Here is a 56,581-nt window from a genome sequence, read left to right as displayed (position 1 = left end):
GCCGGGTCCGGTCTGGGTGTTCCAGTACCAGAGGGCCGTCTTCCAGGCCACGGCCGAGTCGTTCTGCACGAGCCAGGGGTTGTTGAGGAGGTCGATGCCGAGGGCGTCGCCCGCGGCCTTGTAGTTGAAGTTCCAGCTCAGCTGGATCGGTCCGCGTCCGTAGTACGCGGCCTGTCCGGCGGGGCAGCCGTAGGGCTGCGAAGTGTCGCAGTAGTGCGGGTAGTTGGCGGTGTTCTGCTCGACGATATGGACGAGCCCACCGGTCTCGTGGCTGACATTGGCCAGGAAGGCGGCGGCCTCCTGGCGCTTGATCGTGTCGCTGCCGGTGTTCGCGAAGCCGGGGTAGGCGCCGAGGGCGGCGGTCAGGCCGCTGTAGGAGTAGAAGGAGTTCCGGCTCGGGAACATCTGGTTGAACTGGCTCTCGCTGACCACGAATCCGCCCTGTGGCGGCGGGGTCGTGCCGCAGGTGTACGGCTCCCAGTACCAGGTGCTGATGACCGGGTCGTAACCCGGGTTGTCGTGCTCGGCCTGGTAGAACTTGCCGTCGGTGTACTTGACGATGTCGCCGGTGACGTATGCGCGGCCCGCGACCCAGGCCGGATAGTCACAGCTGCCACCGGATCCGCCGCCGGGGCTGGAGCCGTCACAACTGCCCTGATCGGCCCAGACATCGGCGGTGCCGGGGGTCTCCCCCTGGGTCCACCACTTCGCCGACCAGTTGTGACCGTTGTACGAGGCGACGTTTCCGCCGGTGTAGACGGCGGAGGCGGTCCAGCCGGGGCCGCAGGTCGCCGCGGAGGCGGATGAGGCGGGCAGGAATACGGCGAGGGCGAGGGCCGAAACCATCGCCGTGAGCAGGGCAAGAACTCGCTGTCTCAAACGACTCACTCCTTCGCGCGAGCAGCCGCAGCCGGCGCTCGCCATGGGGGGTGAAGGAACCCAAGCGGAATTGTGCGGGCCCTGTCAAGGTCTAGACCAAGTCGGCGGCTGACGGGCGCTCCGTTCTCAGCCGTTCAACGGGCAGTCCGTTCCCGGCCGTTCAACGGGGGTTCCGTTCCCGGTCGTTCAGTGGTGCGGCCGGTCGAGCGTGGAGGCCCGCACCACGAGTTCGGGCTGCAGCACGATGCGCCGGTGATCATGGCGCGCGGCATCGTCGCCGGTCTCCTCGATGAGCAGATCCGCCGCGGCCCCGCCCAACTGGAAGGCAGGCTGACGTACCGACGTCAGCGGTACGGCCGCGGCGGACGCGAACTCTATGTCGTCGTAGCCGACGAGGGCGACATCCTCGGGCACCCGTATCCCGGCGTGGTACAGCGTCTGCAGCACTCCCAGGGCGAGCAGGTCGTTGGCGCAGAACACCGCGCTCGGCCGGGACTCCATACCGAGCAGCCGCGCCCCGGCGTCCCGGCCCGCGACGACATCCAGCCGCGCGGCCTCGACATGCCGGAGCGCCTCGGGCGGCAGCCCCGCTTCCGCGAGGGCGAGCAGCGCGCCCTCGCGGCGGTTGCGGCACTGCGCCAGATGCATCGGACCGCTGACATACACGATCTCGCGGCAGCCGCGCCGCAGCAGATGACGTACGGCCAGGGCGCCGCCGGCCACATCGTCGACGGAGACCGAACAGCCGTCCGCGCTGGGCACGATGCGGTCGACGAGGACGAACGGGATGCCATGGCGCCGGAACGCGTCGAGATTGCGTCCGCTCATATCGGCCGGGGTGACCAGCACGCCCCGTACCTGCTGTTCGGAGAAGAGATTGAGGTAGGTGGCCTCCTCCGCCGGGCTCTCGGCGCTGTTGCACAGCATCACGCCGAGTCCGGCCGCGCGGGCGGAGCGTTCCGCGCCCGAGGCGACCGCCACGAAGAACGGGTTGGCCATGTCGAGCACGAGCATGGCCAGAATGCGACTGCGGCCCGCGCGCAGCTGGCGCGCGGACTCGCTGCGTACGTAGCCGAGCCGTTCGATGGTGGACAGGACACGCCGGCGGGTCTCCTCGGTCACGGACTCGGGGCGGTTGATCACATTCGAGACGGTGCCCACCGAGACACCGGCCGCGCCGGCCACGTCCTTGATTCCCACCGGCCGACGCATCAGACGGAGACTTCCACGAGCTCCAGGCCCGTCAGCCCGGACAGCGCACGCAGTTCGGGCAGCAGTCCGCCGGTGGCCAGCGCCCAGTGATGGCCGACCCCGCTCGCGCTCCAGGCGTCGGTCCACTCCCCCGGGTCGCAGCCGAAGTCGACGCGCGAGGTGGTGTTGCCGATCTCCAGATGCGGGCCGGGGACGACCTCGCCCTCGGCGGCGACCAGCCGGTAGCGGCCGTCGCCGCTCTGTCCGAGCCCGACCAAAGTGACGGGTCCGTGCCGTACGTCGAACTCGACGGAGACCCCCCAGCCGCGCTTGCCGTGGTAGACGCCGAGTCCGCGCAGCAGCGGCTTACGGGCGCTGATGGCGAGATGCCCGGGGCCGTCATGGCCCATCTCGACCACTCCGGCCGTGAAGTCCAGCGCCTGGAGTTCGGTGAACGAACCGCCCGCGCCGAGCCGGTCGGCGACGAGCATGGCCAGGGAGGTGCGCAGTTCGTACTCCCCGCAGGCCGGGATACCGCGCGCGGTGAGCAGCGAGGAGCCGAGGATCATGCCCGCGCCGAGCCGTTCATGGACCTCGGCGTCCAGTCCGCGGTGGTAGTACGCGAGCGAGTCCAGGTCGAAGTCCTCCACCAGCCGGTCGAGGCCGACGGCGACGCGGGCGGCCCAGCGGAGGTCTTCCTCGACCACGGAGTCGGCGAGTGCGAAGACCTCGCGGGTCTCGTCCAGTTTCGCGGCGAGGTCGTCGTCCTTGACCTGCTCCACCCGTACCCGCAGATCATCGAATTCGACGACCTCCACATGGCCGCCGAGCTGACCGGGGACCATGGTGAGGTCCGTGGAGACGTCGTACATCCCGGGGTAGAGATGGCCCATCAGACCGTGGCGGCCGTTGCGCAGCACCGAGCGGACCCCGGCGGCGCGGATCCAGCGGCCGATGCGCCGCCAGGCGCGCTCGTCCTCCAGATAACCGGAGACCGAGCGGAACGGCACGCCGACACGTTCGAAGGCGTTGGCCATCTCCGGCAGCGGGCAGGCGCCGCAGTAGGCCAGCCACTGTCCGGTGTCGAACGAGGCGTGGTCCATGGACGGCGTGGGCTGGAGGTTGATCAGCAGGACGGGCGCGCCGCTGCGCTGTGCGATGGGCACGAGCATCGTGGCCGTCATATACGTGGTGAGGAAGCCGACGATGAGATCGCAGTCGGCGGCGCGCAGCTTCTCGGCGGCCTCGGCCCCCTCCTGCGCGTCGGAGATGAAGCCGACGTCGATGACCTCGGCGTCGAACTCCCGCATCCGTACGGTGACCCGGTCCGCGGAGCGCTGGAGCTGCGGGAGCAGCTCGGGGAACTGCGGCCAGTAGGCGCCGAGTCCCCCGGCGACCAGGCCGATCCTGGGTTTACGGGCGACGGCGGGGGTGCGTGCGGTCATGGCGATTCCTTCGTGCCTCTGGACGGAGTGGTGCCTCAGGACGGGAGCCGGAAGTCGATGACCCGCAGGGGCGAGGGCGTGGTGCCCGTCGACTTCCGCTGATACATGAACGAGAGAACGCCGTCCTGGGCGACGCGGGTCTCGTCCACGACGACCTCGCCGAAGGCGCTCAGCCCCGCGCCGTCGAACAGGGTCCTCCAGTCGGTGTACCCCGAGGACTTGGAGGCGGCGACGATCCGTCCGTACGGCAGCACGGCGTAGGCGTTGTCATAGCGGTCGAGGACGAGCCGGGTGCGCTGGCTGGAGTTGAGCGGCACCGGTATCTCGGTCTTCTTCCAGGCGCCCGAGGAGTCCTTGAAGAGGTGGAAGGCACGGCCGTTCGCTGTGCGGTCGGCGACATAGTTGGTGGTGCACTGGCCGAAGCGGCCGGGGACGTAGCTGATGATCGCGTGCGGGAGCCCGGCGGAGTCGGTGGTCTGGCTCTCCTGGTTCATCAGGGAGTGATCGGGGTTGAGCGGGTCGACGACCGTACCGGCGTCGCCGACCGCGACGGTGTCGGAGCCGCCGGTGGTACCGACCGCCGTACCCGCCGCGTTGCGCCAGGTGCGGCCGCGGTCGGCGCTGTACACATAGCCGGTGTCATGGTTGGTGAGCCCGCCGCCGGCGCACATGACGGCGTTGTTCTGTTCGCGCCAGGTGTAGAAGGCGTGCAGCCGGCCGTCGGCGCCGTAATCGATCCCGTGCAGATACATATTGCGGGCGGTGCTCGATCCGTGCTCGCTGGTGTACGTGCCGGTGGACGCGGACCATTCGCCGAGGGCGGTCCACCGTGAGCCGTCGTACTCGGCCAGCGCGTTGCGGCCGTTGCCCGAGACCCCGGCGCGGTAGCTGAGCTGGAGCCGGCCCTCGGGGGTGGCGACGAACTGCGGATAGGTGAACTGCGAGGTGAGCGCGAGCCCGTCGAGTGTGGTCTGCACGGCGCCGAACTGGCCGCTGTTCCAGGCGCGCCCGGCGGGATCGTCCAGCAGTCCGGCGGCCGACTTCACATAGAAGAAGCCGTTGCTGTGCGAGTCCATGTTGAGGTGCAGCCGGCCGTCGGCCCGCGAGAGGCCCATGGAGATGACGTTGTGGGAGTCGTCGACGGTGAGCTGGTGCGGCAGCCGCGCGGTCTGCCAGGAGGACGCCCCGAGGGCGCGGCGGGCGACCACCGCGGTGCGGTCGGCCGTGTACCAGGCGGCGTACTGGTAGCCCCGGTAGGTCAGCAGACCGTTCTTCTGGAAGGAGTTGTTGTTGACCAGGCCGTCGTAGGAGACGAAGTAGACGGCCTGGCTGTCGAGTTGGGTGTCGGCGACCCTGGTGAGCGCCGGGCCGGGGGCCGCCGGGGCCGCCGCGCCGGACGAGGGCGCGGCGGCGAGGAGTGCGGTGGTGAGCAGTGCCATGGCGGGGATCAGGGCGGTGAGGCGTCTCATGTCCGTATCTCCAGGGTGCTGTTGGCGGTCTAGGCGAGATGGAACACTTCGGCGAGTGGGCGCATCGCCTCGTCAGGCCCGGCCCCGTCAAGGGCTTCGAAGAAGGGCGCCATGTCCCGCTGCCAGCGGGCGTTGACCTCGGTGGCGGCCATGGCGGCCTGGGCCGCCTCGAAGTCCTCGGTCTCCAGATAGCCGACGAGCAGCCCGTCGTCCCGCAGGAAGAGCGAGTAGTTCCGCCAGCCGCACTCCGTCAGGGCCCGGAGCATGTCGGGCCAGACGGAGGCGTGCCGCTCGCGGTACTCGGCTGTGCGGTCCTGCCGGACCTTCAGCAGAAAACAGACGCGTCGCACGGAATACCGCCCGCTCAGAAGTCGAACTTGTCGATGTTCTGCTTGTTGAAGACGGTCGGCTCGCCGAGGATGATCTCGCCGTCCTTGCCGATGGTGTACTCACCGAGCTTGCCCGCCTTGAACTTCTCGCCCTCGGCGCCGGTGATCTGGCCGGAGGCCAGGGCCGCGGCGGCGTACGAGCCCAGATAGCCGAGCTCTTCGGGGTTCCAGAGCGAGAACTGCTCGACGGTGCCGTCCTTGACGTACTTGCGCATCTGGTTCGGGGTGCCCAGACCGTTGAGCACGACCTTGCCCTTGTACGAGGAGTCGCCGAGGTAGCGGGCGGCGGCGGCGATTCCGACCGTGGTGGGCGAGATGATGCCCTTGAGGTCGGGGTACGCCTGGAGCAGGCCCTGGGTCTGCTGGAAGGACTTCTGATCCGCGTCGTCGCCGTACGCGACCTTCACGAGCTGCATGTTCTTGTACTTGGGCAGCTTCAGCTCGTCCTTCATGAACTCGATCCAGGTGTTCTGGTTCGTGGCGTTCTGGGTGGCGGAGAGGATCGCGATCTTGCCCTGGTAGCCGATCTGTTCGCCCAGGTGCTGGACGAGGCTCCGGCCTATCTCCTCGGAGCTGGCCTGGTTGATGAAGAGCTGGCGGCAGTCCTTGGCGGTGTCCGAGTCGTACGCGACGACCTTGATGTCCTTCTTCATGGCCTGCTTGAGCGGGCCGCACACCGCGTTGGGGTCGTTGGCCGCGATCAGGATGGCGTCCTGGCGCTGCTGGATGAGGGTGTTGATGTACGAGACCTGGGAAGAGGCGCTGGCGTCGGAGGGTCCGACCTCCTTGCCGGTGGCGCCGTACTCCTCGGCGGCGGCGATGCCCGCCTCGTCGACGATCTTCTCGTACGGGTTGTTGATCTGCTTGGGCAGGAACGCGAGCTTGAGCCCCTTCTTCAGGGGTGCGTTCGGGTCGGCCTTCGCCGCGGTGCCCGCGTTCGTGGTGTCCTTCTCGGCGCTGTCCTTGGTGGTGCCGGAGCAGGCGGTCAGTGCGACGGCGAGGGCGCAGGCGGTGGCGGCGGTGGCGGCCGCACGGCGTCGGGCGGCGGTACGGATGATCATGGCGGGCATGTGCCTTTCGGGAGGTACGGCGGGCTCGGGGACGTGCGGGGGCTTGCGGGGTACGGGGGTTGCGGGGTACGGGCGGCTCAGGACTCGGGGGCCGCACCTGTCGCGCGCCGGTGCCGGCGTTCGATCACGGTCGCGATGACCCGCGGGGTGAGGACGGACGCGACGAGCAGCAGCCCGGTCACGATGACCTGGACCTCGTTCGGCACATCGTTCAGCGTGAGCAGGTTCTTGAGGACTCCGATGAGCAACACACCGGCGACCGCGCCGAAGAGCGTGCCCTTGCCGCCGTCGAAGTCGACGCCGCCGAGCAGGACGGAGGCGATGACGAGCATCTCGAAACCGAGGCCGTTGTCGGCGCGGGCGCTGCCGTAGCGGAGGGTGAAGACGATCCCGGCGAAGGCCGAGAACACCCCGGTGACCACGAAGAGGATCAGTTTGAAGCGCTTGACCCTGATCCCGGCGAAGTAGGCGGCCTCCTCCTGCGCGCCGATCGCGAACAGCGACCGCCCGAAGGCGGTGGAGTGCAGCAGTACGGCGGTGGCCACGGCCAGCGTGATGAACAGGGCGATGGGATAGGTGACGAAGGTGCCCGGGATCGTGGTGGTGTCCACGGCCCAACTGGCGTACGTCTGGGGGAAGTCGGTGACGGCGTCGCTGCCCAGCGCGACCGAGGCGAGACCCCGGTAGAGCGCGAGCGTACCGATGGTGACGGCCAGCGAGGGCAAGCCGACACGGGTGACCAGCCAGCCGTTGAGGAGACCGCCGGCGACTCCGACCAGCAGGACGACGGGCACGATCAGCTCGAACGCCCAGCCCGCGTTCCACAGGGCGCCGGTCAGCGCGCTGCCGAGACCCAGCATCGAGGCGACGGACAGATCGACCTGCCCGGCCACCACCAGCAGGGTCATCGGCAGCGCGATCAGGGCGATTTCCGCGATGTCGTTGAAGGCGAAGGCGAGGTTCTCCCCGGACGCGAAGCCGTCGGTGGTGCCGAGGCCGACGACGAAGACCGCCACCAGCAGAGCGCCGACAGCCGTGTCCCAGCGCAGTCCGACGGACTTGACGAACTCGCCGGCCGTCGTCGCGCGGGCCGCCGGTGCCTTGGCGGGCGGCCGCGGCGCGGTCTGTGTGTCAGGCGCCATTCCCATGTCGGGCGCTCCTCTTCCTCAGTGCGGCTGTCATGCGCAGGGACACGATCCGGTCGACGGTGATGGCCGCGAGGAGCAGCGCGCCGGTGATGGCGCCCTGCCAGAACGAGTCGACCTTCAGGACGACCAGCGCGCTGCCGATGGTGGTGAGCAGCAGCGCGCCGAGCGCGGCTCCCCAGACCGTGCCGGTGCCGCCGGTGATGGCGACGCCGCCGACCACCACGGCGCTCACGACGGTCAGTTCCCAGCCGTGCGCGTTGTCGGCGACGACGGTGCCGAAGCGGGCGAGCCACAGGGCGCCGGCGAACCCGGCCACGGCGCCGGAGAAGGCGTACGCGCCGAGGATCCGGCGGCGGATCGGTACACCGGCCAGCCGGGCGGCCTCGGGGTTGGAGCCGATCGCGTACAGCTCGCGCCCCGACCGGTAGCCGCGCAGGTAGTACGCGGTGGCGGCGAGCAGGGCCAGGGCGATGAGCGGCAGATACGGGATGCCGAGGACGCTGCCGCTGCCCAGGCCGAGGACCGGGTCGGGGACGTCATTGGCGCTGATCTGCTCACCCTGCGCCCACCAGTAGTCGAGGCCCTGGATGATGTAGAGCATGCCGAGGGTGACCACGAGCGCCGGGACCTTGCCGAAGCTCACCAGGGCGCCGCTGACCAGTCCGCAGACCACGCCGAGGGCGATGCCCAGCAGCATGACGGTGAGTACGCCGTGATCGGTGCCGGCGACGAACTTGCCGCAGGCGAACGCGGAGAGGCCGACGACCGAACCGACCGAGAGGTCGATATTGCGGGTGACGACGACCACGGACTGGCCGACGGCGAGCAGGACCAGGATGGAGGCGTTGAGGAGGAGGTCCTTGACGCCCTGGTCGTCGAGGAAGCGCGGGTTGGCGATCCAGGTACCGAGGACGAGCAGCGCCAGCGCCCCCGCGATGCTGATCTCGCGGGCCCGGAACACGGCGTCGACGAGCGAGCGCGCCGAACCGTCGTCCTTGGTGCTCGTGGTGGGTTTGTCCATCAGGGTGGTCATGCCGCCGCCCTCTCGTTGCGCCCGGTGGCGGCCGCCATCACGGATTCCTCGGTGGCCTCGGCGCGCGGGATCTCGGCGGTGAGCCGGCCCTCGTGCATCACCAGCACCCGGTCGGCCATGCCGAGCACCTCGGGCAGGTCGGAGGAGATCATGAGGACGGCGAGTCCTTCCGCGGCCAGCGAGGAGAGGAGCCGGTGCACCTCCGCTTTGGTGCCGACATCGATCCCGCGTGTGGGTTCGTCGACGATGAGTACGGCCGGTTCCGTCGCCAGCCATTTGGCGAGGACGACTTTCTGCTGATTGCCGCCGGAGAGTACGCCGACGGGATCGGCGAGGCGGTTGTACTTGAGCTGGAGGCGTACGGCCCAGTCCGCGGCCCGGCCGCGCTCCAGGACCCGGCGCACCATCCCGCCCCTGCCGAGCCGGTCGAGTCCGGTGAGGGCGATGTTCCGTTCGATCGACATGTCCATCACCAGTCCGCGCTGTCTGCGGTCCTCGGGGACGAGCGCGAGTCCGGCGTCCATCGCGGCGGTCGGTGAACCGGCCGGGAGCGTACGTCCGTCGACCACCACCTCGCCCGCGTCGGCCCGGTCGACGCCGAAGACGGCCTGCGCCACCTCACTGCGGCCCGCGCCGACGAGTCCGGCCAGGGCGACGATCTCGCCCCTGCGCACCTCGAAGGAGATGTCGCGGAACACCCCCTCCCGGGTCAGCCGGCGCACCGACAGGGCGATCTCCCCTACCTCCGCGGACTGTTTGGGGTACAGCTCGCCCAAGTCCCTGCCGACCATGGAGCGCACGAGGTCGTCCTCGGTCAGTCCGGCCAGCGGCTCGGAGGAGATCCAGCGGCCGTCGCGCAAGGTGGTGACCCGCTGGCAGAGCGCGAAGATCTCCTCCAGCCGGTGGGAGATGAACAGGATCGCGGCGCCCTCGGCCTTCAGGGTCCGTACGACGGAGAACAGCCGGGCGGTCTCACTGCCCGTCAGCGCCGCGGTGGGCTCGTCCATGATGAGGACGCGCGCGTCGAAGGAGAGCGCCTTGGCGATCTCGACGATCTGCTGGTCGGCGATGGAGAGCCCGCGGGCGGGCCGGTCCGGGTCCAGCTCCACACCGAGACGTTTCATCAGGGCCGCGGTGGTGTCCCGTACGGCCCTGCGGTCGATACGGCCGAGCGCGCGCCGCGGCTGACGGCCCATGAAGATGTTCTCGGCGATCGACAGATCGGGGAAGAGTGTCGGCTCCTGGTAGATGACGGCGATACCGGCGTCCCTGGCGTCGGCCGGGCCGTGGAAGACGACGGCCTCGCCGTCGAGCACCACCTCGCCGGCGTCGGGCCTGTGCACCCCGGCGAGTGTCTTGATGAGGGTGGACTTGCCCGCGCCGTTCTCCCCGGCGAGAGCGTGTGCCTCACCGGGGAACAGCTGCAGGGAGACGTCCCGCAGGGCCCGTACGGCGCCGAAGGACTTGCTCACATCCTTGAGGGCCAGGACCGGGGCGGGGCCCGTGGCGGGCTGGTTCATGAGGGCTCCTCAGCGGTGGGGACTCGTGGCACGACCCGCCGTGAAAGGTTTCAATGAGGTTGCACGGAAGCTAAACGGCCACTACCGACGGCGTCAATGGGCTGTGCGCGACATTTTCCGGTGAATTCGAGGGGTGCGCCTCGCGTCACCCAAGGTGGTGCGGAAAGGGTTGACACGCACCGGGGACTCCCATAGCTTCACCGCGATGAAACGATTCATAAGGAATCGCTGCACCGACTCGCCCGCCGAGTCCGCACCACGGGAGCGCTGAGAGATGACGGGTCGATCCGCCGTGTCCGCTGTGAAGAACGCGCTGAAGTCACAGGCTGTCGAGACGCCGTCGTGGGCGTTCGGGAACTCGGGCACCCGCTTCAAGGTGTTCACACAGCCGGGCGTGCCGCGGACTCCACAGGAGAAACTGGCGGACGCCGCCCGGGTGCACGCGCACACGGGCGTGGCTCCCACGGTCGCCCTGCACATCCCCTGGGACCGCGTGGACGATTACGGCGCGCTCGCCGCCGAGGCGCGCGAACTGGGCCTGCGCATCGGGGCGATCAACTCCAATGTGTTCCAGGACGACGACTACAAGCTGGGGTCCGTGACCCATCCGGACGCCGCGGTCCGGCGCAAGGCGCTGGGGCATCTGCTGGAGTGCGTGGACGTCATGGACGCCACCGGCTCACGCGATCTGAAGCTCTGGTTCTCCGACGGCACCAACTACCCGGGCCAGGACGACATCTCCGCCCGCCAGGGCCGGCTGGCCGAAGCCCTCGCCGCGGTGTACGAGCGGCTCGGCGAGGGGCAGCGGATGCTGCTGGAGTACAAGCTGTTCGAGCCCGCCTTCTACGCCACGGACGTCCCGGACTGGGGCACGGCGTACGCGCACTGCCTCAAGCTGGGCGAGAAGGCCCAGGTCGTCGTCGACACCGGACACCACGCGCCGGGCACCAACATCGAGTTCATCGTCGCGCTGCTGCTGCGCGAGGGAAAGCTCGGCGGGTTCGACTTCAACTCCCGCTTCTACGCGGACGACGATCTGATGGCCGGGGCCGCGGACCCCTTCCAGCTGTTCCGGATCATGTACGAGGTGATCAAGGGCGGCGGGTTCACCGCGCGGACCGCGTTCATGCTCGACCAGTGCCACAACATCGAGGAGAAGATCCCCGCGATCATCCGGTCGGTGATGAACGTCCAGGAGGCCACGGCCAAGGCGCTGCTGGTGGACGCCGACGCGCTGGACGCGGCGCAGCGCTCCGGCGACGTCCTGGCGGCGAACGCGGCGCTGATGGACGCCTTCAACACCGATGTGCGTCCGCTGGTCGCCGAGGTCCGCGCCGAACTGGGCGCGGACGCCGACCCCGTCGCCGCCTACCACGCCTCCGGCTACGGCGAGAAGATCGTCGCCGAGCGGATCGGCGGCACCCAGGCCGGCTGGGGAGCCTGAGCTCACCTCGTACCCCCGCCCTTGCGAAGACCGCACCTCACAGAGGGACATGATGACCGACCAGCCCCATATCCATCCTGTGGCAGCCCAGTTGCTCGACCGTTCGCACCGGCTCGGCGCCGATCCGCGCAACACCAACTACGCCGGCGGCAACACCTCGGCCAAGGGATCCGCCACCGATCCGGTGACCGGTGACGAGGTCGAGCTGATGTGGGTCAAGGGGTCCGGCGGCGACCTGGGCACGCTCACCGCCGGCGGACTGGCCGCGCTGCGGGTCGACCGGCTGCGCGCGCTGACCGGGGTCTACCCGGGTGTGGCGCGCGAGGACGAGATGGTCGCCGCGTTCGACTACTGCCTGCACGGCAAGGGCGGGGCGGCGCCGTCCATCGACACCGCGATGCACGGGCTGGTCGACGCCCCGCATGTGGACCATCTCCACCCCGACTCGGGGATCGCCCTGGCCTGCGCGGCCGACGGCGAGAAGCTGACGGCCGAGTGCTTCGGCGACACCGTGGTCTGGGTGCCCTGGCGCCGCCCCGGCTTCCAGCTGGGCCTGGACATCGCCGCGGTCAAGGAGGCCCATCCGCGGGCGATCGGCTGCGTGCTGGGCGGCCATGGCATCACCGCCTGGGGCGCCACCTCCGAGGAGTGCGAACGCAACTCCCTGCACATCATCCGTACGGCCGAGACGTTTCTCGCCGAGCGGGGCGCGCCCAAGCCGTTCGGACCCGTACAGCAGGGGTACGAGGCGCTGCCGGAGGCCGAGCGGCGGGCCAGGGCGGCTGCGCTCGCCCCGCTGATCCGCGGTCTCGCCTCCACCGACCGGCCCCAGGTCGGCCACTACACGGACACGGAACCGGTCCTCGACTTCCTCTCCCGCGCGGAGCATCCGCGGCTGGCGGCCCTGGGCACCTCCTGCCCGGACCACTTCCTGCGCACCAAGGTCCGCCCGCTGGTCCTCGATCTGCCGGCCGGCGCGCCGCTGGAGCGGGTACGGGAGCGGCTCACGGAGCTGCACACCGCGTACCGCGAGGAGTACCGGGCGTACTACGAGCGGCACGCGTCGCCCGACTCGCCGCCGATGCGTGGCGCGGACCCGGCGATCGTGCTGGTGCCGGGCGTGGGCATGTTCTCATTCGGCAAGGACAAGCAGACCGCCCGGGTCGCCGGGGAGTTCTATCTCAACGCCGTCAATGTGATGCGCGGCGCCGAGTCCGTCTCCTCGTACGCGCCGATCGAGGAGTCCGAGAAGTTCCGGATCGAGTACTGGGAGCTGGAGGAGGCCAAGCTGCGCCGGATGCCGGCCCCGAAGGCGCTGGCCTCCCGGGTGGCGCTGGTGACGGGTGCGGGCTCCGGGATCGGCCGGGCCATCGCGCACCGGCTGGTCGCCGAGGGCGCGTGTGTGGTCGTCGCCGATCTCAACACCGAGAGCGCGACGGCGGTCGCCGACGAGCTGGGCGGCACGGACAAGGCCTTCGCGGTGACCGTCGATGTGACCGACGAGGACCAGATCAAGGCCGCGTTCGACGCGGCGGCGCTCGCCTTCGGCGGAGTGGATCTCGTCGTCAACAACGCCGGTATCTCGATCTCCAGGCCGCTGCTGGAGACCACGGCCCGGGACTGGGATCTCCAGCACTCCATCATGGCGCGCGGCTCGTTCCTGGTCTCGCGCGAGGCCGCCCGGGTGATGACCGATCAGGGCTTCGGCGGTGACCTCGTCTATATCGCCTCCAAGAACGCGGTGTTCGCGGGCCCGAACAACATCGCCTACTCCGCGACCAAGGCCGACCAGGCCCATCAGGTGCGGCTGCTCGCCGCCGAGTTGGGCGGTCTCGGGATCCGCGTCAATGGCGTCAACCCCGACGGGGTGGTGCGCGGCTCCGGGATCTTCGCGGGTGGCTGGGGCGCGGAGCGCGCGGCGGTGTACGGCGTGGAGGAGGAGAAGCTCGGCGAGTTCTACGCGCAGCGGACGATCCTCAAGCGGGAGGTGCTGCCCGAGCATGTGGCCAACGCGGTGTTCGCCCTGACGGGCGGCGAGCTGAGCCATACGACGGGGCTGCATGTCCCGGTCGACGCGGGGGTCGCGGCGGCGTTCTTGCGCTGAGGTCACGGCGGAGCGGGCGGGCCAGGCCATCGGCCGGGGAGCCGGGCCGGTCCATCGGCCTAGTGCCCCTCCCGGCAAGCTTCGCCCCGTCGCGCCGCCCATCACGCACACTCGCGGCGTTGGCCAAAAGCCCCCGCATCCGCCGCCCTCGCTCCCCGGCGTTGCCCCCCTCCGCTGTCTCCCCCGCTGTTCGACGAGTTCCGACGAGGTCAGCCGTGCCACCCACCGAACCGCTCCCCTTCGCCGCCGTCGACCTCGGCGCGTCCAGCGGCCGTGTCATGGTCGGGCATGTCTCCGGCCGGGGCGCCGGGACGCTGCGTCTGGAGGAGGTCCACCGCTTCCCCAACCGGCCGGTACGGACCGCGGGGACGCTGCACTGGGACATCCTGTCGCTGTACGCGGGCGTGCTCGACGGGCTGCGGGCGGCCGGCGCGGCGGCGGGGCGCGCGCCCGCGAGCGTCGGGATCGACACCTGGGCCGTCGACTACGGGCTGCTGGACGCCACCGGCGCGCTGCTCGGCAATCCGGTGCACTACCGGGACACCCGTACGGAGGGCGAGGCGGCGAAGGTCGGCGCGGTGCTGTCGCCGTCCGCGCTGTACGGGGCCACGGGCCTCCAGTACCTGCCGTTCAACACGCTGTACCAGCTCACCGCCGCGCAGGGCAGTCCCGCGCTCGGCGCCGCGCGCCGACTGCTGCTGATCCCCGATCTGATCGCGTACTGGCTCACCGGCGAGGCCGGGACCGAACTCACCAACGCCTCCACCACCCAGCTCATCGACCCCCGGACCCGGGAGTGGTCACGGTCCGTCGCCGACGCGCTCGGCATCGATCTGACGCTCTTCGCGCCGCTGCGCGGTCCGGGCGATCCGGCGGGACGGCTCCTGCCGGAGGTGCTCGCCGAGACCGGGCTGACCAGCCCGGTGCCGGTGACGGCCGTCGGCTCCCACGACACCGCCTCGGCCGTCGCCGCAGTGCCGGCCTCCGGGGACCGGTTCGCCTATGTCGCCACCGGCACCTGGTCCTTGGCGGGGCTGGAGCTGGACGCCCCGGTGCTCACCGAGGAGAGCAGGAGCGCCAACTTCACGAACGAGCTGGGCGTCGACGGCACGGTCCGCTATCTGCGCAACATCATGGGCCTGTGGCTGCTCCAGGAGTGTCTGCGCACCTGGGAGGCCGAGGGCGCGCCGCAGCGGCTCGACCGGCTGTTGCGGGAGGCGGCCGGGGTGCCGGGGCTGCGGTCGTTCGTGGACGCCGACGATCCGGCGTTTCTCGCGCCTGGCGGTATGCCGGACCGCATCCGGGAGGCCTGCCGTCGCGTCGGGGGACCGGCGCCGGAGACTCCGGCCGAGATCACCCGCTGTGTCCTCGACTCCCTGGCGCTGGCGCACCGCAGGGCGATCGAGGACGCCCAGCGGCTGTCGGGCCGCGCCGTGGACACCGTGCATATCGTCGGCGGCGGCGCCCACAACGAACTGCTGTGCCGGCTCACCGCGGACGCCTGCGGGCTGCCCGTCGTCGCGGGTCCCGCGGAGGCCGCCGCGCTCGGCAACGTACTCGTCCAGGCGCGCGCCGCGGGCGTTGTCCGGGGTGGTCTCGCCGAGCTGCGCGCCCTGCTCCGCGCCACGCTGGAGCCGCGCCGGTACGAGCCCACCGGAGACCGGGCGGAGTGGGACCGGGCCGCCGCACTGCTCGCCGGCGAGGGCGCGCGGCGGTGACGTGCCTCCGGGGACATGGCTGTCCTCCTCCGGGCGACATTCCTTTGGTGACATACCTGTGGGTGATATATCCGGGCGGGGCCGTGTCCCCCGTTAGGATGGTCCACTCGGTCAGGGGAACCAACGAGATGTGACAGAACGGGCAGGACGCGTGGCGCAGACGGTCGGTATCAAGGACGTGGCCCGGCTGGCGGGGGTCTCGGTCGGCACCGTCTCGAATGTGCTCAACCGGCCAGAGAAGGTCTCGGAGCACACCCGGGTGCGGGTGCGGGCGGTGATAGACCAGCTCGGTTTCGTACGGAGCGAGACGGCCCGGCAGCTCAGGGTCGGTACCAGCCGCATTCTGGCCATTCTGGTCCTCGACATGGCCAACCCCTTCTTCGTCGCCGTCGCCAAGGGCGCCGAGCGGGCCGCGCGTGAGGCGGGGCTCGGGGTGATGCTCTGCAACAGCGCGGGCAGCACGGCCGAGGAGGCGGAGTATCTGGCGCTCTTCGCCGAGCAGCGGGTGCGCGGGGTGCTGCTCACCCCGGCGGACGCGACCGGCGCCAACGTACGGGACTTCGCGCGCCGGGGCATTCCGTTCGTCCATGTCGACCGGGCGGTGCCCGCCGCCGAGGGGTGCTCGGTATCGGTGGACGATGTGGCCGGTGGCGCGCTCGCCGTCCGGCATCTGCTGGCGGCCGGGCACCGCTCCGTCACGTATATCAGCGGCCCGATGTCGCTCCCCCAGTGCCGGGACCGCCGAACCGGTGCGCTGGCGGCGCTGCGCGAGGCGGGTCTGCCCGAAGAGGCCCTGCGGCAGGTGGAGTCGGCTCGGCTCGATGTGGCGTCCGGTATCGACGCCGGTGCCCGGCTGCTGGGGCTCGCGGAGCGTCCGACCGCGGTGTTCTGCGCCAATGACCTGCTCGCGCTGGGCGTGCTGCAGGCGATGTACGGGGCCGGGGTGGAGGTGCCGGGCGATGTGTCGATCGTCGGCTACGACGACATCGAGTTCGCGGCGGCGGCCGTCGTACCGCTCACGTCCGTACGGCAGCCGGCCGACGCGATGGGACGGGCGGCGGCGGAGATGCTGATGGACGAGACGGGCCCGGACGCGGAGCGTCACACGCATCGCTCCGTCGTCCTCCAGCCGGAGCTGGTGGTGCGCAGTTCGACGCGCCGCCTGGGGCGCTGATCGCATGGCGACCGAGTCCGGGTCCACGGCGGCCAGGGCCGCGGGTACGGCGATCCGCGTGGCCGGGATACCACCCGAAGACGTGGTGTCGTGCGAGCCGCTGTCGGGCGGTACGTACAACGCGCTCTTCCGGATCTCGCTGCGCGACGGCCGTCGGTGGGTCGTGAAAATTCCCCCGTCCGTGTCACTCCCGGGCCTCGGGTACGAGCGCGATCTGCTGCGCGGCGAGGTCGAGTTCTATACGGCGGTGGGCGCGACCGGGAGTGTGCCGGTGCCGGACGTGGTGCGGTACGAGACCGATCCGGGCGCCGCGACCGGGGCGTTTCTGATCATGTCGGCCTGTCCGGGTACGCCATGGCAGGAGCTGGACGGGGAGCTCGCCCCGGAGGAACGCACCCGGCTGCGCCGGGAGTTGGGCGGGCTGGTGGCCCGGACGCATACGGTGACCGGTCCGGGCTTCGGCTATCCGGCGCGGCCGTTCGGCCCGCTCGCGGGGAGCTGGCGTGAGGCGTTCACGGCCATGGTGGAGCGACTGCTGGAGGACGCCGTCCGCTACGGGGCGCGGCTGCCGCGGACGCCTGACGCGATCCATGGCCTGATGACCGGGGCGTCGGAGGTCCTCGACGAGGTGACGGTCCCCGTCGCGGTCCACTTCGATCTGTGGCAGGGAAACATCCTGCTCGACGGCGCGCCCGGTGCCCGTACCGTCAGCGGAATCATCGACGGCGAGCGGATGTTCTGGGGCGATCCGCTCGCGGACTTCGTCTCCTTGGCCCTGCTCGGTGAGATCGAGGAGGACGCCGACTTCCTCGCCGGATACGAGGCGGCGGGCGGCCTGGCGCGGTTCGGTGCGTCAGCCCGGCTGCGGATGGCGCTCTACCGCGGCTATCTCTATCTGATCATGCTGACGGAAGGGGTACCGCGTGGTTACGGGGCCGACGAACGGGCCTGGGCCTGGCGTCATGTGGCCCCGCAACTCGAAGCGGCCCTGCGGCGGCTGGATCAGGCGGGGGCGGCGTAGCAGCGGATGGTGACCGTCTGATCCGGGCTCCAGCGCTGATCGACAACCGCGAGCAAGCTCCAGCCCATGCGTTCGTAAAGTGCCGCCGCGGCGGCGTCGGTGGACACCACGTCCAGTACGGGGTGCAGACCGCGCTCTCTGGCCTCCCGCACGGCCTGGGCCATGAGCAGGGCGCCGATCCCGTGACCGCGCGCGGAGGGGGCGACGAACAGGCGGCTCACCACGGCGGTCTCGCGGATGGTGGTGCCGGCGCGGCTGCTCCAGAGCGCGGGGGCCACATCGCCCTCGCCCGCCGGACCAAGGGCGAGATGACCCACGATCCGACCGTCCAATTCGGCTACCCAGGCGTCGAGTTGGGCGGGATGAGCAAGCCAGCCCGTGGGGTGTTCCGGCCAGTTCACCGGGTACCCGTCGCCCTTGTGCACCTCGGCCAGGACCCGTACGCATGCGTCGAGATCATCCCTGCCGCGACGCCGGATATCACACATGGGGATGTCATCGGCCGTAGGCATAGTCTGTCGATTCACCGAACCATGCAACCACAGACCGGCGGCCTCCCCGGTCGGGTTCAACCGCTGAACGGCTGTGGAACGGACACCGAGCGCCTATTGAACCCGCTCTGTTTGAGCCACAGTTGGCTCAAGAGCTGGTCAACAAATCACCAAGTGAAATCGTTGGCCAAGGCTGTCACGGATAGTCTCCGGCCGTGATATTGACCAGACACGCACAGAGACCCCCCATGGCCACGGGAACACCCCGCAGGACGCTGCTTCGCGCGGCCGTCGCGGGAACCGCCGTCACCGCGGGAGTGACGCTTACCGCGTCCTCCGCGGGCGCGGCTGTCACCCGGCCGAGGAGTGCCCGCCCGGCAACTCCCGACCAGGCACTTCTTGAGCTCTCCGAGGGCAACAAGCGCTGGCGAACCTTCCGGCAGCAGCACCCGCACGAGACCGAGACCGTGCGGCAGACCCTGGTGACGGGCCAGCACCCGTTCGCCGTCGTCCTCGGGTGCATCGACTCCCGGGTGCCACCGGAGCTCGCCTTCGACCAGGGCCTCGGCGACCTGATGACCGTACGGTCGGCCGGTGAGGTCCTGGACGAGGCCGTCCTCGGCAGCATCGCCTATGGCGTGCTGGAGCTGGAGATCCCGCTGGTCCTGGTCCTGGGCCACCAGTCGTGCGGCGCCGTCGCCGCGGCGGTCGAGGCCGAGGAGACCGGCGAGCGGCTGCCGGCCCACATTCAGTATCTGGCCGACCAGATCAAGCCCGCCATAGATCACTCCCAGCACGGCGACGCGCGCGTCGACGCCACCGTCAGCGCCAACGTCAAGATGGTCCAGGCCCGTCTCGCCGCCGAGCCCGACCTCGCGGCCAGGGTGTCCCAGGGCAAGCTGGCCATCGTCGGAGCCCGCTACGAGCTCACCAACCAGCTGGTCCACCGGATCGCCTGACCGGCTCACCGCGTCACCACTCGATCGTTCCCTGACCGGGACTGGAAGGTGCCCCGGTCAGGGAACGATCGAGTCGATCAGCCCCCGTACGAACTCCCCCACGCCGGGCGTATGCGTCGGTCCCGCGAGCACGCGGCCGACGGTCACACCGCCGCTCGCCGCGGGCCCCGCACGAGGTGATGTCACCGGGCGCCGCGAGGAAGTCGCCGTACGGCCCCCTGCCCGCGCAGGCGCTCCAGCGCCGCGTCCACCGAGTCGGCACCGCGCCCGTTGGCGGCGACGCGAGCCCCGGTGCGGACGAGTCCGGCCGCGATGGCCGTGGCGGGCGGGAGTCGTGATGATCCGTCATCGGATACCGCCTGCCCCTTGATGTGAACCCGACACCTGTGTCATATATGTCTAGACCATTGCCCCCAGGTGGAGGACACGGCCATGAGAAGGACCTTCAGCCTTGCCGCCCTCACGTCCGCCGCCGTCCTCGTGCTGGGCGCGTGCGGCTCCGACGACGAGGCCGCGAAGGCGCCTTCGGCGCCGGCCGGCGTCACCGCCCAGGCCGGGAGCGCCACTTCCGTCCATGTCATGTGGAAGCCTGCCCCCGGCAAGGACGGAGTCAGCGGCTACGAGGTCTACCGGGGCAAGACGAAGATCAAGGACGTCCCGGCCGACGAGACCATGATCGATGTCACCGGGCTGAAGCCGTCGACCGCCTACACCTTCAGCGTCCGGGCCCGGGGCGCCGAGGGGGCCGTCTCCCCGCCCAGCGGCGAACTGGCCGTCACCACACCGGCCGCGGTCGCCGAGGACAAGAAGGCCCCGGCCCGGCCGACCGGAGTGACGGGCAAGAGCGACGGCGCCCGGGGCGCCCGGCTCAACTGGGCCGCGTCGGCGGGCGACCAGGGCGTCACCTCGTACGACATCTACCAGGGCGGCTCCAAGATCCATAGCGTCGACGGGGGCGCGACCAGCGCGCGGATCACCCAGCTGCGGCCGGGGACCGACTACAGCTTCACCGTGACCGCGCGGGACGCGGCCGACAACACCTCGCCCGCCAGCCGGGCCGTGGAGATCACCACCCCGCGCGGCCCGGGCGACGATCCCGACACCGCGCCCGTCGATTTCCGGGCCGCGACGCATGCCGCCGACGGCGCCCACTACGTGGACCTGTCCTGGCTGGCACCGAAGACCGGCGGCAAGGTCCCCTCGTACCAGATCTATCTCGACGGGAAGTTCGCGACGACGCTGATCTGGGGCGGCGAGCCTCCCACGGGCCGGGCCACCTACAGCGTGTTCGCGAGCAAGAAGGCCGGTGAGACCTACCGGGTGAAGATCCGTGCCAAGCTGCCCGACGGCAACTGGGGCAAATTCTCCGCGGAACGCACCATCGTCACCGGCGACGCCCGGCCCTGACGACGGACAACGGGCCCCGCTTGGGGGAAGGATGGGGCACGCGGGACCGCCCGCAGTCACCGACAGGAGCCACCGATGTCCGTCCGCAGAGTCGTACCCGACATTCGGTCCGAGGCCATGCAGGAGAGCCGGGACTTCTACGGACTCCTCGGACTGGAGGAAGTCATGAACCTGGGCTGGGTCATGACGCTCGCCTCCCCTTCCCAGCCCAGCGCGCAGCTGACGCTGATGCGGCACGACGAGTCCGTCGCCGTCGTCCCCGATCTGAGCATCGAGGTGGACGACGTGGACACGGTGTACGCGGCGGTCGTCGCGAGCGGCGCCGAGATCGTCTACCCCCTGCGCGACGAGGCGTGGGGGGTACGGCGGTTCTTCGTCACCGATCCCAACGGCCGGGTGGTCAATGTGGTGAGTCACCTCCGGGAGTGACACAGGCAGCCTCCTCCGTGCCGGACGATCTGATCTCGTCGAGATGGTTCTCCACCCAGGCGCGTACCTGCCCGAGCGGTTCGGCGACGCTCACGCCGAGTGCGGTGAGCGCGTACTCCACATGGAGCGGCACGGCCGGATAGACCGTACGGTCGACAAATCCGTGCTCCTCCAGTCGGCGCAGGGTGCTCGTGAGCACCTTGGGACTGACACCCTGAAGCCGTCGCTGCAGCGCGCCGAACCGCTGCGGCCCTTCCTCCAGCGCGCCGATCGCCAGCGCGGCCCACTTGTTGGCCAGCAGATCGAGCACATCCCGGCACGGGCACTGGGCCGCGTAGACGTCATGCTCGGCGTGTCGGCCCGTCGTACAGGTGATGGCCATCGCGCGCCCCTCCATACTGCTCCGAGCTGCATACTTCCCTAGGGATAGTAATGGCCCTTGCGAGAAACCACTACCCCAGAGGTAGCTTGCGGACGTCGGACAGCAGCCGCCGGGGGTGGGTAGATGCCCCGGCACGCACCACAGGAGAACCGCGATGAGCAGCGACGCGAAAACGATGCGCGCGATCACCCAGGACACCTTCGGCGGACCCGAGGTACTCCGGCTCACCGAGCTGACACGGCCGGAACCGCTGCCGACAGAGGTACAGGTCCAGGTCCACGCGGCGGGTGTGAACCCCGTCGACTGGAAGACCCGCGCGGGCGGTGGGATGTCCGGCGTGCTGGGGGAACCTCCTTTCGTCCTGGGCTGGGATGTCTCCGGCGTGGTGACGGAGGTCGGTTTCGGTGTCCACACCCTTCAGGTCGGCGACGAGGTGTACGGCATGCCGTGGTTCCCCCGGCAGGCCGGCGCCTATGCCGAGTATGTGACCGCGCCCGCCCGCCAGTTCGCCCGGAAGCCCGTGTCGGTCGGCCACGACCTGGCCGCCGCGGTGCCGCTGGCCGCGCTCACCGCGTGGCAGTCGCTCGTCGACGCCGCGCGGGTCGAGGCGGGGCAGCGCGTCCTCATCCACGCCGCCGCGGGCGGTGTGGGCCACTTCGCGGTGCAGTTCGCCAAGCACCTCGGCGCTCATGTCATCGGCACCGCCAGCGCCGCCAAGCACGACTGGCTGAGCTCGCTCGGCGCCGATGAGCTCATCGACTACACCGCGGTCCGGTTCGAGGACGCCGTACGCGACATCGATGTGGTGATCGATCTCATCGGGGACGAGCACGACGCGACGAGCACCCGCTCGCTCAAGACCCTGCGGCCCGGCGGTCTCCTCGTCGCCGTGCCCTCCGGTGTCTCCCCCGAGCTGCACGACGCGGCCCTCGCCCGGGACGTGCGCGCGAGCGCCTATCTCGTGGAGCCCGACGGCGCTTCCCTGGCCCGGATCGCGGGGCTGATCGACAAGGGCGTCACCAAGGTCGAGGTCGAGGACGTCCTCCCGCTGGCGGACGCGGCCGAGGCGCACCGCCGGGGCGAGCGGGGACGGACCCGCGGCAAGCTCGTCCTGCGCGTCACCTCCTGACCACCGTCCCCTGACGCCTGGCACGGGGGCCTCTCTCCCTCCTGACGCGCAGCCGGGTCAGGAGGCCCCGGTGGCCGCCCTCGCGCGCCAACTCGTGCGCAACCGCCGTCGGCCCGGGTTCTGGTCCTGTCGGTGCGGCTGCGGGTCCTGTCGGTACTGGTGCAGGTCCTGTCCCGTCGTAGCGCGGGGCAGGACCACCCGCGTGCGGAAGGGAGTTGCCGGGGCGCGGGGCGGGGCGAGCGTGCCGGGCCGCCGTCAGCAGGGTGTCAAGACTGGAGCGATGCCACTGGATCTCGTCCGGGTGATCCGCCACCAGCAGTCGCTGGACCGCCGTCCGCGCCGCCTCCGACTCGGGCCGGCCATGGCCGAGATCCGGCCGCAGCCGCTCCAGATAGGCGCGTTCGTACGGATCAGCCACCAGCTCGGCCAGTTGGACCGGATCGAGCACACAGCCCGCGATGGCCGCCCGTTCCCAGGGGTCCCCGATCTCATGCAGCAACTGGCCGATGCGCCGGCCCCGCCAGTTGCGCGGACGCCAGTCCTCCCCCGCCTCCAGGCCGGCCCGCAGCGGCCGTGGGAACCGTCCGGTGAGCAACGCCGGTTCCCTGGCGGCGAAGGACCGTAGCTCATCGGCCAGATACAGCCATACGACCGCGCGATAGCGATTGAGGTAGAACCTCACCGGCACGAGGAACCCCGACCGGGCCAGCTGCGTGAAGCGCCCGGGGCTGACGGGCATCAGCGCCGCCCCCTCGGCCGTGCCCACGGTCCGCACCCGCTCGCGCAGGGTGTCCGGGAATCCCTCCGCCGCCCGCAGCCGGTCGATCTCGTGCCGTGTGACCTGCCGTCGCCCCAGAGTCGTCCCGGCGGTCGAGCCGGCGGTCGTCGCGCCGGCGGTGGTGATGGTACGGATGTGCCCGAGCTGCGCGGCGAGCTCGAACTCTCCCCGCCGCAGCTCCAGTTCCCGCGCGGCCCGGTCGGCGCCGACGGCCCGGGGTCCTTTCCCCGCGGCCTCCGCCGCTTCGGCCGTCGCGGCCACGGCGGTCGTGTTCGTTTCCCCGGCATCGTGGTTCCGGGCCTGTGACTGAGCGTCGCTGACGGACATGGTGGTCCTCCCCCGTGAGGCGTAACTACTCTCGGTGACGACCGTAGCGCGACAGCGGCATTCCTCGCCGAGCCTGTGGATAACTCCCGGACGGGGCCGAGGATCCGGCTTCGGGCCGAGGAACTGCAAAGACGCCAGAGCCCGCAGAAGTGCCAGCGACCTCAGAGCCCTCAGAGACCGCTCAGACTGGTGCCTCCCGGCTGCCGCGCCGCGACACCGAGGTGCTCACCGACCCGGTTGACGAGCAGCGTCATCTCGTAGGCGACCTGGCCGACATCGGCCTCGGCCGCCGTCAGTACGCACAGGCAGCTGCCGTCACCGGCGGCGGTCACGAACAGCAGAGCCTCATCGAACTCGACCATCGTCTGCCGGGCCTGGCCGGCCCGGAAATGCCGCCCGGATCCCCGCGCGAGGCTGTGCAGCCCCGAGGAGACCGCGGCGAGATGTTCCGCGTCCTCGCGCTCCAGTCCGCTGCTGGCCCCCGTCACCAGGCCGTCGTTGGACAGCACCAGCGCGTGCTTGATGTGCTCGACCCGTTCGGTCAGGTCGTCGAGCAACCAGTCGAGTCCCTTTTCCAACGGCATTGTCGTTCCTCCCCGTTCAGGTGTTCCCCATGGTCCCGCAACGCCCGTAGCCTTCCGCACCGGCCGCTCCCGGGCAAGCGGATCCCCGGGGCGTCGCGTCGCGCCGGCCGCCCCGGCGGCGGAAAATGCGGACATGGCGACAAACATGAGCAAGGAGCAGTGGCACGCCTTCGTCTCGGAAGGTACGCGCACCGGCAAGCTGTCCACCGTACGGGCCGACGGGAGCCCGCATATCGCGCCCATCTGGTTCGTAGTGGACGGCGACGATCTCGTCTTCAACACCGGCAAGGACACCGCGAAGGGCCGCAATCTTCTGCGCGACGGCCGACTCGCGCTGTGCGTGGACGACGAGCGTCCGCCGTTCTCCTTCGTGGTGATCAACGGCCGGGCCGAGATCCACGAAGAGCCGGATCAACTGCGCGCCTGGGCGACCCGGATCGCCGCGCGGTACATGGGGGAGGAGCGCGCGGAAGAGTTCGGGGAGCGCAACGGGGTGCCGGGCGAGCTGGTGGTACGGGTGAAGATCGACAAAGTACTGGCGTACGCGGACATCGCGGACTGACGTACGAGCGGGGCGTCCGACACGACTCCGTGCCGAACGCCCCGCCCTTGCCGCACGCCCCACCCCTCGCGCCTGCGCCGCCCCGCCCGCGCCGCGATCAGCGTTCAGGCGGCCGGCCGCATACTCAGCCCCTCGACGGGTCCGGACAACGCGGCCTTGAAGGCACGGCTGACCTCGTCGGCCAGAACCTCGCTCTCGCCCTTCTCCAGCGCGGCGACGACATCGCGGGCCACGTCCCGCGGATCGTTCTTGACGACGTCCAGCCCGCGGATCATGTCGGTGTCCGTGTACCCGAGATGGACGCCCACCACCTGTGTCCCCTGGGGCGCCAGTTCCAGCCGGAGCGAGTTGGTGAGCGACCACAGAGCGGCCTTCGTCGCACCGTAGACACCTGCCCCGGCCGCCCAGGACAGCGCCGAGTGAATATCGACCAGCGCACCGCCACCGCGGGCCGCCAGCACCGGGGCGAACGCCTGGGCGACGCGCAGCGCACCGAACACATTGGCCTCGAAGAGGGCCCTGACCTCCTCGATACCGACGTCGGTGAGCGGGCCGCCGCCGGAGATCCCCGCGTTGTTGATGACGATGGAGACATCGTCGGCCGTACGCGCCAGCTCGGCGACCGAGTCCCCGTCGGTCACCTCCAGCGGCAGGGGGACGATCCGCGGGTCGCTCTCGGCGACGGGCGTTCGGGCCGTGGCGTAGACCTTGGCGGCCCCCGCCTCCAGCAGTTCCTGTACGAAGGCCCGGCCCAGGCCGCGCTGTCCCCCGGTGACCAGGGCGGTTGCTCCACTGACGGTGGTCATGTCGCGCTCTCCTCATGAAATAGACAGAGGCGTAATCCAATAGCCTCTGTCTTCAGCGTGCTCGCCCGTCGCGACATAGTCAAGTACGATTCGGTTATGTCATGGGTAGCCAGTGAGCGATATCGGGTCCGCCAGGCGCCTGCCGGACTCGCGCTGGTGCAGGAGCTGATCAACACCCGCGCGATCAGGGAGTACGCGCCCGATCTGCTGGCCGGCCACGAGGCCGCCGAGCGGTGGCTGACCGGCGCCGCCGGGGAGTGGGCCCGTATCCACGGCCTCGACTCCCCCGACTGCGCGCTGTCCCCGTCGGACCCGCGGGCCCTGCGCGATCTGCGGGAATCCTTCGAGCGGCTGCTCACCACCACGGCCCCGGCGTCGGGCACGGATCCCGCACCCGGCGCGGCGCCCCGCCCCGCGTCCGGGCGCGGCGTGACGGTGCGGCTCGCGCCCGACGAGGCAGGGCAGGTACAGCTGCTCCCGGTCGGCCGGGGGCGCGGCTGGCTGGAGTCGGCTCTCTGGTCGGAGACGCTGCTCGCCCAGCGCGCCGGGACCTGGCCCCGGCTCAAGATCTGCCGCAACAGCGAGTGCGGGTCGGCCTTCTACGACACGTCGCGCAACAACAGCGGCGTCTGGCACGACGTACGTATCTGCGGCAACGCGGCCAATCTGCGCGCCTCGCGCCGGCGCAAGCGGATCAGGGCCGCCACTCAGGGCGAGGACGACCGCGAGAGCGAAGGCACACCGGCCGGCTGATCCCGGGCACGGTCCGCGCCCCCGCCCCCAAGGAGACGTCCCTCACTCCGGAGCGGCGACGCGGGCTGCGCGGAGCGTCAGGTAGTGCCGTTCCGGAAGGCTGGTCGTACGGTGCGCCGCCTCCCGGTAGTTCGCCAGCGCGCCCGGCCGGTCGCCGGCCATTTCGAGGAGATGGGCCCGCGCGACATACAGCCGGTGGTTGCCCGCCAGCCGGCCGTCCGCATCGAGGGACTTGAGGATGTCGAGCCCGGCATCGGCGCCGCGCACCATCGCGACAGCCACCGCCCGGTTCAGCGATACGACCGGATTGGCGGACAGCTGCTCCAGCACTCCGTACAGGGCGAGGATCTGCGGCCAGTCGGTGTCCTCGACCGTCGCCGCCTCGTCATGGACGGCGGCGACCGCCGCCTGGACCTGATACGGGCCGAGGGGCCCCTTGGGCAGGGTGGCCGTGAGAAGCGTGGTGCCCTCCTCGATGGCCCGCGCGTCCCAGAGCCCCCGGTCCTGCTCCGCGAGCGGGATCAGCTCACCGGCCGGGCCGGTGCGCGCCGCGCTTCTGGCGTGGGTGAGCAGCATCAGCGCCAGCAGACCGGCCACCTCGCTGTCATCGGGGAGCAGTTCATGTGCGGCCCTGGTCAGCCGGATCGCTTCCCGGGACAGCTCGACCCGTTGCAGATCGGGGCCCTCGCTGGTGGCGTATCCCTCGTTGAAGATCAGATAGAGGACATGCAGTACGGCGTCGAGCCGGCCGGCCCGCTCCTCGCCCTCCGGCATCCGGAACGGGATCCCGGACGTCTTGATCCGCTGCTTGGCCCGGCTGATCCGCTGCCCCATCGTCGTCTCGGGCACCATGAAGGCGCGCGCGATCTGGCTCGTGGTCAGGCCCCCGACGCAGCGCAGCGTCAGAGCGATCGCGGCCGTGGGCGACAGTGCGGGATGGCAGCACAGGAACAGCAGGACGAGCGAGTCGTCCCGGTCCGCCGGGTCGTCACTGTCCGCGGCCGGTGCCGTCCGCCGGTCCGCGGGCAGCCCTCTCGCCGCCAGGTCCTCGCGGCGGCGGCGCGCCTGCTCGCCACGTACCCGCTCGGTCATCCGGCGGCTCGCGACCTGGATCAGCCAGCCGCGCGGATTGCGGGGCATGCCCTCGTCGGGCCACTGCGTCGCCGCCGCCAGCAGGGCTTCCTGCACGGCGTCCTCGGCCGCGTCGAAATCCCCGAACCGCCGGGTGAGCACGCCGACGACCTGCGGCGCCAGCGTGCGCAGCAGGTCCTCGGACGTCGTCTCCCCGCCGATTCCCGGATCCGTCGCCGGACCGGGCTCGGGTTCCGCCGGGCGGGGGGTCGTATCAGTCAGCGCTCACATCTCCTCCGGCGGTCCCGCCATCACCTGGCGCACCTCGATCGGCATGTTCAGCGGCTTTCCACCGGGGCCGGGCGCTGTCGACACATACGCGGCCAGCTCCACCGCCCGCTCCGCGCTGTCGCAGTCCACGATCCAGTAACCGGCCAGGAATTCCTTGGTCTCGGGGAAGGGTCCCTCGGTGATGACGGCGGAGCCGTCGCCGCCCGCCCGTACGATCCTGGCCTGGTCGGGTCCGGCCAGCCCCTCCGCCGTGACCAGCTCGCCCGCCTCGGAGAGCTTGCTGTTCGTGTCACGCATGAAAGCGATATGGGCCCTGACCTCGTCCTGGGTCCACTCCGTGATCGGCGGGAAGTCAGCGGTCTTCTCACTGAACTGCATCAGCAGCATGTACTTCATGACGGTCTCCTCACTGTCGCGCCCTTCTCGGCGCTCTCTCTCACTGACAGGTAGAAGCACGCGCCGTGATTTCGACATCCTCGACGGGACCCACGAAGATTTCTCGGAAAAATCTCCGCGAGAAGCCCCCAGGGACCTCCGAGACGCCGGAACATCCGGGATGTCCCGGATGCCCGGAACCTCTGGGACAAGCTACCCCCGGGACAGGCCGACGGGAAGTGGGGCGGCCCACGTGCCGTACGACGGCCACGCCGGGGATCATTGCCCCATGGCCCATGACCACACACATGTGCAGGAATTCTTCGGCTCCCGGGCGGCGGACTGGGACGCGCGCTTCCCCGACGACGGTCCGGCCTATGCCGCCGCCGTCGCCGACCTGGGGCTGCGCCCCGGTGACGCCGTGCTGGACGCGGGCTGCGGGACGGGCCGCGCCTTGCCGCCCCTGCGGGACGCGGTGGGCGCGCGGGGCACGGTCCTGGGCGTCGATCTGACCCCGGAGATGCTCGACGCGGCCGTACGGGCGGGACGGCGCGCCGCCGGACAGCTGCTGCTCGCCGATGTGAGCCGGCTGCCGGTGCGGTCGGCGGTGCTCGACGCGGTGTTCGGTGCGGGGCTGATCGCCCATCTCCCGCGGCCCGGCGAGAATCTGCGGGAGTTGGCCCGGGTCGTACGGCCGGGAGGCCGGCTGGCGCTGTTCCACCCCATCGGCCGGGCGGCGCTGGCGGCCCGGCAGGGCCGGCGGATCACGGACGAGGATCTGCGCGCGGAGCCCAATCTCCGTCCGCTGCTGGCCGGTTCGGGCTGGCGGCTGGAGTCGTACACCGACGAGGACTCCCGCTTTCTGGCCCTGGCGGTACGCCAGGGCTGAGCCCCGCCTCCCGGACCCGGAAAAACACCTGCCCCGGGGAAGGGCCTCTTCTGCCGGGGCCCCGCCGACCGTACGTTGGAAGGGCGGCCCGGACGATCGTGCGGGCCGCACCACACGGCAGCAGGGAAGGTGGACCCCGTGTTCAGCAGACTGCGCAGGATCCTCGTGTCGGACCGTGCCGCCGTTCCGGCCGCGGAGCGGCCCACGGCCCGGCCGCACAACATATTCGAGGCCGCCGCCACCTATGTGTCGGCGTGCGCCGAGGACGATCAGCAGCGGATCGACGAGGCGGCGGGCTGGGTATCACCGGAGGCCCTCTCCTTCGGCGTCAGCGAACTCGCCTGCCGGGCGGTCATCGCGCTGGCCCGCGAGCGGGACGAGTCGCCGCAGACCGTGGCCCGCGGCCTGCTCGGCCTGCCGGCCGCCTGACCACCGGCCCGGCCCCGATACCGAGACCGGGGCCAGGGCCGGAAAAGCCTGGTCGTGCCGCGCTCTCGACGTCCGGGTTGCCCACTGGCTAGGGTGCGCCGACAACCGATGGGTTCGGGAGGCGCGGTGACCGGAACTGAAGACTCCGTGGACGACGACGCACTGTATGTGCTGACCGCCGCGCTGCTCACACCGGCGCGGTTCCCCGCCGTACTCGGCGACGACTATCCGGAAGCGTGTGCCGCCCTCGGTCTCGATCCGTACGACCGGGGATACGGGCTGGTCATGGGGCAGGACGGCGACGGCGCCCGCTGGACGGTGGTGGTGGACGACGTGTCCCTGGTCGCCGTCGCGATCGCGGCCTGGGACTGCGGCATGGAGCACGACCTGTCGCCGGGGGAACAGACCGTGGTCTGCGCCCTGCCCGGCTGGCCGGTCGCCCTCGCGGTCGCGGCGCCCGGCGTACCCGCCCCGCACGATCCGGAACCGGAACCCGGCTTCGAGGAGGACGGCCTCCGGCCACCCCTCGCGCCGCCCGATACGGAGACCTGGGGCCCTGCTCAGCGCCGCCTCGGCGCGGACGGAATCGCCCTCCAGTGGACGGTCTGGCGGGAACAGCTGCACGGCAGGGAACCGCGGGCCGCGGACGGCGACAGCGCGCCGGCGCCCGCCCATGACGGGGTGCGACGCGTGCTGAAGGAACTGCGCGGGTATCTGGACAGTCCACCGCCGCTCGGGCGGGTCCGGTCCGGATTCGCCCCGGGCGAGGCACGGACACTGCGCGCCGACGGCCCCGGCTGGTCCTTCGTCGCCAGGACCGACGACATGGCGTTCGTCCTGCTGGACGAGGAGCCGGGGGCAGTGCTGCCGGTCGGCCGGGGCGCCGAGCTGCCGGAACTGCTGAAGGCGCTCGACGACATGGCCGTACGCCCGTCCTGATAGCGCCCCCCTCGGACCGCCTTCCGGTTACCGGCTCTTCGTACAGGGGTACAGGGGCTTCCCGAAGTCACAGGGCCTTCTCGAAGAACGTGCTGTCGGGATGGCCTCGGTAGGGCCCGAAGTCGGCCGTGGGCACGTATCCGCTGGACCGGTAGAGGGCGATCGCCTCCGTCAGCGGAATCCCGGTCTCCAGGACCATCCGTACCCGCCCGGCCCGCCGCGCGCTGTCCTCCAGCGCGGCCAGGATCCGGCGGGCCAGACCGCGCCCCCGCGCCTCGGGAACGACGTACATGCGCTTCACTTCCGCGTCGCCGCGCCGGTACCCCTCGTCGTCCGCGTCCTGGGCACGCCAGCCGCACGAGGCGACGGGCACGCCGTCCTCGTAAGCGAGCAGATACAGCCCCTGCGGCGGCTCGAAGTGCCAGGGGCGCTGCGGCGTCGTGTCGTCGTAGCCGAACCGGCTCGTGTACTCCGCCTGCACCTGGTCGCTGAGCTTTATGGCGTCGGGGTGGTCATAGGCGACGGCATGGATCTCCACGGCACGGGACCCTACGTGTCGCCGGAACGGCATGCGCGTGTGGGGCCCGGGACCGTCCGCCCCAGAACCCCACACGCGGCCGGTCAGCCCGTCCGGGTCAGCGGCCGAGCTCCTTGCGGCTGATCCTCCGCAGCCTGCGGCGCTGCGACGGGTCCAGCATCAGATACGCGGCCGCGGGCACGCCGAGCACCACCAGCAGCGACAACCAGAAACCGATCAGCGGTATCAGAAGAAGGCCAACGGCCACTCCCCCGATGGCGATCTTTGTACGTGTCGACATCTCGACGCCTCCTTCGCGGCCGGGCCGCTTCCTGCCCTGTGAACGCACACGGGCGTCCGCCAGTTCCACTATGCGCCCGCGCGCAGCGGTTCGCCGACCTCATGCATATGGCCGAGTGCCTGGCGGTACGACTCGATCAGTCCGGTCTCCGTGTACGGGAGCCCCAGCGAGAGGCAGTGGGCGCGCACCATCGGCTGGGCGAGCCGCAGATGGGGGCGCGGCATGCTGGGGAAGAGATGGTGCTCGATCTGGTAGTTGAGACCACCGAGGAACCAGTCGGTCAGAAGTCCGCCGCGGACGTTCCGCGAGGTCAGGACCTGACGGCGGAGATGGCCCCAGCCCTCGCTGTTCTCCGGGTCGGGCATCTCCATGCCCTTGTGGTTGGGCGCGAAGGCCATGCCCAGATGGAGGCCGAGGAGCATCTGGTTGATCAGGGCGAAGACGATGGCCTGGCCGACGGTCATCGTGGTCAGCAGCAGGGTCACATACGCCACGACATGGGCGGCGAGCAGCGCTCCCTCGGTCACCCGCCGGCGGGCGGGCATCCGGTCGTCGCCGCGGGAGAAGACGGCCTGGAAGCCGTACACCTTGAGGGCGATGCCCTCCAGCGTGGTCAGCGGGAAGAACAGCCAGGCCTGGTGCCGGGTGAGCCAGCGGCGCAGTCCGGTGCGGCCCGCGGTCTGGTGCTGGGTGAAGACGAGGATGTCCGCGGCGACGTCCGGGTCCTTGTCGATGTGGTTGGGGTTGGCGTGGTGCCGGTTGTGCTTGTCGTTCCACCACTCCTGGCTCATACCGAGCATCAGATTGGCGTGGACGAGCTGGATGAAGCGGCCCCTGCCCCGGTCGGAGGTGATCTGGGCATGTCCCGCGTCGTGGCCGACGAACGCCATGCGCGCCGATACGACGGCCAGCGGCGGCGCGAGAAGCAGCGTCCACCAGGAGGGGCCGAGGAGCACCATTCCGGCGACGATCGCTGCCAGGAAGAGGAAGTTGACGGTGATGCCCCGGGCGTACCAGGCGACCCGGCGCTCCAGGAGACCCTGTTCCCTCACCGTACGCAGGAGGGGGGTGAAGTCGCTGCCGCCGGCGCGGCCGACTGCGGGGTCGGGTATGGGCTCCGCGACGGGTATGGCGGCGGCTTGGGGCATGTCGGTCTCCGGTCTGTAGGCCGAGGTGGGCACTGAGAGAGGGCCACGCGGACTGCGTCGGCTCCCTTGAAACGTAGGGGTGCGTGATACCGGGCAGCCATGAGGCCACCACCCGGAAACGGCGGGTGCTGTCCGGGGTGTGGAGGTGGTGCTGGCTACACCCAGGGGTGTCGCGGGAGTGAGTCAGGTCACCGCGGCGCCGTCCCCGCGTGGCTTCGCGGTGGGGTACCCTCGGCGGCTCCGACCCGCATTAGTCAAACTTGAGGAATGCGTCTTCGCTGTGCACAGGCTCCCCGCGGCAACGCTCTCCCGGACCGCCGAACTCGCCCACTGTTCCACCGTCTTTCTCCCCGCGGATCCGGCTCGCACCGGGCGGATCGCGTTCTGGCAACCCGACGGCGCGGAGCCGCCGTCCGCACCGGGCTCCCTGGAGGAACTGGCCGTCGTCGACACCGAGGGCCACCCTCTCACGGTCAGGGCGCTGTTGACTCCCGTATCCGCCGCTCTCCCCGCGCTGACCAGGGCTCGCGCCTCGGCGAACGCGTCGCCGTCGGCGGCCTTCTGGGGTGCGGCGGCGCTCCTGGCCCTGCAACTCGCCGCCCGTGGGCGGCTGTTGCCCGGCCTGACCGGTACGGATCACGACGCGTGGCGGGCCGGACCGCTGGCCGCCGAGGATCTGGAGCGGATCCGCGCGCTGGCCGCCTCCATGCCGCCCAGCGCGCACGCCGTACCGCTCGGCGCCGCTGCGGACCCGGCCGCCGACCGGACCGATACGGTCCTTCTCCCCTGGCCCGAGAGGCTGTTGAGAGCGTTCCTCGACGCGGTCGTCGACGGGCTGCCGCGCACGCCGGCCGCCACGCTCGTCGCGGCGGGGCCCGCCTTCGCGGCCACTGCGCCCCGGCGCTTTCCCGAACTGCGTGACTGGGCCACGGATGTGGCGGCGGGGCATGACGCGGGCGTACGGCTCTCGCTGCGCGTCGAGCTGCCGGGCCTGGCCGACGCGTCGGGCACGCCGGGGTCCGTCTTCCGCGCCGTCCTCCAGATGCACAGCGTCAGCGACCCCTCGGTGGTCTCCGACGCCACCGACGTGTGGTCGGGTTCGGCGGCGGTCTTCGGCCCGCGCGCCCGGATGGACGCCCTGCTCGCGCTGCGCCGCGCCGCCCGCGCCTGGCCGTCGCTCACCCCGCTGCTCTCGGCCGCCGTGCCGGACGCCATCGAGCTGGCGGACGAAGAGGTCACCGAACTGCTGGGCGAGGCGGCCGTGGCACTCGCCGCGACCGGCGTCCAGGTGCACTGGCCCAGAGAGCTGGCGCGCACGCTGACGGCCCGCGCGGTCATCGGCCCGGCAGGCGAAGAGTCCGAGTCCGGCACAGCCGAAACCGGCGGATCTCCCCGGCGGGAGACGGATCTGCCCGCCTTCCTGTCGGCCGATGCCCTCCTCTCGTTCAACTGGTACTTCGCGCTGGGCGATCAGCGGCTCTCCCGCGCCGAGCTGGACCGGCTCGCCGAGGCCAGCCGTCCCGTCGTCCGGCTGCGTGACCAGTGGGTCCTGATCGACCCGGCGGAGGCCCGGCGCGCCCGCGAGAGCCAGGACCGCAAGGTCAGTCCGGTCGACGCGCTCGAAGCCGTACTGACCGGCTCCACCGAGGTCGAGGGCCGCCGGGTCGAGGTACGGGCGACGGGCTGGCTCGCCACCCTGCGCGACCGGCTCGCCGATCCGGAGCGCGCGGAACAGGAGATCGGACAGCCGGCCGCGCTCGCCGCGACGCTCCGTGACTACCAGCTCCGCGGGCTCAACTGGCTGCACCGCATGACCTCGCTCGGACTCGGCGGCTGTCTCGCCGACGACATGGGGCTCGGCAAGACGATCACCCTGATCGCGCTCCATCTGCACCGGCAGACCGACCCGTCGGCGGCGGGCCCGACCCTGGTCGTCTGCCCGGCCTCCCTGATGGGTAACTGGCAGCGCGAGATCGAACGGTTCGGCCCCGGCACACCGGTGCGCCGCTTCCACGGTGCCTCACGCAGCCTGGAGGGCCTGGGGGACGGCGCGTTCGTCCTCACGACCTACGGCACGATGCGGCTGGACGCGGCGAGACTCGGCGGGACGGACTGGGGCATGGTCGTGGCCGACGAGGCGCAGCACGTCAAGAACCCGTACTCCGCCACCGCCCGGCAGCTGCGCACCATCGGAGCCAAGGCGCGGGTCGCCCTCTCCGGCACCCCCGTGGAGAACAACCTCTCCGAGCTGTGGGCGATCCTCGACTGGACGACGCCGGGGCTGCTCGGCCGCCTCGGCACGTTCCGTACCCGCTACGCGGAGTCCGTCGAGAGCGGTAACGACCCGGCGGCGGCCGAACGCCTCGCCGCGCTGGTCCGCCCGTTCCTGCTGCGCCGTCGGAAGTCCGATCCGGGGATCGCGCCCGAACTGCCGCCCAAGACCGAGACCGACCGCGCCGTCTCCCTCACCAAGGAACAGGCAGGGCTGTACGAAGCGGTGGTACGGGAGACGCTCGCCGCGATCGCGGAGGCGGACGGCATGGAACGCCGCGGGCTCGTCGTCAAACTGCTGACCGCGCTCAAGCAGATCTGCAATCACCCGGCGCAGTATCTGAAGGAGGAGCGACCCCGGCTCACCGACCGCTCCGGGAAGCTGGAGCTGCTGGACGAACTGCTCGACACGATCCTCGCGGAGGACGCGAGCGTGCTGGTCTTCACCCAGTACGTACAGATGGCGCGGCTGCTGGAGCGGCATCTGGCGGAGCGCGGCGTGCCGACCCAGTTTCTGCACGGCGGTACGCCGATCGCCGAGCGCGAGGCGATGGTGGACCGCTTCCAGAACGGTGAGGTGCCGGTCTTCCTGCTGTCGCTCAAGGCGGCGGGCACCGGGCTCAATCTGACCCGCGCCGAGCATGTCGTGCACTTCGACCGCTGGTGGAACCCCGCCGTCGAGGCGCAGGCGACGGACCGCGCCTACCGCATCGGGCAGCTCCGGCCCGTACAGGTGCACCGGATGATCACCGAAGGCACGATCGAGGACCGGATCGCCGAGATGCTGGCGCGTAAACAGGGGCTGGCCGACGCCGTACTGGGCTCCGGCGAGGCGGCTCTGACGGAACTGACCGACGCCGAGCTGGCGGATCTGGTGGAGCTGCGAGGGAGCGCCCGATGAACGGTACGTACGACGGCGGTTCCGAGGACGGTCCGATGGACGGCGCGGTGGAGGGCGCACTGGACAGCGCGGTGGACAGCCCCGTGGGCGGCTCGCGGGACGGCGACGAGCGCACCTTCGCCGCCCTGGCGCCCGCCCGGGGCCGGGCCTTCGCGCAGACCTGGTGGGGCCAGGCGTGGCTGAAGGCGCTGGAGGACACCGCGCTCGACGGCCAGCAGCTGAAGAGGGGGCGCAGACAGGCCCGCGAGGGCGCCGTCGGCGCCGTGTCCGTACGGCCGGGACGGATCACGGCGGTCGTCCAGGACCGGGACGGCACCGCCCAGCGCAGCGATGTGCTGCTGCAGCAGCTGAGCGAGGAGGAGTGGGACCGCTTTCTGGACATGGCGGTCGACCGGGCGGGCCATATCGCGGCGCTGCTCGACCGGGAGATGCCTCCGCATCTGGTGGAGGACGCCGCGGGCGCCGGGGTCGAACTCCTCCCCGGCATAGGCGACCTGGAGCCGGAGTGCGGCTGCGAGGCCTGGGACCATTGCCCGCACTCCGCCGCGCTCTGCTATCAGATGGCCAGGCTGCTGGACCAGGATCCGTTCGTCCTGCTGCTGATGCGGGGCAGGAGCGAGCGCCGGCTGCTCGACGAGCTCCAGGTACGCAGTGTCGCGCGCGCCGCCCGTACGAAGGAGGAGCCCGGGGACGGTACGCGCGACGACGACGCCCGGGGCGACGAGGCGGCGGGCGTACCGGCCGTGGCCGCCTTCGCGGCGCGCGACCTGCTGCCCCCGCTGCCCGCTCCCCCGCCACTGCCGCCGGAGCCGGGACAGCCGCCGGCCCTGGACACGGAGGCCGCGCCGCCGGCCGGGATCGAGGCGGACGCCCTGGAGTTCCTCGCCGCCGACGCGGCGGCGCGGGCGCTGCGGCTGCTGTCGGAAGCGCTGCTGCCCGGCCATGAACAGCAGCCGGAGGAACCGGAGTTGACACCCGGACAGGATGCGGTACGGCTGGCCGCCACGACATCCGACCGGCGACTGGTGGCGCGCCTCGCCTCGGGTTCCGGCCGGCGGCCGGCCGAGCTGGACCTCGCGGTACGCGCCTGGCGGTACGGCGGCGCGCCGGCGCTCGCCGTACTGGAGGACACCTGGACTCCCGAGCCCGAGGCCCTCGCGCGGGCCGCGGCGGTGCTCGACGCTGCCTGGGAGGACGGGGACCGGCCCCGGCTGCGGGCGGGCGGCGGCGGGCGCTGGACCGTGGCCGAGGCGTCGGTGCAGTTGCGGTACGGACACGACGGGCGCTGGTGGCCGTACCGCAAGGAGCGCGGGCGTTGGACGCCCGCCGGTCCGGGCGGCCCCGATCCCGCGGCGGCCCTGGCGGACGCGCTCGCCGAGGACGCGCTCGCCGAGGAGTGAGGTGGTCCGTACGGCGCGGTTGCCCGGCAGGACGCTTGCCCGGCCGGGCCGCCGGGGCGACGATGGTCACGTCCGGTGACGCCCGACCGGGGAGGCCGCGTTGACCGACACCTGGGTGGCTCTGGAAGCGGGCGCCGACCCGGTGAAGCGCCGAGGGGCGCTGCGCCGCGCGTACGAGTCGTACGCGACCGCGGGGCGGGTCGAGCACCCGGTGCGCTCAGTGGTGGCGGCCTCCTGGCGGCGGTCCGCGCGTGCCCGAGTCAGCCCGGAGGGCACGGCGCGGGTGGAGCTGTCCGACGACGAGCTCGCCGCGTACCGGGACGCCCATCCGCTGGCCCGCGTGATGCCGCTCTTCCGTGAACTGATGGGCGCGTACGCCATGGACGGCGAGCATCTGATGGCGGTGTGCGACGCGCACGGCCGACTGCTCTGGGTCGAGGGGCACCGGGCGACCCGGCTGCTCGCGGGCCGGATGAACTTCGTGCCGGGCGCCCGCTGGTCGGAGGCCGTGACCGGCACGAACGCCCCGGGCACCGCGATCGCCGTGGACCGGCCCGTACAGGTCTTCGCGGCCGAGCACTTCCAGCGGCCCGTGCACCCGTGGACCTGCGCGGCGGCGCCCGTCCACGATCCGGTCAGCGGACGGCTGCTGGGCGCCGTCGACATCACCGGTGGTGACCGGCTGGCCCATCCGCACAGTCTGGCCTTCGTGGGGGCGGTCGCGCGGGCCGCCGAGTCACAGCTCGCCCTGTTCGCGCCGCCGCCCGACGCCGGGGCCGTCCGGCTGACGGCGCTGGGACGGGACGAGGCGCTGCTGGTGGCGGCCGGCCGGAAGCTGCGGCTGAGCCCCCGGCACAGCGAGATCCTGACGCTGCTCGCGCGCCGCCCCGAGGGCATCGCGGGGGACGAGCTGCTCGTCGAGCTGTACGAGGACGAGTCGGTCACGCCGGTCACGCTCCGCGCGGAACTCTCCCGGCTGCGCGGGCTGCTCGGCCCCGGGCTGCTGCGTTCGCGGCCCTACCGGCTGGCCGCGCCCGTCGAGTCGGACTACGACACGGTGACCCGGCGGCTGGCCTCCGGCGCCGTGACCTCCGCGATGAGCGCGTACGCCGGGCCGCTGCTGCCCGCCTCGCGGGCACCGACGGTGGTACGGCTGCGCCGACGACTCGCGGACCAGCTGCGGGCCGCGCTGATCGCCCGGGGCGATCCGGGACTGCTGGCCGACTGGGCGTACAGCCCCTGGGGCGAGGACGACCTTCCGGTGTGGCGGGCGCTCGCCTCCGTACTCCCCGTACCGCAGCGGCCGGCCGCGCTCGCGCGGGTACGGGAACTCGACGCGTGGCAGCGGAGGTGACGGCCGCTGCCGCAGCCGCGCGTGCGAACGTACATACGATGAATCGCTCCTCCGGCTGACCTCGCTCGGCGCCTCCCGCGCTGCGAACCCGCTCCTCGCTCCTTACTGTCGGTTCACAGAGCACCATGGCGCATGGCCCTGCGACGGGCCGCACTCCGCCGGGTGCCCCGATCGCGACCGGAGGAGCCTTCATGCCGGAGCTGTTCATCGGCGGTAGGTGGACCGCCGCCGTCAGCGGGCAGACGCGCGAGATCCGCTGCCCCGCCGACGGCACGCTGGTCGCGACCGTCGACGAGGCCGGGCCGAAGGACGCCGCCGCGGCGATCGTCGCGGCCCGAGACGCCTTCGACAGCGGTCCCTGGCCCTCCACCCCGGCCGCCGAGCGCGGCAGGCTGCTGCTGCGCGTCGCGGATCTGCTGGAGCGCGACAAGGCGGCACTCGCCAGAGCCGAGTCCCTGGACACCGGGAAGCGGCTCGTCGAGAGCGCGTACGACATGGACGACATCGCCAACTGCTTCCGCTACTTCGGCAATCTGACGGCGGCCGGCGGCACCGACCGGATCGTCGACACCGGAAACCCCGGCGTGGACAGCCGGGTGGTGCATGAGCCGGTCGGTGTGTGCGCGCTGATCACCCCGTGGAACTATCCGCTGCTCCAGACCTCCTGGAAGGTCGCCCCGGCGCTCGGCGCGGGCAACACCTTCGTCCTCAAGCCCAGCGAACTGACCCCGCACACCGCCATCATGCTGATGAGTCTGCTGACCGAGGCCGGGCTGCCCGCCGGGGCCGCCAATCTCGTCCTGGGCGCGGGACCGATCGCGGGCGCGCCGCTCAGCGAGGACCCGCGGGTCGACATGGTGTCGTTCACCGGCGGTCTGGTCACCGGCCGGCGCATCATGGCCGCCGCGGCACCGACCGTGAAGAAGATCGCCCTGGAGCTGGGCGGCAAGAACCCCAATATTGTCTTCGCCGACGCCGATTACGAGGCGGCCGTCGACTACGCGCTGACCGCGGTGTTCCTGCATTCGGGACAGGTCTGTTCGGCCGGGGCGCGGCTGCTCGTCCAGGAAGAGCTGCATGACGCGTTCGTGGAGGACGTGGTGGCCCGCGCGCGTGAAATCCCGCTGGGCGGACCGTTCGACGAGAACGCCCGTACCGGACCGCTGATCTCCGCCGCGCACCGCGCCAAGGTCGAGGCGTACGTGGCGGCGGGGCTGGCCGAGGGCGCGGTGCTGCGCTGCGGGGGCGCGCGGCCGGACGACCCGGCGCTGCGTGACGGGTTCTACTATCTGCCGACCGTGCTGGACGAGTGCACACCGGGGATGTCCGTGGTGCGCGACGAGTCGTTCGGGCCGGTCCTCACGGTCGAGCGGTTCCGCGACGAGACGGAGGCGATCGCGCTCGCCAATGACACGATCTACGGGCTCACCGGGGCTGTCTGGTCGCAGGACGTGGGCCGTGCGCAGCGGGTGGCCTCCCGGCTGCGCGCCGGCACCGTATGGATCAATGACTTCCAGCCGTATGTGCCGCAGGCGGAATGGGGCGGGATGAAGCAGTCCGGCTTCGGCCGCGAGCTGGGTCCCGCCGGACTGGCCGAGTACCAGGAGGCGAAACATGTGTGGCGCAATCTCTCACCGCGGCCCCTGGGATGGTTCGAGTGACTCCGGGCCCCGGACACGCACCGTCGGGTCCGGAGCCCGCACCCGATACCCGTAGCGCCCATGACATCCAGAGCGAGGACGACGACGATTCCCTCAAGGCGTTCGGCTACAAGCCCGAACTGAAGCGCACCCTCGGCAACTTCCAGACCTTCGCCGCCGGGATCAGCTACATCTCGATCCTGACGGGCACCTTCCAGCTCTTCTACTTCGGGGTCAAGTTCGCCGGGCCAGGCTACTGGTGGTCGTGGCCGATGGTGTTCCTCGGCCAGCTGATGGTGGCCCTCTGCTTCTGTGAGCTGGCCGCCGGCTATCCGATCGATCGGGCTGCTGGCCGCGCACATCACGCGCGGCCCCGGCGCGATCGTCACGACCGACGGCTTCGGCGCCGGTCAGCCGCTCGGCTACGTCGGGGCCTTTCTGACCGCGTCGCTCGCCTCCGCGTATGTGATGTACGGGTTCGATACGGCGTCCTCGCTGGGCGAGGAATCGCTCAACCCCCGGCGCAACGCGCCGCGTGCGATCCTGCGGGCCCTCATCGCGTCCTTCCTCATCGGCGGGTTCATCCTGCTGTTCGCGCTGCTCTCCGTGCCCGATCTGCACAACAAGGCGCTGTCCGTGGACGGACTCCAGTACGTGGTGCTCTCCACGCTCGGCTCGGCCGTCGGCCAGAGCGTGCTGTGGTGTGTGGTCGTCGCCATCACCGTGTGCGCGCTCGCGGTGCACGCGGCCGGTATCCGGCTGGCGTTCGCGATGGCGCGTGACAACTGTCTGCCCGCGTCCTCGCTGGTGGCCCGGGTCAGCCCGCGGTTCGGGACCCCGGTGGTGCCCGCCATCTTCATCGGGCTGGTCGCCATCTGCATCCTGGTGATCAATATCGACCAGCCGCAGATCTTCTCGGTGATCACCAGCATCGCGATCATCATGATCTATGTGGCCTATCTGATGGTCACCCTGCCCATGCTGGTGCGCCGGCTGCGCGGCAGCTGGAAACCCGCCGAAGGGCACTTCTCGCTGGGGAGATCCGGGCTGCCCGTCAATGTCCTCGCCGTGCTGTGGGGCGCGGCCATGTCACTGAACCTGGCCTGGCCACGCCACGAGGTGTACAACGCGGCGCCGCCGTACCACTGGTATCTGCGCTGGGGCGCGTTCCTCTTCGTCGGCATCGTCGCCGTCGGCGGCTTCACCTACTACTGGTTCGTCCAGCGCACCCGCACCGGCACGCTCGAAGCGCACCGGTCACCGGCCGAGGAGCCCGAGCCGCCCGCCACCGCCCCCTGAACACCTCCACCCCCTGAACACCTCCGATCCTGAACACCTCCGACCTGGACCTGGAGCAGCGATGTCCGCGGAACACTCTGTGCGTGAGTTCGACTATGTGGTGGTCGGTGGTGGAACCGCCGGCGCCGTCGTCGCCGCACGGCTGACCGAGGATCCGGAGGTCACCGTCTGCGTGGTGGAGGCCGGTCCCTCGGACGTCGGCGACGAGAGTGTCCTCGTTCTCGACCGGTGGATGGCGCTGCTGGAGTCCGGCTACGACTGGGACTACCCCATCGAGGCGCAGGAGAACGGCAACAGCTTTATGCGGCAGGCCCGCGCCAAGGTGCTGGGCGGCTGCTCGTCGCACAACTCCTGTATCGCCTTCTGGGCGCCGGCCGAGGACCTGGACGAGTGGGCCGCGCTGGGCTGTACGGGGTGGAGCGCGGCGGAGTGCTTCCCGCTCTACCGGCGGCTGGAGACCAATGACGCGCCCGGCGACCACCACGGCCGCTCAGGACCGGTGACGATCCGTACCGTACCGCCGAACGATCCGTGCGGCCGGGCGCTGCTGGAGGCGTGCGCCGCCACCGGTATCCCCGTCACGCCGTTCAACACCGGCTCCACGGTGGTACGCGGGGCGCACTGGTTCCAGATCAACGCGCGTGAGGACGGTATCCGTTCCTCCGCCTCGGTGGCGTATCTGCATCCCGTCATGGGAAGGCGGCCGAATCTGGAGGTCCGCACCGGTCTCCAGGCCAAGCGGCTGCTGTTCGACGAGGCGCGGCGCTGTACGGGGGTGGAGTATCTGGAACCCGACACGATTCACAGCGGCGCGGTGGCGGCCCGGCGTGAGGTGATCGTCAGCTGCGGTGCCATCGACTCGCCGAAGCTGCTGATGCTGTCGGGGATCGGTCCCGCCGGGTGGCTGCGGGACGTCGGGGTGGATGTACGGGTGGACTCCCCCGGGGTCGGCTCGCGTCTCCAGGACCATCCCGAGGGCGTGATCATGTGGCAGGCGAAGCAGCCGATGGTCACCTCGTCCACCCAGTGGTGGGAGATCGGCATCTTCGCCGACACCGAACCCGGCCTGGACCGCCCGGACTTGATGTTCCACTACGGCTCGGTGCCATTCGATCTGAACACCTACCGGCGCGGCTATCCGACCACCGACAACGCCTTCTGTCTCACCCCGAATGTCACCAGGGCCCGGTCCATGGGTACGGTCCGGCTGCGTACCCGTGACTTCCGGGACAAGCCCGCGGTGGATCCGCGCTACTTCACGCACCCGCACGACATCCGGGTGATGACCTACGGGCTGCGGCTGGCCCGGGAGATCACCGCGCAGGCGCCGATGGCGGAGTGGACCGGGACCGAGCTGGCGCCGGGACCGGCGGCGCGCTCCGACGAGGAGTTGTTCTCGTACATCCGCGAGACCCACAACACCGTGTACCACCCGGCGGGGACGGTACGGATGGGGACGCCGAGTGAGGTCGACGCGCCGCTCGATCCGCGACTGCGGGTCAAGGGCGTCACCGGACTGCGGGTGGCCGACGCGTCCATGATGCCGTTCCTGCCCACGGTCAATCCCTGTATCACCACGATGGTGATCGGCGAGAAGTGCGCGGACATGATCAAGGCGGACGCGGAGTGAGACGGGATGCGCCGGACCGACGGGATTCGCTGCACCCAAGAATTCCGCTGCACCAACGGGGTCCGCTGGACCGACGGGATTCGCTGCACCGAATGGATGAGCACGTCGACGGTGCAACGTCGTCGCAACGTCCCGCTCCCTAAGGTCGGGCATGGGCGCCGTCCAACGGCGGGCGGCGCGGAATCCGGGAGGCCACAGAGATGACCCGTTACGCAGCGCCCGGCAGCGAGGGCGCGATCGTCTCGTACAAGTCCCGCTACGACCACTGGATCGGCGGGGAGTACGTACCGCCGGCCCGCGGCCAGTACTTCGAGAACCCCAGCCCGGTCAATGGCCGCCCCTTCACCGAGATCGCCCGCGGCACGGCCGACGATGTCGAACGCGCCCTGGACGCGGCGCACGGCGCGGCCCCCGGCTGGGCGAAGACGTCCGCGTCGGACCGCGCCAATATCCTCAACCGGATCGCCCACCGGATGGAGGAGCATCTGGAGGAGCTGGCGGTCGCGGAGAGCTGGGAGAACGGCAAGCCGGTCCGGGAGACCCTCGCGGCCGACATCCCGCTCGCCATCGACCACTTCCGCTACTTCGCGGGGGCGCTACGCGCCCAGGAGGGCACGCTCAGCGAGCTGGACGACGACACCGTCGCGTACCACTTCCATGAGCCGCTCGGGGTCGTGGCCCAGATCATCCCGTGGAACTTCCCCATCCTGATGGCGACCTGGAAGCTGGCGCCCGCGCTGGCCGCCGGAAACGCCGTCGTGCTGAAGCCCGCAGAGCAGACCCCGGCCTCCATCCATCTCTGGATGAGTCTGATCGCCGATCTGCTGCCGCCGGGCGTCGTCAATATCGTCAACGGCTTCGGCGTCGAGGCGGGCAAGCCACTGGCCTCCAGCCCGCGCGTGGCGAAGGTCGCGTTCACCGGCGAGACCACGACGGGGCGGCTGATCATGCAGTACGCCTCCGAGAACATCAAGCCCGTCACCCTGGAACTGGGCGGCAAGAGCCCGAACCTCTTCTTCGACGACGTCTGGGCCGCCGATGACGACTTCCGTGACAAGGCGCTCGAAGGCTTCACGATGTTCGCCCTCAACCAGGGCGAGGTGTGCACCTGTCCGTCACGCGCGCTGATCCAGGACGGCCACTACAGCGAGTTCCTGGAGGCGGGCGTGGCCCGCACGGAGGCGATCGTGCCGGGCCACCCGCTGGACACCGACACGATGGTCGGCGCGCAGGCGTCCAACGACCAGCTGGAGAAGATCCTCTTGTATCTGGACATCGGCCGCCAGGAGGGCGCCAAGGTCCTGACGGGCGGTCAGCGGATCGACTACGACGGCGAACTGGCCGGCGGCTACTACGTCCAGCCCACGATCTTCGAGGGCCACAACCGCATGCGGATCTTCCAGGAGGAGATCTTCGGCCCGGTCCTCGCGGTGACGTCGTTCAGCGACTTCGACGACGCGATCAAAACCGCGAACGACACGCTGTACGGACTCGGCGCGGGCGTCTGGACGCGGGACATGAACACCGCCTACCGGGCGGGCCGTTCGATCCAGGCGGGCAGGGTCTGGACGAACTGCTACCACGCCTACCCGGCGCATGCCGCGTTCGGCGGCTACAAGCAGTCGGGGATCGGCCGGGAAAACCACCGGATGATGCTGGACCACTATCAGCAGACGAAAAACCTTCTGGTGTCGTACTCGCCGAAGAAGCTCGGCTTCTTCTAGACACCGAAAAAGGGCGCCTGACCAGGGCAGTTGTCCGTCAGGCGCCCTTCAAGGCGCATAGCTATCCGGCTGCCGATCCCGGCGCAGGAGGTGTCGGACGCGTGTACCGCCGGCTACCACCGGCCCAGCTCGCGGCCATCTGCGGGCAGTTGGCCGCGAGCTGGGCTCAAGCGTGCGGGACCACGTCGGAGCGTCGGCCTGACGCAGGACTCGCAGCCTGTGTCCCCGAGGAAGTAGCGGGCCATGGGAGACATGTCCCGTGGCCCGAGGACCAGCATCTCGGACGCCTCCGCTGCCTCGTCCGACGCCCATAGCGCGGCCGACCGTGACCCGGGGGTCCCGTCCAGGCCGACGGCGCCAGGTTCAGAGTGGCCATCAGCACGTCGTGCGTGATCTCGTCCCCAATGGCCCGGTCCTGCCTGAGGAAGACGCGTAGCAGGTCGGCGCGGCTGACGATGCCCAGCACTGTGTCCGTCTCATGACCACCGGCAGCCGCTTGACGTTCCGGGCCGCCATGAGGCGGGCGGCCTCCACAACGGTCCATCGCGGATGCGCGCACACCACTGGGACGGACATGACCTCCGCCGCCGTACTTCCCTCGGCTCTGGCACGCTCCCACGACGTGAGATCCGGCGGCGGCGTCCTGCCGGACAGGTCGGAGCGGCTGGCCGCCTTGCGGAGCAGATCCGCGAGGCATGAGCCGTCCGGCCCTTTCGGGGCACGGGAGGACGGCGCACGGCCGGCCGGAAAAGGGCCGACCGGTCTGTCACAGGGCCCTACCGGCCCCTGCCCTGGGCCGTCACCTCTCACGAGGCTGGAGACGACACACGAAATGACGGGAGGCTCTGGTGTCCGCACGCACACTGGACGACGTGATCGTGGCCGGACTTGTCCGCGATGCCACCGCCGCGCCGTCGATGCACAACGCGCAGCCCTGGCGTTTCCACTACACCCGGGGCACCCGCACCTTCGGCCTCTACGCGGATCGGGCGCGGGCTCTTCCACACGCCGACCCCAGCACACGCGGTCTGCACATCGGCTGCGGTGCGGCTCTGCTGAATCTGCGAGTCGCGGCGGCCCATGCCGGCCTGCCGGCGGTCACTGCCCTGCTGCCCGTCGCCGCGAGCCCGGAGCTCGTGGCGACGGTCCACGTCGAGGAACCCTCCGGGAGACCGACTGACGGGCTTGCCGTGCTGTATCCGGCCATCCACGACCGCCATACGAGCCGGTACCCCTTCACAAGCCGCCTGATCCCGGACGAGGTCCGGTGCGCGCTCGGAGAAGCGGCACACAGTGAAGACGCGTTCCTCACCTTCCCGACCGGTGCTCATCTCCTGACGGTGCTCGACGTGATCCGCGATGCCGAGGGGTACGACCACATGGACGCGGACCGGGAGGCGGAGACCGCCCGCTGGACCCGGAACGCCACGACCGCGGCGTCGGCGGACGGAATCCCGGACTATGCCTTCGGGCCGATCAAGAGGGGCGGAGCGGCGCCCGCACGCGACTTCGCCGGGAGCGCTCCGGTGAAGAACCGTGCCTGGGCGGACTTCGAGGAAACGCCCCAACTAGCGGTGGTGAGCACCGAGACCGACGAACCGGGTGACTGGCTGCGCGCGGGACAGGCCATGGAACGGGTCCTCCTGACCGCCACACTCCACCGGCTGAGCAGCTCGTTCGCCACTCAGCCCCTCGAATGGCCTGAACTCCGCTGGGTGCTGCGGGATCCGGTCTCGGGCACCGGACATGTCCAGATGGTGATCCGGCTGGGCTACGGGCCGACCGGAGCCCGGACGCCGCGGCGTCCCGTCGAAGACGTGCTGACGGTCGAGGACTGATCGAATCGCCATACCCGCAAGAAAGAAGGCGGTGGAAGCCATGGAACTTCCCGTGGTCGTCGGGGTGGACGGATCCGAAGGCAGCCTCCAGGCGGTTGACTGGGCCGCGGCAGAGGCCGAGCGCACCGGGCAGACACTGAAGATCCTGTACGCCTCGCTGTGGGAGCACTACGAGGGCACAGTGCCGAGATTCGCCAAGGGCCGCCCTTCCGAGCAGGTCTTCGCCGAGAACCTCGTCGCCACGACGGAAGAACGCGTGCGCAGGCTCGCCCCGGACGTGAAGGTCTCCGGCGAAGTGGAGCCCGAGGCCCCGGTGGACGCGCTCCTGCGCGAGGGGAACCACTCGGCCCTGCTGGTGCTCGGCCCGCGCGGGCACGGCCCGATCGCGGAAATGCTCCTGGGATCTGTCAGCCTGGCCGTCGCCGGACGAGCACGCTGCCCGGTTGTCGTGGCCCGCGGAGGAGAACCGAACCGCCGCGCCATGTACGGCCGCGTCGTCCTCGGTGTCGGTGACACCACCGGAAGCACGATCGCGGCCCGGTTCGCCTTCCGCGAGGCGAGTTCCCGGGGCTGCGAACTGGTCGCCGTACGCGCCTGGCGGTGCCCGCCCTACGAGAACATGCCCTATCCGCTGATCGGCGGGGAGCAGGCAAGGGCGTACCAGCAGGAGGCCGACGAGTGCGTCGACCGGGTGCTGGGTGTCGTCGATGACGATTACCCGGACGTGGCTGTCCAGCGAAGGCTCGTACAGGGCACAGCGCACCAGGCGCTGCTCGAAGAGACGTCCGGCGCTGATCTGCTGGTCGTCGGTGCGCAGCGGAGGAAGGCGGCCTTCGGGCTGCAGCTTGGCCGGGTCAGTCACGCGGTGCTGCACCACTCCGGCTGTCCGGTCGCGGTTGTTCCGGAATTCGCGTAGTCGGTCCTCCTGCTGATGCTCCACTGTGACGTCGTGATCTATGTGCCGAACTCGGACGGGCAAGGGCCGACTCGGCCATGCCTCTCGGATCGGCGGCGTACGGCGTACGGGATCGTCCGGCCTGTGTGCCGCGTTTTGGCGCGCGTTGACGCCATGCGTGGAGCTGAGCACGTGCGGCTCATGGTCAGCTGCGGGGAACCACAGCCAGCGGGCAGGGTGTGTGGTGCAGGACGGCGTGGGTCACCCGTCCCAGTGGAGAGCATTGGCGTGGCACGTCGCCAGCACCCGTGCGACCTGTCTCAACGCGTCGTCGACCGGGGCGCCAAGGTTCACCAGATACGCCAGCCGGCGCGCGGCCGGCAGTCGGCGCATCACCACGATCGGCTCCGGCGCCCCGCCCCACGGAAAGCTGATCTCCGCGACGCCCTCGTAGACGTCGGGTGAGAAACGACGGTTGAGAATGGTCTCCCGCTCACATGCCGCGCGCCTCGCCTCGACCGGGACGAAGTCAAGGAACCCGAGGTTCACATGCTTCTTCACCTTGTAGGCGTGATCGCCGATGAACATCACCACCGCCGTGTGCGTCTCGGACACCTCGGCAGGCGGTGCACCGGCTCCGCTGTCGGGGGATTCCACAGAATGCGATGACATCACCAACTCCTCCGGTTCATGGCTGGAAACCGCCGTGACGGGACACCCTCCAGAATGAGCGGCCGGGCTTCTCTCGTGCAGGGGCCGGGTGGCCCCCGGGACCGGTGACCCGCTCCGCTGCCTTCCAGGGCGGCGCACTGGGCCGAACAGCCCCCGCCACGGGACCGGCCGGCTCTCCTCGTGCCTGCCCTGGCCGGGCACCATGGACGTGACGGACGGCCGCCGGAGGCGGTGAGGCGGGGGGGCGTGCCGTCTGCCGTGAGGGAGATGTTGTTCGCTATGCCGGATCACACGAGGGATCACTCGCCCCACCGGACCCCCCGGACGCCCCAAGGGGACCTGGGCCGACGTATCAGCGCACGACGGGAGCAGCTCGGGCTGAGCCGTGCGGACGTCGCGGCGCGGGCGGCTTCGGCGCCCAGTTACATCGCTTATGTCGAGGAGCAGAACGCTACTCCGGGCATCGGTCTCCTGCTGAGACTGGCCGACGCGCTGGAGACGACGGTGGCGGACCTGAAAGGGGAGGGAGTCGATCTCCCCCCGGGCATCGGCCAGGCGGGCCGCCGGCCCGAACTCGTGGTCCTCGGCAGGGAAGAGTGCCTTGAGCTGCTGTCGACGCACGGTGTCGGCCGGGTGGCGGTATCCACCAGGAGCGGACCCGCCGTCGTGCCCGTCAACTACGTGGTCGTCAACGGCGCGGTCGCGTACAGAACCACCCCCGGAAGTGCCGCGGCCACGGCCGCGGACCGGGAAGTGGCCTTCGAAGTCGACCACATCGACGACGCGATGAGCGAGGGATGGAGCGTCAACGTCATCGGCACCACACGCGCCGTCACCGGAGACGCGGCTTCCCGAGGTCTGGACCAGCAGGCGTACACCGCCCCCTGGGCAGGCGGCGACCGTCGCCTGTGGCTCTCCATCGTGCCCGGCCGGATAACCGGTCGCCGTATCGAGGTCCCGTCGGCTCGCTGAAGGCAACAGGGGCGACCGACAGGGACGCCGCACTCACGAGGGAGAGGGATGACATGAGGGCATTCATATTCCACGCCCCCGGGCACGCCTCCTGGGACGAGGTCCCGGATCCGCAGGTCAAGGACGGAGCGGACGCGATCATCCGGGTGGACACAGTCACGATCTGCGGAACTGATCTGCACATTCTGAAGGGTGACGTCCCCGAAGTCGCCCCGGGCACCGTGCTGGGCCACGAAGCCGTGGGCGAAGTGATGGAGGTGGGGGGCGATGTACGTACGGTCCGCCCCGGAGACCGGGTGCTGGTGTCCTGCATCTGTGCCTGCGGTCACTGTCACTACTGCCGGCGGACCCGCTACGGCCAGTGCCTCGGCGGTGGCGGTTGGGTACTGGGGCACACCATCGACGGGACGCAGGCCGAGTACGTGCGTGTCCCGTTCGCCGATCTCTCCGTCCATCCGCTGACGGACTCCCTCGACAACAAGGACGCGGTGTTGCTCGCCGACATCTTTCCCACGGCCTACGAGGTGGGGGTACGCAACGGCGCTGTCGGGCCCGGCGACACCGTGGTCATCGTCGGGGCGGGGCCCATCGGACTGGCCGCCATCGCCACGGCGAAGCTGTTCAGCCCCAGCCGGATCATCGCCGTCGATCCGGCGCAGTCCCGGCTGGACGCGGCGCGCGCGATGGGCGCGGATTCGGTCGTGAGTTCCGAAGAGGAGCCCGGACAGCTGGTCGCGGACCTGACGGACGGGCACGGGGCGGAGGTGGCCATCGAGGCGGTGGGCCTGCCGGAGAGCTTCGAACTGTGCACCCGTGTGGTACGGCCCGGCGGCCACATCGCCAACGTGGGCGTACACGGCAAACCCGCCGCGCTTCACCTGGAAGACCTGTGGATCAAGGATGTGACGATCACGACGGGGCTTGTCGACACCTCGTCCACCCCGATGCTGCTGAGGATGGCGGCGGCCCGTCGGCTGCCCACCACGTCGCTGATCAGCCACAGCTTCGGCCTTGACGAGATGGAAGAGGCATACGGGGTGTTCGCGGGCGCCGCCGTCAGCGGAGCGCTCAAGATCGCCCTCGAACGCGCCGCGTGAGCCGGGCCCGTTCGTGGTCCCCCGGCGTTCGCTGTGAGAAGGAGTGAGGACATGGACCACCGAAGCATCGGTGAACTCATGACCCGCGACGTCGCGAGTGTGCGGATCGATACACCATTCAAGGAAATCGCCCGGACGCTCATGGAGCACAACGTCAGCGCCGTACCCGTGCTGGACGACGCGGGGCGGCCGGCCGGGATCGTGTCGGAGGCGGATCTGCTGCGCAAGGCGGCCGACCGCTCCGATCTGTCCGGCAGGACACCGTTGCCGCATCTTGAGGCGTGGGAGCGGGCCAAGGCGGAGGGCCGGACCGCGGGAGAGGTCATGTCCGCCCCAGCGGTATGCGCGCGTCCGGAGTGGACGGTCGTGGAGGCTGCCCGGCTCATGGCCGTGCAGAACATCAAGCGGCTGCCGGTGGTCGACGAGACGGACACTTTGCTGGGCATCGTCAGCCGCGCGGATCTGCTGCGCGTGTTTCTGCGGCAGGACCGCGCCATCCGTGAGGAGATCACACATGACGTGCTGGCCGTCACTCTGGGCCTCGCGCCGTCGGACGTGACCGTCGAAGTCACCGAGGGGCAGGTGTATCTGCGAGGAACCGTCGACGACAGCACGCTGATCCCGGTACTCGTACGGCTGTGCACCAGCGTGGACGGTGTCGTCTCGGTATCCGAGAGGCTCAAGTACCGGACGGACCACACCGGCGCCGCGGTCCTCCACGCGGGAAACGGGGCGATGCCATGAATCCGATGGTCACCGCGGGGCTGGACGGCACTCCGGAGTCACTTTCCGCGGCGCTCTGGGCCGCTCAGGAGGCATCGGCGCGGCGGGCGGCACTGCGGCTGCTGCACGCATGGGTGCTGCTGTCCCCCGACCGGGGCGACCAGCAGCCGGAGAACGACCAGAATTACTGGCCCAAACGGATCGTGGCCGAGGCGGGCCGAACGATCGAGGAGCGCTTCCCCGACCTGCGGTTGTACGAGGACCTGGTCCGGGAGGAACCGGTGAAGGCCCTGCTGGAGGCGGCCGGGGAGTCGGAGACACTGGTCCTCGGTTCACGTGACATGGCCCCTCTGGCCAGCCTTTTCCTGGGCGACATCGGCATGCACGTACTGGCGCGGTCCCGGACTCCGACGGTACTCGTACGCGCCAGGGAGGACTCGGCTCCGATCACCGAGGACGGCGATGTGGTGCTGGGGCTGAGCCTGAGCGGTCCGTGCGACGCGCTTATCGAATACGGCTTCGACGCCGCGGCCCGGCGAGACGTCACCCTGCGTGTTGTCCACGGCAGGAACCTGCCACCCCCCGCGTACAACCGCGGAGGCCTCGACCCGTACCTCTCCCACGAGATGACCAGGGAGGCGCGGCGGGACCTCACCCAGGCGCTGCGTCCCTGGCGCGACCGGTTCCCGGACGTGCCGGTGGTGGAAACAGTGCGGATGCAGAGTCCGGCGCGCGCGGTCGTGCGCGACATCGCGGGAACGGGGCTGCTCGTCGTCGGGCGCCGGGAGGAACGCCCCGCGCTCTCTCCCCGCATCGGCCATGTGCTGTCGGCAGCCGTGCACCACGCACCGTGCCCGGTGGCAGTCGTCCCCCATGTGTGACGGCGTGCACGTGTGACCGGGTGACTGGGTGCCCCGTCCCGAAGGTCCAGGGCGGGCGAGCCCTCCCGCGGCTGAGCCGATGCCCTGCGGATCAGCGGGATCCGTGCTCGGGGCCGACGGTGTGTGTGCCGGCCTGGGTGGCGAGGACAGCGGCCTGGACACGCCGCGCGACACCGAGCTTGGCCAGCACGGCCACGTCAGGCCGCAGCGCGGGCCCCCGGGCGAGACCGTGACCGACCGTGCCCGCGTCGCCCACGACGTCGATGTCGGGCTCCGCGTCGAGCAGGTCCCGCAGACCGCGCCGGACAACCTCGTGGTCGTCCGGCGGGAAGACGCGGATCGGTCGCTGCGGCGAGTACCGCCGTCCAGCGCTCATGCCTTCCCTCCGGCGTACTCGTGGATCAGGACACCCGCACCTTCCATCGTCGCCGGGAGCGCGCGGGCGAGCCGGGGCCGAACAGGCCCAGGACGCTCCTGGAGGGTGCCAAGGTCACCACCGAGCGACGCCGCTGCCCTGCGGCCCGTACAGGTCCAGCAGACGGGTACGGCTACGTTGCAGCCGGTGCGCCACCACCTCGGCGACGGTCCGGTACATCGCGCGGCCGAACACCGGGTCGGCCTCACACAGGGCGCGTACGACCGCCGCGTCGTACTGCTCGGCCTCGACGGTACGGACAGCCTGTGCGCCCAGATGCCAGACGTAGGGAGGGAACAGCCAGGACCAGCCCAGCAGTTCACCGGCGACGAGCGTGTCGACCACGGCCGCCTGCCGCCCGGGGACATGCACGTCCAGCGCGACCTGGCCGCTGTGTACCACCCAGAAGCGGTCGGCCCGCCGGCCCTCCTCGAAAATTCGCGTGCCGTCGGGGAACGACACCTCCGTGACGACATCCCGCAGCCGCTCGCGACGATCGGGGGACAGTCCGTCGAACACACTTCTTGTCGTTGCCATCGTCGTCGCACCTCATCCGGGAGTGCGCGCGCGGCGACTGGCCGGATCGTTCATCACCGCGACCACCCCCTCGACCCGCGCCGCCATCCCTACCGCGACGGACACATCAGCGTCGTGCTCCAGACGGCCGCGCAGGATCACCACGCCTTCATGAAGCGACACTGCGAGCACGGCCGGATCCAGCCACAGGGCGCGGACCATGACCTCGTCGATGAGCTCGTCGCGGAGGTCGGAGTCGGGACGGACGAACACCCGCAGCAGGTCGCGGCCGGTGATGATGCCGATCAGCCCCGCCTCCTCGTCCACCAGGAGCCGGCTGACACTCACGTCGCCGGCCCTGCGAAATCTCATCTCGTGCCCTCCAGCCGCTCGGCGGGGGTGTCGCTTACACGATCGGACATCGTGCGGGCTGCGCGCTGGGGCCGTCCGGTGTCGTCCTGAGGGCCGAATGGTCCTCGATCGGGGACCTGTCGGCGTATGGGCGGATGCGGTTCGCGGCGGGGACCGTGGAAAACGGGCCGCCGTCCGAGGAGCGTCCGCCAGAGCACGGAGGAAGCGATGTCTGAGACGGATACCACGCTACCGGTGACGGTCCCCGAGGAAGAGACGGCGGCCCTGATGGCCCACTGGCGCGCTGCCAACTATCTGGCGGTCGGGCAGATCTATCTCATGGACAACCCGTTGCTCACCGAGGCGTTGCGTCCGGAACACATCAAGCCGCGTCTGCTCGGCCACTGGGGTACCTCTCCGGGGCTCAATCTCGTGTATACCCACCTCAACCGTGTGATCAAGGCTCGTGACAAGTCCGCGCTGTGTGTCTGGGGCCCGGGGCACGGCGGCCCGGCGGTGATCGCCAATTCCTGGCTGGAGGGCAGCTACTCCGAGACGTACCCGGACATCAGCCGGGACGCGGACGGCATGGCCCGGCTCTTCCGGCAGCTCTCCTTCCCCGGCGGGGTGCCCAGCCACGTCGCGCCCGGGACACCTGGCTCCATCCACGAGGGCGGTGAACTCGGCTACTCGCTCTCCCACGCCTATGGCGCGGCGTTCGACAACCCCGACTTGCTGGTCGCGTGTGTGATAGGCGACGGGGAGGCGGAGACCGGACCGCTGGCTGCGTCCTGGCACTCCAACAAGTTCCTCGATCCGGTGCACGACGGCGCGGTCCTGCCGATCCTGCACCTCAACGGCTACAAGATCGCCAATCCCACCGTGCTCGCCCGGATCCCGGAAGCGGAGCTGGACGCGTTGCTGCGCGGCTACGGTCACGACGTGCTGTATGTCAGCGGCGACGATCCGGCCACGGTCCACCGCGACATGGCCCGCGCCATGGGCACCGCTCTGGACCGCATCTCACTGATCCAGCGCACTGCCCGGGAGGAGGACATCGCCGAACGCCCCCACTGGCCCATGATCGTCCTGCGTACTCCCAAGGGCTGGACCGGCCCCGCGACCGTGGACGGGCTGCCGGTCGAGGGCACCTGGCGTGCGCACCAGGTTCCGTTGCCCGGCGTACGCGAAAACCCAGAACCTCTGCGCCAGTTGGAGGCGTGGCTCCGTTCGTACCGGCCCGAGGAACTCTTCGACCGTGACGGCCGCCCCCGCCCCGAGGTCATGGCCTGCGTGCCCGCCGGTCCCCGTCGGCTGGGCGCCACCCCGCACACCAACGGCGGCCTGCTGCTCCGGGATCTCCCCGTACCGCCTCTGGAGCGGTACGCCGTGAAGGTCGACCGGCCCGGTGCGGCCCTGCACAAACCGACTCACGTACTGGGCGACCTGCTAAAAGCCGTCATGGAATCCACCGCGGGGCGCCGCGACTTCCGTGTGGTCGGCCCGGACGAGACGGCGTCCAACCGTCTCCAGGCCCTGTACAAGGCCACCGGAAAGGCATGGCAGGCCGGAACACTGGCCGTGGACGAGCACCTCGACCGGCACGGCCGGGTCATGGAGATCCTCTCCGAACACACCTGCCAGGGCTGGCTGGAGGGCTATCTCCTCACTGGCCGTCATGGCTTCTTCTCGTGCTACGAAGCCTTCGCTCACATCGTCGACTCCATGGTCAACCAGCACATCAAGTGGCTGAAGGTCTCCCGTGCCCTGCCATGGCGCCGCCCCATCGCCTCGCTCAACTACCTGCTCACCTCACACGTGTGGCGTCAGGATCACAATGGCTTCTCCCATCAGGATCCCGGCTTCGTCGACCACGTACTCAACAAGGCGCCGGAGGTCGTACGGGTCTATCTGCCGCCGGACACCAACACGCTGCTGACCGGGGTCTTGCCGTAGCGGGTGGCGATGCCGCACCAGGCCTTCAGCTTGTTGAACAGGGGCTCGACGGCCGGACCGGGCTGTTCCAGCGCCGCGGTCGCTGTCGCGTACATCGTTAGTCGGACCGCTTCACCGGCGTGCTCATCCGCACGGCGGAAAGAGGTCACGACCGGTGACTGACGCGTGCGAGGCCGATGTTGAGCAGGATCGGTCGTGGCGGAGCGGAGGGCTCTTCCCTCCGGCGCTTCGTTCCACGACCCCGAATGGAGTTCGGCCATGTCCAGATCCAGGCTGCCCAACCGCGCCATCACGTTCCTCGTGGCGACCGCCGTGGTGGCGACCACCGCGGGGATCGCAGCCGCGTCGACCGCACCGGCGTCCGAGCCCGAGAAGACCGCGCGGGCCTCTGCCTCTTCCGGAACCCTTATCTCCAGCCTCAAGGGCTGGGGCCGCATGGACTACCCCGACGCCGGTCAGGACATCCAGGTCACCGTCGACGCCCATGCCACCTTCAAGGGCGTGGGCTGGACCAGGCCCGACAGAGCCTGGGGCACCTTCCGCATCTACCACCGGATGCCGGCCGCCAACGGGGAGCCCGAGCTGGTCAATTGGGGTGACTTCAAGGTCGATTGCCTGACCAGCGGTGGCCCCACCGCCACCGTGACCGGGCGCCTCGTGCGCACCGGGGGGAACGTCGGTGCCTGGGACGACTATCTGAAGCGGCATGTCCGCATGGGGATCAGCTTCTACGTGGCAGAGGGCAAGGGCAGCGGTCCCAGCCGCATCGGGCTCTCCGGAGGCACCGAGGACGGCGAGCCGCTGCTGAGCAAGTGCATGGCGCCGGCCGCCGACGCCGAGGTGATCAAGGGCGGCTACGACCTCACGGACAGAGCGCCGGCCCGATAACAACCATCCGTGGCAACGGCCGGGACCACGACGCTGATCCGCCGGACAGTGCCTACTAGGGCGGGTATCGGGACGTGATCAACCCGCGGTTCGCGTGAGGTCCTTGATCCAGATCATGGAGGCGCGGAGGTGCAGGCCGGCGAGGTAGCTGGCCGGGGTTTTGTCGTAGCGGGTGCCGATGCCTCGCCAGGCTTTCAGCTTGTTGATCAGCCGCTCGACGGTGTTCCTCTCCTTGCAGGGGGCGGCGTCGTGGCTGGTGGGTCGGCCGCCCCTGCCGCCCTTCTTCTTCCGGTTGGCGACCTGGTCCTTCTTCCCCGGGATGACCGCCCTGATCTGGCGTTTGCGCAGGTAGGCGCGGTTGGCCCGGGACGAGTACGCCTTGTCGCCGGCGACCGCGCCCGGCCGGGGTGCGAGGACGCCCGACTTGGCCCGCAGACCCGGACCTTCTTGAGCACGGGAATGAACCGCGGGCTGTCGGCGGCCTGTCCGGCGGTCAGGATGAGCGCGAGCGGGCGGCACTTACGGTCGGCGGCGAGGCGGACCTTGCTGGTCTGCCCGCCGCGCGATCGCCCAAGCAGGGCGGCCCTCAGCCGGATTCTCGGCGCCGGATGCGGCGCCGCTCTTCCCGGGCGGGGTCGCCGTCACCGTTGCGCGCCCGTCCTGTCCCTCCGGGCCGCCCCCCTTTGACCGGGCTTCTTCCTCCTCGGCCGCAGCCTTCTCCAGGAACTGAGGGTCGTGCAGACCGGCGTGCAGATCGTCTTCGCCTTCCTCCTCGGCGTGGCCTTCACCAGCCAGTTTCCGCACCTCGACACCTCGAACGCAGCACGTACGTGGTGACGTTGCTGCTCACGGTGGTCTCCTCGGCAGTGCTCGCGACTCCGGTCGCACTGCACCGTGGCCTGTTCCACCGGGGCGCCAAGATCCGGATCGTCGCCCTGTCCGCGCGGCTCGCCGAAATCGGTCTGGTCTTCCTCGCCCTCGCCCTC

50 protein-coding genes and 6 pseudogenes (1 of these 56 cut by a window edge) are annotated in these 56,581 nt (G+C 70.6%); 30 read left to right on the top strand and 26 right to left on the bottom strand.

Features of this window, described 5'->3' with window-relative positions:
- The 9 genes from IF11_RS0126825 to IF11_RS0126785 form a co-directional block, all read right to left on the bottom strand.
- Positions 1-879 carry the 5' portion of a glycoside hydrolase family 19 protein gene (locus tag IF11_RS0126825; RefSeq protein ID WP_244888250.1) on the bottom strand. Its footprint begins 180 nt before the window's first position, so only the first 879 of its 1,059 coding nucleotides appear in the window; its start codon is at positions 877-879; its stop codon lies beyond the left edge, outside the window.
- A gap of 186 nt (positions 880-1,065) precedes the next feature.
- Positions 1,066-2,091: a LacI family DNA-binding transcriptional regulator gene (locus tag IF11_RS0126820; protein WP_030354307.1), complete on the bottom strand. Its 1,026-nt coding sequence runs from the start codon at positions 2,089-2,091 to the stop codon at positions 1,066-1,068.
- Entirely contained in the window at positions 2,091-3,515 is a 1,425-nt protein-coding gene (locus IF11_RS0126815; RefSeq protein ID WP_030354306.1) for an L-fucose/L-arabinose isomerase family protein, read from the bottom strand. Before IF11_RS0126815 ends, IF11_RS0126820 begins: the two co-directional genes overlap by 1 nt.
- Before the next feature lie 35 nt (positions 3,516-3,550).
- Entirely contained in the window at positions 3,551-4,984 is a 1,434-nt protein-coding gene (locus IF11_RS0126810) for a BNR repeat-containing protein (protein WP_030354305.1), read from the bottom strand.
- A 29-nt stretch (positions 4,985-5,013) separates the two neighbouring features.
- Positions 5,014-5,334 carry an L-rhamnose mutarotase gene (locus IF11_RS0126805; RefSeq protein ID WP_030354304.1) on the bottom strand — a complete coding sequence of 107 codons (321 nt, stop codon included), beginning with the start codon at positions 5,332-5,334 and terminating at the stop codon, positions 5,014-5,016.
- Between the two features lie 14 nt (positions 5,335-5,348).
- Positions 5,349-6,434 (bottom strand): rhamnose ABC transporter substrate-binding protein, encoded by a 1,086-nt coding sequence (rhaS, locus tag IF11_RS0126800; protein ID WP_030354303.1) that lies wholly within the window; start codon positions 6,432-6,434, stop codon positions 5,349-5,351.
- An 86-nt stretch (positions 6,435-6,520) separates the two neighbouring features.
- Positions 6,521-7,591 (bottom strand): ABC transporter permease, encoded by a 1,071-nt coding sequence (locus IF11_RS0126795; RefSeq protein ID WP_030354302.1) that lies wholly within the window; start codon positions 7,589-7,591, stop codon positions 6,521-6,523.
- On the bottom strand, positions 7,575-8,624 hold the full coding sequence (locus IF11_RS0126790; protein WP_030354301.1) for an ABC transporter permease: 1,050 nt from the start codon (positions 8,622-8,624) through the stop codon (positions 7,575-7,577). Before IF11_RS0126790 ends, IF11_RS0126795 begins: the two co-directional genes overlap by 17 nt.
- Complete coding sequence (locus IF11_RS0126785; protein WP_030354300.1) at positions 8,621-10,144, bottom strand: sugar ABC transporter ATP-binding protein; 1,524 nt, start codon at positions 10,142-10,144, stop codon at positions 8,621-8,623. Before IF11_RS0126785 ends, IF11_RS0126790 begins: the two co-directional genes overlap by 4 nt.
- 274 nt (positions 10,145-10,418) lie before the next feature.
- On the opposite strand from IF11_RS0126785, the gene rhaI reads away from it, so the two are divergent.
- From rhaI to IF11_RS0126760, 5 genes are all read left to right on the top strand, one after another.
- Positions 10,419-11,588 (top strand): L-rhamnose isomerase, encoded by a 1,170-nt coding sequence (gene rhaI / locus IF11_RS0126780; RefSeq protein ID WP_030354299.1) that lies wholly within the window; start codon positions 10,419-10,421, stop codon positions 11,586-11,588.
- A gap of 52 nt (positions 11,589-11,640) precedes the next feature.
- Complete coding sequence (locus IF11_RS0126775; protein ID WP_030354298.1) at positions 11,641-13,692, top strand: bifunctional rhamnulose-1-phosphate aldolase/short-chain dehydrogenase; 2,052 nt, start codon at positions 11,641-11,643, stop codon at positions 13,690-13,692.
- Between the two features lie 215 nt (positions 13,693-13,907).
- The gene (locus IF11_RS0126770; protein ID WP_030354297.1) at positions 13,908-15,410 is read left to right on the top strand and encodes a rhamnulokinase; all 1,503 of its coding nucleotides are present in this window, start codon (positions 13,908-13,910) and stop codon (positions 15,408-15,410) included.
- 151 nt (positions 15,411-15,561) lie between these two features.
- On the top strand, positions 15,562-16,584 hold the full coding sequence (locus tag IF11_RS0126765; RefSeq protein WP_030354296.1) for a LacI family DNA-binding transcriptional regulator: 1,023 nt from the start codon (positions 15,562-15,564) through the stop codon (positions 16,582-16,584).
- Between the two features lie 4 nt (positions 16,585-16,588).
- On the top strand, positions 16,589-17,605 hold the full coding sequence (locus IF11_RS0126760; protein WP_030354295.1) for a phosphotransferase family protein: 1,017 nt from the start codon (positions 16,589-16,591) through the stop codon (positions 17,603-17,605).
- Here IF11_RS0126760 and IF11_RS0126755 read toward each other — a convergent pair.
- The gene (locus IF11_RS0126755; RefSeq protein ID WP_244888249.1) at positions 17,587-18,093 is read right to left on the bottom strand and encodes a GNAT family N-acetyltransferase; all 507 of its coding nucleotides are present in this window, start codon (positions 18,091-18,093) and stop codon (positions 17,587-17,589) included. The two genes, IF11_RS0126760 and IF11_RS0126755, sit on opposite strands and share 19 nt — an antisense overlap.
- Positions 18,094-18,344: 251 nt before the next feature.
- Here IF11_RS0126755 and IF11_RS0126750 point away from each other — a divergent pair, with 251 nt between their 5' ends.
- Entirely contained in the window at positions 18,345-19,055 is a 711-nt protein-coding gene (locus IF11_RS0126750; RefSeq protein WP_030354293.1) for a carbonic anhydrase, read from the top strand.
- 57 nt (positions 19,056-19,112) lie between these two features.
- On the opposite strand, the gene IF11_RS42755 is transcribed toward IF11_RS0126750, so the two are convergent.
- Positions 19,113-19,241: a hypothetical protein gene (locus tag IF11_RS42755; RefSeq protein ID WP_280521088.1), complete on the bottom strand. Its 129-nt coding sequence runs from the start codon at positions 19,239-19,241 to the stop codon at positions 19,113-19,115.
- Between the two features lie 246 nt (positions 19,242-19,487).
- Here IF11_RS42755 and IF11_RS0126740 point away from each other — a divergent pair, with 246 nt between their 5' ends.
- Both IF11_RS0126740 and IF11_RS0126735 read left to right on the top strand, forming a co-directional pair.
- Complete coding sequence (locus IF11_RS0126740) at positions 19,488-20,462, top strand: fibronectin type III domain-containing protein (protein ID WP_030354292.1); 975 nt, start codon at positions 19,488-19,490, stop codon at positions 20,460-20,462.
- A 75-nt stretch (positions 20,463-20,537) separates the two neighbouring features.
- A complete protein-coding gene (locus IF11_RS0126735) occupies positions 20,538-20,891 on the top strand; it encodes a VOC family protein (protein WP_030354291.1) in 354 nt (117 codons plus the stop codon).
- On the opposite strand, the gene IF11_RS0126730 is transcribed toward IF11_RS0126735, so the two are convergent.
- Positions 20,863-21,273: a winged helix-turn-helix transcriptional regulator gene (locus IF11_RS0126730; RefSeq protein ID WP_051746244.1), complete on the bottom strand. Its 411-nt coding sequence runs from the start codon at positions 21,271-21,273 to the stop codon at positions 20,863-20,865. The two genes, IF11_RS0126735 and IF11_RS0126730, sit on opposite strands and share 29 nt — an antisense overlap.
- Positions 21,274-21,427: 154 nt before the next feature.
- Between IF11_RS0126730 and IF11_RS0126725 the strand changes: the two genes are divergently transcribed.
- Complete coding sequence (locus IF11_RS0126725) at positions 21,428-22,402, top strand: NADP-dependent oxidoreductase (protein WP_244888248.1); 975 nt, start codon at positions 21,428-21,430, stop codon at positions 22,400-22,402.
- Here the strand turns inward: IF11_RS0126725 and IF11_RS37020 are convergent.
- Both IF11_RS37020 and IF11_RS0126715 read right to left on the bottom strand, forming a co-directional pair.
- Positions 22,392-23,507, bottom strand: a complete 1,116-nt coding sequence (locus IF11_RS37020; protein WP_051746242.1) for a DUF6397 family protein — start codon at positions 23,505-23,507, stop codon at positions 22,392-22,394. The genes IF11_RS0126725 and IF11_RS37020 overlap by 11 nt on opposite strands.
- Before the next feature lie 170 nt (positions 23,508-23,677).
- Complete coding sequence (locus IF11_RS0126715) at positions 23,678-24,091, bottom strand: roadblock/LC7 domain-containing protein (protein WP_030354287.1); 414 nt, start codon at positions 24,089-24,091, stop codon at positions 23,678-23,680.
- 133 nt (positions 24,092-24,224) lie between these two features.
- Between IF11_RS0126715 and IF11_RS0126710 the strand changes: the two genes are divergently transcribed.
- Positions 24,225-24,653: a PPOX class F420-dependent oxidoreductase gene (locus IF11_RS0126710; protein WP_030354286.1), complete on the top strand. Its 429-nt coding sequence runs from the start codon at positions 24,225-24,227 to the stop codon at positions 24,651-24,653.
- Positions 24,654-24,757: 104 nt separating this feature from the next.
- Here IF11_RS0126710 and IF11_RS0126705 read toward each other — a convergent pair whose 3' ends face one another.
- A complete protein-coding gene (locus IF11_RS0126705) occupies positions 24,758-25,459 on the bottom strand; it encodes an SDR family oxidoreductase (protein WP_030354285.1) in 702 nt (233 codons plus the stop codon).
- Positions 25,460-25,555: 96 nt separating this feature from the next.
- Here IF11_RS0126705 and IF11_RS0126700 point away from each other — a divergent pair, with 96 nt between their 5' ends.
- Positions 25,556-26,212 carry a CGNR zinc finger domain-containing protein gene (locus IF11_RS0126700; protein ID WP_051746241.1) on the top strand — a complete coding sequence of 219 codons (657 nt, stop codon included), beginning with the start codon at positions 25,556-25,558 and terminating at the stop codon, positions 26,210-26,212.
- A gap of 42 nt (positions 26,213-26,254) precedes the next feature.
- Here IF11_RS0126700 and IF11_RS0126695 read toward each other — a convergent pair whose 3' ends face one another.
- On the bottom strand, positions 26,255-27,505 hold the full coding sequence (locus IF11_RS0126695; protein WP_030354283.1) for an RNA polymerase sigma factor: 1,251 nt from the start codon (positions 27,503-27,505) through the stop codon (positions 26,255-26,257).
- 63 nt (positions 27,506-27,568) lie between these two features.
- Positions 27,569-27,970 carry a YciI family protein gene (locus IF11_RS0126690; protein WP_030354282.1) on the bottom strand — a complete coding sequence of 134 codons (402 nt, stop codon included), beginning with the start codon at positions 27,968-27,970 and terminating at the stop codon, positions 27,569-27,571.
- A 268-nt stretch (positions 27,971-28,238) separates the two neighbouring features.
- Here IF11_RS0126690 and IF11_RS0126685 point away from each other — a divergent pair, with 268 nt between their 5' ends.
- From IF11_RS0126685 to IF11_RS0126675, 3 genes are all read left to right on the top strand, one after another.
- Complete coding sequence (locus IF11_RS0126685) at positions 28,239-28,838, top strand: class I SAM-dependent methyltransferase (protein WP_030354281.1); 600 nt, start codon at positions 28,239-28,241, stop codon at positions 28,836-28,838.
- A gap of 138 nt (positions 28,839-28,976) precedes the next feature.
- Positions 28,977-29,267: a hypothetical protein gene (locus IF11_RS0126680; RefSeq protein WP_407706513.1), complete on the top strand. Its 291-nt coding sequence runs from the start codon at positions 28,977-28,979 to the stop codon at positions 29,265-29,267.
- A 126-nt stretch (positions 29,268-29,393) separates the two neighbouring features.
- Positions 29,394-30,206 carry a hypothetical protein gene (locus IF11_RS0126675; RefSeq protein ID WP_030354279.1) on the top strand — a complete coding sequence of 271 codons (813 nt, stop codon included), beginning with the start codon at positions 29,394-29,396 and terminating at the stop codon, positions 30,204-30,206.
- Positions 30,207-30,273: 67 nt separating this feature from the next.
- Here IF11_RS0126675 and IF11_RS0126670 read toward each other — a convergent pair whose 3' ends face one another.
- The 3 genes from IF11_RS0126670 to IF11_RS0126660 all read right to left on the bottom strand — a co-directional run bounded on the left by IF11_RS0126670 (position 30,274) and on the right by IF11_RS0126660 (position 32,172).
- Positions 30,274-30,744 (bottom strand): GNAT family N-acetyltransferase, encoded by a 471-nt coding sequence (locus tag IF11_RS0126670; RefSeq protein ID WP_030354278.1) that lies wholly within the window; start codon positions 30,742-30,744, stop codon positions 30,274-30,276.
- 97 nt (positions 30,745-30,841) lie between these two features.
- Positions 30,842-31,024, bottom strand: a complete 183-nt coding sequence (locus tag IF11_RS0126665; protein ID WP_030354277.1) for a hypothetical protein — start codon at positions 31,022-31,024, stop codon at positions 30,842-30,844.
- 68 nt (positions 31,025-31,092) lie between these two features.
- Entirely contained in the window at positions 31,093-32,172 is a 1,080-nt protein-coding gene (locus IF11_RS0126660; protein WP_030354276.1) for a fatty acid desaturase family protein, read from the bottom strand.
- Positions 32,173-32,452: 280 nt separating this feature from the next.
- Here IF11_RS0126660 and IF11_RS0126655 point away from each other — a divergent pair, with 280 nt between their 5' ends.
- The 7 genes and pseudogenes from IF11_RS0126655 to exaC all read left to right on the top strand — a co-directional run bounded on the left by IF11_RS0126655 (position 32,453) and on the right by exaC (position 44,391).
- Positions 32,453-35,344, top strand: coding sequence for a DEAD/DEAH box helicase (locus tag IF11_RS0126655; RefSeq protein WP_030354275.1), 2,892 nt, complete (start codon positions 32,453-32,455; stop codon positions 35,342-35,344).
- Positions 35,341-36,744 (top strand): SWIM zinc finger family protein, encoded by a 1,404-nt coding sequence (locus IF11_RS0126650; RefSeq protein ID WP_244888246.1) that lies wholly within the window; start codon positions 35,341-35,343, stop codon positions 36,742-36,744. The genes IF11_RS0126655 and IF11_RS0126650 overlap by 4 nt, the downstream gene beginning before the upstream one ends.
- Before the next feature lie 100 nt (positions 36,745-36,844).
- The gene (locus tag IF11_RS0126645) at positions 36,845-38,098 is read left to right on the top strand and encodes a GAF domain-containing protein (RefSeq protein ID WP_037728631.1); all 1,254 of its coding nucleotides are present in this window, start codon (positions 36,845-36,847) and stop codon (positions 38,096-38,098) included.
- 191 nt (positions 38,099-38,289) lie between these two features.
- On the top strand, positions 38,290-39,759 hold the full coding sequence (locus IF11_RS0126640) for an aldehyde dehydrogenase family protein (RefSeq protein WP_030354272.1): 1,470 nt from the start codon (positions 38,290-38,292) through the stop codon (positions 39,757-39,759).
- Positions 39,747-41,037 (top strand): annotated as a pseudogene (locus IF11_RS37015) (APC family permease). Before IF11_RS0126640 ends, IF11_RS37015 begins: the two are co-directional and overlap by 13 nt.
- Positions 41,038-41,098: 61 nt before the next feature.
- Positions 41,099-42,667 (top strand): GMC family oxidoreductase, encoded by a 1,569-nt coding sequence (locus IF11_RS0126630; RefSeq protein WP_030354271.1) that lies wholly within the window; start codon positions 41,099-41,101, stop codon positions 42,665-42,667.
- Between the two features lie 200 nt (positions 42,668-42,867).
- A complete protein-coding gene (gene exaC / locus IF11_RS0126625; protein ID WP_030354270.1) occupies positions 42,868-44,391 on the top strand; it encodes an acetaldehyde dehydrogenase ExaC in 1,524 nt (507 codons plus the stop codon).
- A gap of 346 nt (positions 44,392-44,737) precedes the next feature.
- Here exaC and IF11_RS42350 read toward each other — a convergent pair.
- A pseudogene (locus tag IF11_RS42350) lies at positions 44,738-45,081 on the bottom strand (CBS domain-containing protein); the annotation flags it as partial.
- A gap of 158 nt (positions 45,082-45,239) precedes the next feature.
- Here IF11_RS42350 and IF11_RS0126620 point away from each other — a divergent pair.
- The gene (locus IF11_RS0126620) at positions 45,240-46,229 is read left to right on the top strand and encodes an Acg family FMN-binding oxidoreductase (RefSeq protein ID WP_030354269.1); all 990 of its coding nucleotides are present in this window, start codon (positions 45,240-45,242) and stop codon (positions 46,227-46,229) included.
- 40 nt (positions 46,230-46,269) lie between these two features.
- Positions 46,270-47,145, top strand: coding sequence for a universal stress protein (locus tag IF11_RS0126615; RefSeq protein WP_030354268.1), 876 nt, complete (start codon positions 46,270-46,272; stop codon positions 47,143-47,145).
- A 240-nt stretch (positions 47,146-47,385) separates the two neighbouring features.
- On the opposite strand, the gene IF11_RS0126610 is transcribed toward IF11_RS0126615, so the two are convergent.
- Positions 47,386-47,796, bottom strand: a complete 411-nt coding sequence (locus IF11_RS0126610) for a hypothetical protein (RefSeq protein WP_157848450.1) — start codon at positions 47,794-47,796, stop codon at positions 47,386-47,388.
- A 279-nt stretch (positions 47,797-48,075) separates the two neighbouring features.
- Here IF11_RS0126610 and IF11_RS0126605 point away from each other — a divergent pair, with 279 nt between their 5' ends.
- The 4 genes from IF11_RS0126605 to IF11_RS0126590 are packed head-to-tail and all read left to right on the top strand — an operon-like array spanning position 48,076 to position 51,469.
- Positions 48,076-48,768: a pyridoxamine 5'-phosphate oxidase family protein gene (locus tag IF11_RS0126605; protein WP_051746239.1), complete on the top strand. Its 693-nt coding sequence runs from the start codon at positions 48,076-48,078 to the stop codon at positions 48,766-48,768.
- Between the two features lie 53 nt (positions 48,769-48,821).
- On the top strand, positions 48,822-49,865 hold the full coding sequence (locus tag IF11_RS0126600; protein WP_030354265.1) for an alcohol dehydrogenase catalytic domain-containing protein: 1,044 nt from the start codon (positions 48,822-48,824) through the stop codon (positions 49,863-49,865).
- A gap of 51 nt (positions 49,866-49,916) precedes the next feature.
- A complete protein-coding gene (locus IF11_RS0126595) occupies positions 49,917-50,609 on the top strand; it encodes a CBS domain-containing protein (protein ID WP_030354264.1) in 693 nt (230 codons plus the stop codon).
- Complete coding sequence (locus IF11_RS0126590) at positions 50,606-51,469, top strand: universal stress protein (protein ID WP_030354263.1); 864 nt, start codon at positions 50,606-50,608, stop codon at positions 51,467-51,469. Before IF11_RS0126595 ends, IF11_RS0126590 begins: the two co-directional genes overlap by 4 nt.
- Positions 51,470-51,653: 184 nt before the next feature.
- Here IF11_RS0126590 and IF11_RS0126585 read toward each other — a convergent pair.
- The 3 genes and pseudogenes from IF11_RS0126585 to IF11_RS37010 all read right to left on the bottom strand — a co-directional run.
- Positions 51,654-51,845 (bottom strand): annotated as a pseudogene (locus IF11_RS0126585) (response regulator); the annotation flags it as partial.
- A gap of 114 nt (positions 51,846-51,959) precedes the next feature.
- The gene (locus IF11_RS0126580) at positions 51,960-52,421 is read right to left on the bottom strand and encodes a Crp/Fnr family transcriptional regulator (protein WP_030354261.1); all 462 of its coding nucleotides are present in this window, start codon (positions 52,419-52,421) and stop codon (positions 51,960-51,962) included.
- Positions 52,422-52,433: 12 nt separating this feature from the next.
- Positions 52,434-52,772, bottom strand: a complete 339-nt coding sequence (locus IF11_RS37010) for a BON domain-containing protein (protein ID WP_106979273.1) — start codon at positions 52,770-52,772, stop codon at positions 52,434-52,436.
- A 207-nt stretch (positions 52,773-52,979) separates the two neighbouring features.
- Between IF11_RS37010 and IF11_RS0126570 the strand changes: the two are divergent.
- Both IF11_RS0126570 and IF11_RS0126560 read left to right on the top strand, forming a co-directional pair.
- Positions 52,980-54,692 (top strand): annotated as a pseudogene (locus IF11_RS0126570) (phosphoketolase); the annotation flags it as partial.
- Positions 54,693-54,965: 273 nt separating this feature from the next.
- On the top strand, positions 54,966-55,595 hold the full coding sequence (locus IF11_RS0126560; RefSeq protein WP_030354258.1) for a hypothetical protein: 630 nt from the start codon (positions 54,966-54,968) through the stop codon (positions 55,593-55,595).
- Positions 55,596-55,673: 78 nt separating this feature from the next.
- Here IF11_RS0126560 and IF11_RS39345 read toward each other — a convergent pair.
- Positions 55,674-56,318 (bottom strand): annotated as a pseudogene (locus tag IF11_RS39345) (IS5 family transposase); the annotation flags it as partial.
- Here IF11_RS39345 and IF11_RS42345 point away from each other — a divergent pair.
- Positions 56,310-56,581, top strand: a pseudogene (locus IF11_RS42345) (DUF6328 family protein); the annotation flags it as partial. The pseudogenes IF11_RS39345 and IF11_RS42345 sit on opposite strands and share 9 nt — an antisense overlap.

Source organism: Streptomyces scopuliridis RB72, assembly GCF_000718095.1.
In the GTDB taxonomy this organism is placed as follows: Bacteria; Actinomycetota; Actinomycetes; order Streptomycetales; family Streptomycetaceae; genus Streptomyces; species Streptomyces scopuliridis.
This window is presented reverse-complemented; position numbering and strand designations above follow the sequence as displayed.

Excerpts from the sequence above, each read along its gene's own strand:
- IF11_RS0126820 (WP_030354307.1), bottom strand. The coding sequence starts at position 2,091 with ATGCGTCGGCCGGTGGGAATCAAGGACGTGGCCGGCGCGGCCGGTGTC.
- IF11_RS0126815 (WP_030354306.1), bottom strand. The coding sequence starts at position 3,515 with ATGACCGCACGCACCCCCGCCGTCGCCCGTAAACCCAGGATCGGCCTG.
- IF11_RS0126810 (WP_030354305.1), bottom strand. The coding sequence starts at position 4,984 with ATGAGACGCCTCACCGCCCTGATCCCCGCCATGGCACTGCTCACCACC.
- rhaS (WP_030354303.1), bottom strand. The coding sequence starts at position 6,434 with ATGATCATCCGTACCGCCGCCCGACGCCGTGCGGCCGCCACCGCCGCC.
- IF11_RS0126795 (WP_030354302.1), bottom strand. The coding sequence starts at position 7,591 with ATGGGAATGGCGCCTGACACACAGACCGCGCCGCGGCCGCCCGCCAAG.
- IF11_RS0126790 (WP_030354301.1), bottom strand. The coding sequence starts at position 8,624 with ATGACCACCCTGATGGACAAACCCACCACGAGCACCAAGGACGACGGT.
- IF11_RS0126785 (WP_030354300.1), bottom strand. The coding sequence starts at position 10,144 with ATGAACCAGCCCGCCACGGGCCCCGCCCCGGTCCTGGCCCTCAAGGAT.
- rhaI (WP_030354299.1), top strand. The coding sequence starts at position 10,419 with ATGACGGGTCGATCCGCCGTGTCCGCTGTGAAGAACGCGCTGAAGTCA.
- IF11_RS0126775 (WP_030354298.1), top strand. The coding sequence starts at position 11,641 with ATGACCGACCAGCCCCATATCCATCCTGTGGCAGCCCAGTTGCTCGAC.
- IF11_RS0126760 (WP_030354295.1), top strand. The coding sequence starts at position 16,589 with ATGGCGACCGAGTCCGGGTCCACGGCGGCCAGGGCCGCGGGTACGGCG.
- IF11_RS0126755 (WP_244888249.1), bottom strand. The coding sequence starts at position 18,093 with ATGTGTGATATCCGGCGTCGCGGCAGGGATGATCTCGACGCATGCGTA.
- IF11_RS0126750 (WP_030354293.1), top strand. The coding sequence starts at position 18,345 with ATGGCCACGGGAACACCCCGCAGGACGCTGCTTCGCGCGGCCGTCGCG.
- IF11_RS0126740 (WP_030354292.1), top strand. The coding sequence starts at position 19,488 with ATGAGAAGGACCTTCAGCCTTGCCGCCCTCACGTCCGCCGCCGTCCTC.
- IF11_RS0126735 (WP_030354291.1), top strand. The coding sequence starts at position 20,538 with ATGTCCGTCCGCAGAGTCGTACCCGACATTCGGTCCGAGGCCATGCAG.
- IF11_RS0126730 (WP_051746244.1), bottom strand. The coding sequence starts at position 21,273 with ATGGCCATCACCTGTACGACGGGCCGACACGCCGAGCATGACGTCTAC.
- IF11_RS0126725 (WP_244888248.1), top strand. The coding sequence starts at position 21,428 with ATGAGCAGCGACGCGAAAACGATGCGCGCGATCACCCAGGACACCTTC.
- IF11_RS37020 (WP_051746242.1), bottom strand. The coding sequence starts at position 23,507 with ATGTCCGTCAGCGACGCTCAGTCACAGGCCCGGAACCACGATGCCGGG.
- IF11_RS0126715 (WP_030354287.1), bottom strand. The coding sequence starts at position 24,091 with ATGCCGTTGGAAAAGGGACTCGACTGGTTGCTCGACGACCTGACCGAA.
- IF11_RS0126710 (WP_030354286.1), top strand. The coding sequence starts at position 24,225 with ATGGCGACAAACATGAGCAAGGAGCAGTGGCACGCCTTCGTCTCGGAA.
- IF11_RS0126705 (WP_030354285.1), bottom strand. The coding sequence starts at position 25,459 with ATGACCACCGTCAGTGGAGCAACCGCCCTGGTCACCGGGGGACAGCGC.
- IF11_RS0126700 (WP_051746241.1), top strand. The coding sequence starts at position 25,556 with ATGTCATGGGTAGCCAGTGAGCGATATCGGGTCCGCCAGGCGCCTGCC.
- IF11_RS0126690 (WP_030354282.1), bottom strand. The coding sequence starts at position 27,970 with ATGAAGTACATGCTGCTGATGCAGTTCAGTGAGAAGACCGCTGACTTC.
- IF11_RS0126685 (WP_030354281.1), top strand. The coding sequence starts at position 28,239 with ATGGCCCATGACCACACACATGTGCAGGAATTCTTCGGCTCCCGGGCG.
- IF11_RS0126665 (WP_030354277.1), bottom strand. The coding sequence starts at position 31,024 with ATGTCGACACGTACAAAGATCGCCATCGGGGGAGTGGCCGTTGGCCTT.
- IF11_RS0126660 (WP_030354276.1), bottom strand. The coding sequence starts at position 32,172 with ATGCCCCAAGCCGCCGCCATACCCGTCGCGGAGCCCATACCCGACCCC.
- IF11_RS0126650 (WP_244888246.1), top strand. The coding sequence starts at position 35,341 with ATGAACGGTACGTACGACGGCGGTTCCGAGGACGGTCCGATGGACGGC.
- IF11_RS0126640 (WP_030354272.1), top strand. The coding sequence starts at position 38,290 with ATGCCGGAGCTGTTCATCGGCGGTAGGTGGACCGCCGCCGTCAGCGGG.
- IF11_RS0126630 (WP_030354271.1), top strand. The coding sequence starts at position 41,099 with ATGTCCGCGGAACACTCTGTGCGTGAGTTCGACTATGTGGTGGTCGGT.
- exaC (WP_030354270.1), top strand. The coding sequence starts at position 42,868 with ATGACCCGTTACGCAGCGCCCGGCAGCGAGGGCGCGATCGTCTCGTAC.
- IF11_RS0126615 (WP_030354268.1), top strand. The coding sequence starts at position 46,270 with ATGGAACTTCCCGTGGTCGTCGGGGTGGACGGATCCGAAGGCAGCCTC.
- IF11_RS0126610 (WP_157848450.1), bottom strand. The coding sequence starts at position 47,796 with ATGTCATCGCATTCTGTGGAATCCCCCGACAGCGGAGCCGGTGCACCG.
- IF11_RS0126605 (WP_051746239.1), top strand. The coding sequence starts at position 48,076 with ATGCCGGATCACACGAGGGATCACTCGCCCCACCGGACCCCCCGGACG.
- IF11_RS0126600 (WP_030354265.1), top strand. The coding sequence starts at position 48,822 with ATGAGGGCATTCATATTCCACGCCCCCGGGCACGCCTCCTGGGACGAG.
- IF11_RS0126595 (WP_030354264.1), top strand. The coding sequence starts at position 49,917 with ATGGACCACCGAAGCATCGGTGAACTCATGACCCGCGACGTCGCGAGT.
- IF11_RS0126590 (WP_030354263.1), top strand. The coding sequence starts at position 50,606 with ATGAATCCGATGGTCACCGCGGGGCTGGACGGCACTCCGGAGTCACTT.
- IF11_RS0126580 (WP_030354261.1), bottom strand. The coding sequence starts at position 52,421 with ATGGCAACGACAAGAAGTGTGTTCGACGGACTGTCCCCCGATCGTCGC.
- IF11_RS37010 (WP_106979273.1), bottom strand. The coding sequence starts at position 52,772 with ATGAGATTTCGCAGGGCCGGCGACGTGAGTGTCAGCCGGCTCCTGGTG.
- IF11_RS0126560 (WP_030354258.1), top strand. The coding sequence starts at position 54,966 with ATGTCCAGATCCAGGCTGCCCAACCGCGCCATCACGTTCCTCGTGGCG.